The 57,671-nt window shown below is 71.5% G+C and carries 43 protein-coding genes (2 of these 43 cut by a window edge); 27 read left to right on the forward strand and 16 right to left on the reverse strand.

What is annotated here, in order from left to right; translation table 11 throughout:
- Positions 1–554, forward strand: partial view of a phospholipase D-like domain-containing protein gene (locus KUF83_RS20300; protein ID WP_217456154.1) — the end only. The gene continues 670 nt to the left of window position 1, outside the view; only the last 554 of its 1,224 coding nucleotides appear in the window; its start codon lies beyond the left edge, outside the window; it ends in the stop codon at positions 552–554.
- A gap of 372 nt (positions 555–926) precedes the next feature.
- The gene (locus KUF83_RS20305; protein ID WP_302828532.1) at positions 927–1,787 is read left to right on the forward strand and encodes a helix-turn-helix transcriptional regulator; all 861 of its coding nucleotides are present in this window, start codon (positions 927–929) and stop codon (positions 1,785–1,787) included.
- 43 nt (positions 1,788–1,830) lie between these two features.
- Here KUF83_RS20305 and KUF83_RS42825 read toward each other — a convergent pair whose 3' ends face one another.
- Complete coding sequence (locus KUF83_RS42825) at positions 1,831–2,151, reverse strand: DUF397 domain-containing protein (RefSeq protein ID WP_308403069.1); 321 nt, start codon at positions 2,149–2,151, stop codon at positions 1,831–1,833.
- Between the two features lie 709 nt (positions 2,152–2,860).
- The gene (locus KUF83_RS20315; RefSeq protein WP_217456157.1) at positions 2,861–3,565 is read right to left on the reverse strand and encodes a GAF and ANTAR domain-containing protein; all 705 of its coding nucleotides are present in this window, start codon (positions 3,563–3,565) and stop codon (positions 2,861–2,863) included.
- Between the two features lie 256 nt (positions 3,566–3,821).
- Between KUF83_RS20315 and KUF83_RS20320 the strand changes: the two genes are divergently transcribed.
- The 4 genes from KUF83_RS20320 (at position 3,822) to KUF83_RS20335 (ending at position 5,750) form a co-directional block, all read left to right on the forward strand.
- Positions 3,822–4,082, forward strand: a complete 261-nt coding sequence (locus KUF83_RS20320; protein ID WP_217456158.1) for a WhiB family transcriptional regulator — start codon at positions 3,822–3,824, stop codon at positions 4,080–4,082.
- Positions 4,083–4,277: 195 nt separating this feature from the next.
- On the forward strand, positions 4,278–4,628 hold the full coding sequence (locus KUF83_RS20325; protein ID WP_217456159.1) for a hypothetical protein: 351 nt from the start codon (positions 4,278–4,280) through the stop codon (positions 4,626–4,628).
- A gap of 195 nt (positions 4,629–4,823) precedes the next feature.
- Complete coding sequence (locus KUF83_RS20330; RefSeq protein ID WP_217456160.1) at positions 4,824–5,159, forward strand: hypothetical protein; 336 nt, start codon at positions 4,824–4,826, stop codon at positions 5,157–5,159.
- 99 nt (positions 5,160–5,258) lie between these two features.
- Positions 5,259–5,750 (forward strand): hemerythrin domain-containing protein, encoded by a 492-nt coding sequence (locus tag KUF83_RS20335; RefSeq protein WP_217456161.1) that lies wholly within the window; start codon positions 5,259–5,261, stop codon positions 5,748–5,750.
- Positions 5,751–5,970: 220 nt separating this feature from the next.
- Here KUF83_RS20335 and KUF83_RS20340 read toward each other — a convergent pair whose 3' ends face one another.
- Positions 5,971–6,441, reverse strand: coding sequence for an ATP-binding protein (locus KUF83_RS20340; RefSeq protein ID WP_217456162.1), 471 nt, complete (start codon positions 6,439–6,441; stop codon positions 5,971–5,973).
- A gap of 75 nt (positions 6,442–6,516) precedes the next feature.
- Complete coding sequence (locus KUF83_RS20345) at positions 6,517–6,690, reverse strand: CsbD family protein (protein ID WP_217456163.1); 174 nt, start codon at positions 6,688–6,690, stop codon at positions 6,517–6,519.
- A gap of 703 nt (positions 6,691–7,393) precedes the next feature.
- On the opposite strand from KUF83_RS20345, the gene KUF83_RS20350 reads away from it, so the two are divergent.
- The 3 genes from KUF83_RS20350 to KUF83_RS20360 all read left to right on the forward strand — a co-directional run bounded on the left by KUF83_RS20350 (position 7,394) and on the right by KUF83_RS20360 (position 12,012).
- Positions 7,394–8,371, forward strand: coding sequence for an ABC transporter substrate-binding protein (locus tag KUF83_RS20350; RefSeq protein WP_217456164.1), 978 nt, complete (start codon positions 7,394–7,396; stop codon positions 8,369–8,371).
- Between the two features lie 610 nt (positions 8,372–8,981).
- The gene (locus KUF83_RS20355) at positions 8,982–11,681 is read left to right on the forward strand and encodes a LuxR C-terminal-related transcriptional regulator (RefSeq protein ID WP_217456165.1); all 2,700 of its coding nucleotides are present in this window, start codon (positions 8,982–8,984) and stop codon (positions 11,679–11,681) included.
- A 133-nt stretch (positions 11,682–11,814) separates the two neighbouring features.
- Positions 11,815–12,012, forward strand: coding sequence for a hypothetical protein (locus KUF83_RS20360; protein ID WP_217456166.1), 198 nt, complete (start codon positions 11,815–11,817; stop codon positions 12,010–12,012).
- Between the two features lie 75 nt (positions 12,013–12,087).
- Here KUF83_RS20360 and KUF83_RS20365 read toward each other — a convergent pair whose 3' ends face one another.
- A complete protein-coding gene (locus KUF83_RS20365) occupies positions 12,088–13,497 on the reverse strand; it encodes a DUF2252 domain-containing protein (protein ID WP_217456167.1) in 1,410 nt (469 codons plus the stop codon).
- A gap of 425 nt (positions 13,498–13,922) precedes the next feature.
- On the opposite strand from KUF83_RS20365, the gene KUF83_RS20370 reads away from it, so the two are divergent.
- The 5 genes from KUF83_RS20370 to KUF83_RS20390 all read left to right on the forward strand — a co-directional run bounded on the left by KUF83_RS20370 (position 13,923) and on the right by KUF83_RS20390 (position 18,448).
- Positions 13,923–14,390, forward strand: coding sequence for an SHOCT domain-containing protein (locus KUF83_RS20370; RefSeq protein WP_217456168.1), 468 nt, complete (start codon positions 13,923–13,925; stop codon positions 14,388–14,390).
- Positions 14,391–14,423: 33 nt separating this feature from the next.
- Positions 14,424–14,867 (forward strand): hypothetical protein, encoded by a 444-nt coding sequence (locus KUF83_RS20375; RefSeq protein ID WP_217456169.1) that lies wholly within the window; start codon positions 14,424–14,426, stop codon positions 14,865–14,867.
- Between the two features lie 241 nt (positions 14,868–15,108).
- Positions 15,109–15,774, forward strand: a complete 666-nt coding sequence (locus KUF83_RS20380) for a TetR/AcrR family transcriptional regulator (protein ID WP_217456170.1) — start codon at positions 15,109–15,111, stop codon at positions 15,772–15,774.
- Between the two features lie 118 nt (positions 15,775–15,892).
- Entirely contained in the window at positions 15,893–16,939 is a 1,047-nt protein-coding gene (locus KUF83_RS20385; protein ID WP_217456171.1) for a low specificity L-threonine aldolase, read from the forward strand.
- Between the two features lie 543 nt (positions 16,940–17,482).
- Complete coding sequence (locus KUF83_RS20390; protein ID WP_217456172.1) at positions 17,483–18,448, forward strand: YihY/virulence factor BrkB family protein; 966 nt, start codon at positions 17,483–17,485, stop codon at positions 18,446–18,448.
- A 37-nt stretch (positions 18,449–18,485) separates the two neighbouring features.
- Here KUF83_RS20390 and KUF83_RS20395 read toward each other — a convergent pair whose 3' ends face one another.
- Positions 18,486–18,848: a hypothetical protein gene (locus KUF83_RS20395; protein WP_217456506.1), complete on the reverse strand. Its 363-nt coding sequence runs from the start codon at positions 18,846–18,848 to the stop codon at positions 18,486–18,488.
- Positions 18,849–19,133: 285 nt separating this feature from the next.
- Between KUF83_RS20395 and KUF83_RS20400 the strand changes: the two genes are divergently transcribed.
- Positions 19,134–20,396, forward strand: a complete 1,263-nt coding sequence (locus KUF83_RS20400; protein WP_217456173.1) for a CdaR family transcriptional regulator — start codon at positions 19,134–19,136, stop codon at positions 20,394–20,396.
- 227 nt (positions 20,397–20,623) lie between these two features.
- Positions 20,624–22,261 carry a GMC oxidoreductase gene (locus tag KUF83_RS20405; protein WP_217456174.1) on the forward strand — a complete coding sequence of 546 codons (1,638 nt, stop codon included), beginning with the start codon at positions 20,624–20,626 and terminating at the stop codon, positions 22,259–22,261.
- 104 nt (positions 22,262–22,365) lie between these two features.
- Here the strand turns inward: KUF83_RS20405 and KUF83_RS20410 are convergent, their stop codons facing one another.
- Together KUF83_RS20410 and KUF83_RS20415 are read right to left on the reverse strand one after the other, a co-directional pair.
- The gene (locus KUF83_RS20410; RefSeq protein WP_217456175.1) at positions 22,366–22,845 is read right to left on the reverse strand and encodes a carboxymuconolactone decarboxylase family protein; all 480 of its coding nucleotides are present in this window, start codon (positions 22,843–22,845) and stop codon (positions 22,366–22,368) included.
- Positions 22,846–22,911: 66 nt separating this feature from the next.
- Entirely contained in the window at positions 22,912–23,985 is a 1,074-nt protein-coding gene (locus KUF83_RS20415; protein WP_217456176.1) for a dihydrodipicolinate reductase, read from the reverse strand.
- A gap of 561 nt (positions 23,986–24,546) precedes the next feature.
- Between KUF83_RS20415 and KUF83_RS20420 the strand changes: the two genes are divergently transcribed.
- The 4 genes from KUF83_RS20420 (at position 24,547) to KUF83_RS20435 (ending at position 28,335) form a co-directional block, all read left to right on the forward strand.
- The gene (locus KUF83_RS20420) at positions 24,547–24,750 is read left to right on the forward strand and encodes a cold-shock protein (protein ID WP_055510728.1); all 204 of its coding nucleotides are present in this window, start codon (positions 24,547–24,549) and stop codon (positions 24,748–24,750) included.
- A 315-nt stretch (positions 24,751–25,065) separates the two neighbouring features.
- The gene (locus KUF83_RS20425) at positions 25,066–26,607 is read left to right on the forward strand and encodes a DEAD/DEAH box helicase (protein WP_217456177.1); all 1,542 of its coding nucleotides are present in this window, start codon (positions 25,066–25,068) and stop codon (positions 26,605–26,607) included.
- Positions 26,608–26,966: 359 nt separating this feature from the next.
- Positions 26,967–27,398, forward strand: a complete 432-nt coding sequence (locus tag KUF83_RS20430; protein ID WP_217456178.1) for a hypothetical protein — start codon at positions 26,967–26,969, stop codon at positions 27,396–27,398.
- A 178-nt stretch (positions 27,399–27,576) separates the two neighbouring features.
- The gene (locus tag KUF83_RS20435) at positions 27,577–28,335 is read left to right on the forward strand and encodes a YqjF family protein (RefSeq protein WP_217456179.1); all 759 of its coding nucleotides are present in this window, start codon (positions 27,577–27,579) and stop codon (positions 28,333–28,335) included.
- 24 nt (positions 28,336–28,359) lie between these two features.
- Here KUF83_RS20435 and KUF83_RS20440 read toward each other — a convergent pair whose 3' ends face one another.
- On the reverse strand, positions 28,360–30,924 hold the full coding sequence (locus KUF83_RS20440) for a SpoIIE family protein phosphatase (RefSeq protein ID WP_217456180.1): 2,565 nt from the start codon (positions 30,922–30,924) through the stop codon (positions 28,360–28,362).
- A gap of 299 nt (positions 30,925–31,223) precedes the next feature.
- On the opposite strand from KUF83_RS20440, the gene KUF83_RS20445 reads away from it, so the two are divergent.
- From KUF83_RS20445 to KUF83_RS42035, 7 genes are all read left to right on the forward strand, one after another.
- Positions 31,224–31,541: a hypothetical protein gene (locus KUF83_RS20445; RefSeq protein ID WP_217456181.1), complete on the forward strand. Its 318-nt coding sequence runs from the start codon at positions 31,224–31,226 to the stop codon at positions 31,539–31,541.
- Positions 31,542–31,744: 203 nt separating this feature from the next.
- A complete protein-coding gene (locus KUF83_RS20450) occupies positions 31,745–33,478 on the forward strand; it encodes a hypothetical protein (RefSeq protein ID WP_254644106.1) in 1,734 nt (577 codons plus the stop codon).
- Positions 33,479–33,636: 158 nt separating this feature from the next.
- Entirely contained in the window at positions 33,637–35,202 is a 1,566-nt protein-coding gene (locus tag KUF83_RS20455) for a hypothetical protein (RefSeq protein WP_217456182.1), read from the forward strand.
- Between the two features lie 317 nt (positions 35,203–35,519).
- Entirely contained in the window at positions 35,520–36,164 is a 645-nt protein-coding gene (locus KUF83_RS20460) for a YceI family protein (protein WP_217456183.1), read from the forward strand.
- Positions 36,165–36,398: 234 nt separating this feature from the next.
- Positions 36,399–37,577, forward strand: a complete 1,179-nt coding sequence (locus tag KUF83_RS20465) for a serine hydrolase (RefSeq protein WP_217456184.1) — start codon at positions 36,399–36,401, stop codon at positions 37,575–37,577.
- A gap of 269 nt (positions 37,578–37,846) precedes the next feature.
- Positions 37,847–38,263 (forward strand): ATP-binding protein, encoded by a 417-nt coding sequence (locus KUF83_RS20470; RefSeq protein ID WP_217456185.1) that lies wholly within the window; start codon positions 37,847–37,849, stop codon positions 38,261–38,263.
- 307 nt (positions 38,264–38,570) lie between these two features.
- Complete coding sequence (locus tag KUF83_RS42035) at positions 38,571–51,683, forward strand: non-ribosomal peptide synthetase/type I polyketide synthase (protein WP_308403071.1); 13,113 nt, start codon at positions 38,571–38,573, stop codon at positions 51,681–51,683.
- A 143-nt stretch (positions 51,684–51,826) separates the two neighbouring features.
- Here the strand turns inward: KUF83_RS42035 and KUF83_RS20490 are convergent, their stop codons facing one another.
- From KUF83_RS20490 to KUF83_RS20520, 7 genes are all read right to left on the reverse strand, one after another.
- Complete coding sequence (locus tag KUF83_RS20490; protein ID WP_217456186.1) at positions 51,827–53,002, reverse strand: GDSL-type esterase/lipase family protein; 1,176 nt, start codon at positions 53,000–53,002, stop codon at positions 51,827–51,829.
- A gap of 100 nt (positions 53,003–53,102) precedes the next feature.
- Positions 53,103–53,672 (reverse strand): TetR/AcrR family transcriptional regulator, encoded by a 570-nt coding sequence (locus KUF83_RS20495; RefSeq protein WP_217456187.1) that lies wholly within the window; start codon positions 53,670–53,672, stop codon positions 53,103–53,105.
- A 165-nt stretch (positions 53,673–53,837) separates the two neighbouring features.
- Complete coding sequence (gene hemC / locus KUF83_RS20500) at positions 53,838–54,773, reverse strand: hydroxymethylbilane synthase (protein WP_217456188.1); 936 nt, start codon at positions 54,771–54,773, stop codon at positions 53,838–53,840.
- A 178-nt stretch (positions 54,774–54,951) separates the two neighbouring features.
- A complete protein-coding gene (locus KUF83_RS20505; RefSeq protein ID WP_217456189.1) occupies positions 54,952–55,614 on the reverse strand; it encodes a spherulation-specific family 4 protein in 663 nt (220 codons plus the stop codon).
- Positions 55,611–56,543 (reverse strand): NAD(P)-dependent oxidoreductase, encoded by a 933-nt coding sequence (locus tag KUF83_RS20510; RefSeq protein ID WP_217456190.1) that lies wholly within the window; start codon positions 56,541–56,543, stop codon positions 55,611–55,613. Before KUF83_RS20510 ends, KUF83_RS20505 begins: the two co-directional genes overlap by 4 nt.
- 7 nt (positions 56,544–56,550) lie before the next feature.
- Entirely contained in the window at positions 56,551–57,264 is a 714-nt protein-coding gene (locus tag KUF83_RS20515; RefSeq protein ID WP_217456191.1) for a sugar phosphate nucleotidyltransferase, read from the reverse strand.
- Positions 57,265–57,311: 47 nt separating this feature from the next.
- A protein-coding gene (locus KUF83_RS20520; protein ID WP_217456192.1) for an SDR family NAD(P)-dependent oxidoreductase crosses the window boundary here: on the reverse strand, positions 57,312–57,671 show its 3' portion. It continues 642 nt past the right edge of the window; 360 of the gene's 1,002 nt are visible here — the last part of the coding sequence; the start codon falls outside the window, past its right edge; it ends in the stop codon at positions 57,312–57,314.

Genomic DNA, 57,671 nt, shown 5'->3' on the forward strand with positions numbered 1-57,671 from the left:
GCGACGCCGTGGTGCAGGTGGTGCGCGGCTCGGCCAGCTTCGGCTGGCAGGACATGCAGACCCTGCTCCGGGTGATGCTGGAGTCGGCGGAGGAGCGCTTCCGGCTGGCCACCGCGTACTTCTCGCCGGACGCGTACTTCATCGAGCTGCTGTGTGCGACCGCCCGCCGGGGCGTGGAGGTGGAGATCCTGCTGCCCGGCCCGCACACGGACAAGCGGGTCTGCCAGCTGGCCGGCCAGCACTACTACGAGGACCTGACGGCCTGCGGTGTGAAGATCCACCAGTACCAGCCGACGATGATGCATGCCAAGGTCATCACCGTCGACCGGGTCGCCGCGCTGGTCGGCTCGACCAACTTCAACCGACGCTCGCTCGACCACGACGAGGAGATCATGCTCGCCGTGCTGGACGAGGAGTTCACGTCCACCCTCGACGCCCACTTCGACGAGGACGTGGCAGCCAGCACCCTGATCAGCCCGGGACGCTGGAAGCGCCGTTCCGTGGTGCAGCGAGCCCGGGAAGCGGCCGTCATACCCATCCGCCGCTATCTGTGACACCGGTTCCCCCGGCCGCCGTGCCGACCGGCCGCCCGCCCACCCGCTGAGCCGCCCGCGGCCGGGCATGGGCAGGCGTGCCCGGCCCGGCCAGGTCCTTGCACGACGGTGTTCCGGCCGCTCCGGGGGCGCACGGAGGGCTCACGGGAGCGGAACGTGCACGAGTGTGCGCCTCGCAGCGTCGGCCGGCCGGCCTCCGTGGAGCGCCGACTCTTGCTGGGGGTGGAACCTTGCTGGATCCTCGTCTTCCAAGTGGCGTTGTGCACACGGCCTGATGCGAGGTGGCTGCTGGCGACATGCCCGGCAGACCAGTGGCGCGGCGGGGTTCGTGGCACGCCTGTGCCGGGAGGCAGCATGGTGGAGCGGGACCCGATGTATCAGCGGCGAAGGCTGCGTATTCGGCTCCGGCAAGCACGTGAACAGGCCGGTATGCGCCAGAAGGACGTGGCTGTCGCCATGGACTGGTCGCTCTCGAAGCTTCTGCGCATCGAGGCGGGGACGGTCGGGATCTCCGTCAACGACCTGAAGATCCTTCTCCAGTACTACGGCATCACGGACCCGCAGGACGTCGCCTCGCTGGTGGACATGGCGCGCGTCTCCTACCGGGAGCTGGGCTGGTGGAGCCCTTACCGGGAGGCCATCTCGGCCCAGTTCCAGGAGTTCCTGGGCCACGAGTCCTCGGCGTCCCAGATTCGCAACTTCGAGCCGCTCATGGTACCGGGGCTGCTCCAGACGGAGGAGTACGCCGCCGCGGTCCTCGCCAACTACGCGGAGCCCCACACGCAGCGATTACTGGAGCTGCGCAAGGAGCGGCAGGAGAAGATCTTCCGCACCGGCGAGAAGGAGCTTCACTTCATACTCGACGAGAACGTCATCAGCCGTACGGTCGGTGACAAGCGGGTCATGAGGCAGCAGCTGCGGATGTTGCAGGAAGTGATCTCCCTGCCGCACGTCACCCTGCGGATCATCCCTTTCAGCGCGGGCGTGTATCCCTACTGGGACCTCCCGTACGTGATCTTCGAGTTTCCCGTCCCGGACGACGGCGCGGTGCTGTACATCGAGCGGGCGAAGAACCAGACCTTCATCACCAACGAAGGGCCCGGAGAGCGAGGGGTGTACTCACCCGCGCGATTCCTCGAGAAGTTCTGGCAGTTGGAACAGCTGGCCACCCTCGAGGACGCTCCGCGGATGGTGGACCGGGCCCTCGGCCGCTTCCTTGACGAGCCCAACTGAGGTGCTCGCCCCGAGTTCGCCGAGGGCACGCTTCAATACCTGTTCATCCACCGTCCGAAAGAGGGTGCTGGGCCATGCGGCCGGCGAAGACGGCCCACGACGCGTGGGAGAAATGCAGAAGGGGTCGATCGGGATCCTTGGAGTCCCTTACCCACACGTCATTCGCGCGGGCGACTTCGACACAGTTCTCCGAACCGCTGGCCGAACTCTTGAACCATTCAAGAGGTACTGCTTCAGAGCGCACTGGCGCGACCCTCCATGCTGTGGAAAAGCGAAGAGGACCGCCTGGTCGGCATGGGTTTCGGGAACCGAGCCGGCCGGGCGATCCAGGTGGTGCGCCGTTTATAGCAGTCGCATACACCACGGCGGGCGTCGCAAGGTCTCTATTCGGCAACCGTTTAACCCGCTCGGCGGTCCCGGGTGCGAGCGCCGGGCGTGGCGGGCTGCCCCAACGGGCGGCACCCGAACATCAGTTCCTGTTGGTGGGTGCCGGTTGCCGACTTGCCACCGGTCGTCCTGGCAGGTCGTGTGGGCAGACGGCCGCATGGCACGCGGCTCTGATTCGGCAAGGGATCCATCAAAAAGACACTTGGCACACAGGAATGCATCATCCATACTGGAGGAGTAATCGCTGCGCTTCTTCATGGGCAGTGCGGTGCGATCGACGGCCATCGGTCGCATCAGTAGTCAAAAGCCGTTCCACTGGACTCAGCAGAGCCGGTGGAACGGCTCCTTCCTTTTTATGTGCAAGAAATTTCTAGTGTATTCACCGTTGCGCATGCCAGAATTAATAGTGTCCATCTGTCTCTCGTCGTGCGAGGGGAGGTGTTTATGCGCGGCGATATGGCTGGTCTGATCAGGGATGCCATGCAGGACTGGCACACGACTTTTCGTCTCTGCCTGGTTCTGCTCGTAGTGGCCGCTACGGGACCCCTGACCTTCCTGGTCCTGTCCGTGTTGATGAGCTAGCGATTACATAGCAAAAGGGGTGAAAGCTGCTGAGTGCATTCGCCCCTCCCGCGCCGTTGTCACCGGAGTGGCAACGGCGCCCGTGCTGAGCGCGGACGGGACGGTCAGCTGGGCTTCTCGCCGGTGCGGCAGACCTGGCGGGCGATCTCGCGCAGTTTGACGTTGCGGTCCTGTGAGGTCTTCTTGAGCACCTTGAAAGCCGTGTCCTCGGTTAGTCCGTAGCGCTCCATCAGGATGCCCATGGCCTCGCCGATCTCATGACGCGTCTCCAGGGCGTGGCCGAGCTGCTGATGCGTACGGGCCGCGGAGAAGGCGACGGCCGCGTGCGAGGCGAGTATCCAGCCGGCCCGCCGGGCGGTCTCGTCGAAGGCGTTCGGATCGCGCGAGTACACGTTCAGGGCGCCGAGGTCGTCGTCCTCGGTGAAGAGGAGGAAGCCCATCATGCTTCCCATGCCCAGCTCCCTCAACTTGGGCGTGAAGCGGGGCCAGTTGTCGTTCGGCTCCCGCATGTCCTCGATGGCGTAGATCTGTTGGCGGTCGGTCACGGCGTCGAAGCACGGACCCTCCCGCAGGTCCTGCTGGATCCGGTCCGCATGACGCACCAGATCGCTCGTCGCCGCCAGGGCGTGCACCTCGCCCTGCCGCACGGTGAGAATGCCGGCTTCGTCGCACCCGTTGATCAGCACCGTCGCGTGCTCCACGATGCGGTCCAAGGTGCCCTGCGTCGAGTCCTGCGTCAGCAGGTCCCGTGCCATCTCGGCCACGGCGATCGCGAACTGCTCCCAGACCTCGCCAGGCACCTGCGACATGTGTCACCTGCTCTTTTCGTTGAAGCGCCAGGACTGCCGCTCCCTTGAGGCCCATCTTGCCACCCGTGCGTCCCTGCCGCGTCGGACGTGGATCCTCAGGGGCCTGACCTGCCCGCGGCCGCCAGTGTCGCAGTGTTGTTGGACGTTTCAAGCAGCGCTGTCCGGCGAAACCCCTGGTTTCACCGGCGCGGTCATGGGTGACCCGAAGGGAGACCCCATGCCGAGAACAACATCGTTGCGACCGAAGGAGACTCCCATGGAGGGCTGGCGCGAGTACGCGGAATGCCGCACCGTCGATCCCGATCTGTTCTTCCCCATAGGCAGCACAGGCCCCGCGCTGGTGCAGATCGAGGACGCGAAGTCCGTCTGCCGCCGCTGCCCGGTCCAGGAGGAGTGCCTGAACTGGGCTCTCGAAACAGGCCAGAGCATCGGCGTCTGGGGCGGCAGGAGCGAAGCCGAACGGCGCACGCTGCGGCGACGCGTCCGCGGCCGCGCGTCCAAGGACACCAGCGCGTAGGCAGTCCACGGACACCGACGCGTAGGCAGGTGAACACGCAGGGCGACGCCCGTGGTCCGAGGCACACGACGGCCTCGCCACCGGGCCTCTCCCGCCGTGACGACTCGTCACGGCCGACAGGTGTCGGGCCTCGCGACGGGGGCAGACGGGACTGCTGAAGGAAGCATTCAGCCCGCGCCCGAACGAGGTGAAGCAGTGAGCCTGGAGCAGGACCGAGCGTCCGGTCCCGTCGACGACACGAGCGACGAGGCGGCGGAACCCTCCGAAGCCGAGCGTGACGCCTGGGCGCGGGTACGCCGCTCGGCCACGGGAATGCGGCACCACGAGGCGAAGGCGGCCCTGGAGGACGCCCGAAAAGCGGCTCAGGACGATTCGCTCACCGGCCGGGACGCAACCGCCGCCCAGGCCGAGGTCGAGGAGTGGGAGCGCGTCACAGAGGCGCTCTTCGACCACGCCGGAGCGTACGACGCTGCTGACGACCCCTTCGTGCAGGGTGAACTGGAAGGTCGCGCCCATCACGCGCAGACACCACCCGGCCTCCGTTGAGGGGCGGCTCCGTGGAGGGGCCCGGAGCGGCTCCGGGCCGCGTTGTCAGTGCCCTCCGGAACAATGCCGAGCAGCGAGAACGTCATCGCCCCGGTGATACGCGATCGATACCCGTCCGTCGAAAGGCCGCCCTCACATGACGCCCACTCTCCACCACCGCGCCGTGTCGCGAGCCTCGAACGGAGACCGGTGACCATGCTCCGAGCTCTTCCGCGCACGAACGCCCCGGTGGGGCCCGCAGGCGCCGAGGTTCTGCGTCTCATCACGGTGCAGCGCGTCCCCGTCTGCCTGACCGTGCACTTCAACGGCCGTCGCCGGTACGGCTACTGGCAGGCCGTCAGCTCCGGTCCCGGGTACGGAGGCTGTTATGTGGCCCTGCCCACGGACGAGTGCGACGCGCTGCACGCGGCGGGCCGGATCGTGCTGGGGGAACCGGTGGTCGATCCGGCCAAGACCACCTATCCGGTACGTCCGGCCGTGCGGCGCACACCGTCGGCGGCGGGCGCCCTCCGCCAGGCTCTTACGGCGTGACGCCGGGCCGGGGAAGGATCAAAGGACGATTTTCTTCCCCGGCAACGGGGGTACTCGTGTCGGCAGATTCCATTTCCACCGAGGAAGGCGCGCCGCACCATGGCTGAGACACGAGATGTCGTCCAGTTGATTCTTGATGATCACCGGAAGATGGAGGACCTCTTCCGGCAGATGCGCAGTGTCGAGGCGGACAGGGCGACCGCGCTGAAAGAATTCGCCGACCTTCTGATCGCCCACGCCCTCGCGGAAGAGGCCAAGGTCTACCCCGCTCTCAAGCGCTACAGGAACATCGACGACGAGGAGGTGGAGCACGGCGAGCATGAACACGACGAAGGCAACAAGGCGCTGCTCGCCCTCCTGGAGGTCGACGAAGTCGGTTCCGACGACTGGGACGAGAAGCTGGAGGAACTCGTGGAGGCCGTCGCGCACCACACCGACGAGGAAGAACGAACCATCCTCAACGGCGCGCGCGAGAACGTCGGCATGGAGCGCCGCGAGGAGCTCGGCGCGGACTTCGTCGAGGAGCGGGCGCACCAGCTCAAGGCGGGCTGCGGCTCGGTCGAGAACCTCCGCAAGATCGTGAAGAGCTGACAGGAGCCCGGCCCTTGGGCCGGTAGCGCCGGTGCGGCCGAAGCCGGCTGCACGGAGGACCACCTGACGAACCGGCCGCCGGAGCGCGGCCGGTTTTGTCGTGCCCCGCATAGGAGAGGGCGCGGGCCGGACCTGGCCGGATGCGGCACCAGGGCCGGGCGGTGGCCGGGGGAGCGGCAGCCGGTGAAGCGCTGACCGTGGGAGGCCGGAGCGGAGAGCTTCACTGGCGGACGAGCGGCAGCACGGCGGTGATGCGCTTCCCGCCGGTCCCGAGCTCCGAGATCGTGATGTCACGGGCAAGGCGGCAGACGATGGGCCAGCCGTGGCCACCGGCCCGCATGAAGCCCCGCTCATCGACGTGCTGCTTCGGGGTGGGCAGCTCCTGGCTGCGGTCGCTCACGGACAGCCGGACGTCCCCGTCGTCCAGCGACACCTCGAAACCGGTGACACCGCCGCCGTGCAGCATGGCGTTGGTCGTCAGTTCCGAGGCGACGAGCAGAGCGTCGCCGACGACATCGTCGCCCACGACGTCGCGGCGTCGGGACTGCCGGGCTTCTTCGAGTGCGAGCCTCACCTCCTCGCGTACCTCGGCCGGACTGCGCGGTCCCGGTCGCTGGGACCACGCCGACGCGGACGACGCGGACGACGCGGACGACGCGTCGAGGGGGTGCTGTCGCTGCTCCCCGAGCATTTCGCGCTCCTTCACCTGAAAGGAAGCAGGGCCCGCCGCAAGAGCGTGCGGCGGGCCCTGCGGATTAAGTGATCCTCAATGCCGGAATGCGTCTTTGGTCTTTTCCTTGGCCTGGCGGGCGTCACCCTTGGACTGCTCCGCCCGGCCTTCGGCGGTCAGACGCTCGTTCCCGACAGCCCGGCCGAGGGTCTCCTTCGCCTTGCCCTTGGCCTGCTCGGTCTTGGCCTTTGCCTTCTCGTTCCTGGCCACTGCAGATCACGTCCTCACTGCGCTTCGTTCGTGCTGTCTACAGATACGGCTGACCGGAGAGCGCCGGTCCAAACGCGGCCGTTCGAGAATTCGCCGGGCTTCCCCCAAAAGGCCGGATCACTCCCGTCGTAGGAAGTGGAAATCGAAATCAGATGGCGATGAGGAAGTGAAAGCGGAAGGACGAGTAAAGGATCTTGGCGTGTCCCGTCCCTTGGGGCACGGTCCGAAACCGTCGACAGGCTCAGAGGCGCGAAAGCCTCCGGCCATGGCGCCCGGGACGCCCTGGCCGGCTGTGCCGGAGGAGGTCCCGCGGGCCGAGAGGCGGTCGGGGTGTGGACGGGACGCGGACCGGCGATGTCCAACCTCCCTTGTCCGGGGTACTGACAGCGCGAAATTGGGTCTGTAGATTTCTGCCGTCACGAAAATGCACAACATGAAGCGGGCTGTGGGACCGAGCTGTCCGGTCGCGCCCCGGACTGTCGTGTTCTGTTCCCCGCCGCTGTCGCCCCGTCTGCCTCGTCGCACTGCTTTCGGCGCAGGACCCCTGAAGGACCGGCGCCACCCACCGTTCTCGTACCGCTTCGCCCGGCGTCGTCCGCCGCCGCGTTCGGGGAGCCCGCGTGATTCCAGCACGGCCGTACGACTCGTTCACGCACCGCACTCGTCCACGTCATCCACCAGTGCTTTCCGTCAGGAGGGGCCCATGCAACGGCGCATTCTCGGGCTTGCCGCAGTACTGACCACGATCGTCGCCGCGGCCGGATGCGGGTCGTCGGACTCGGGGGCCGGAGGTTCGTCGTCCTCGGGCGGGGGCAAGACGGCACAGGTCAAGGTCGGCATCATTCCGATCGTCGACGTGGCCCCGCTCTATCTGGGGCAGAAGAAGGGGTTCTTCGGCAGCCGCGGCATCGACCTCGAGATGGTGAGTGCCCAGGGCGGCGCGGCGATCATCCCCGGTGTGGTGAACGGCCAGTTCCAGTTCGGGTTCAGTAACACCACGTCGCTGATGGTCGCCCAGGTCAAGGGAGTTCCGGTCAAGTCCGTGGTCAACGGCGCGGCGTCCAACGGCAAGGTCGGGGGCGACGTCACCGGTGTGGCGGTCAAAAAGGACAGTTCGATCAAGTCGGCCAAGGACCTCGCCGGGCACACGGTGGCGGTGAACACCCTGCAGAACATCGGGGACACCACGGTGCGCGAGTCGGTCCGTGCGGACGGCGGCGACCCGTCCAAGGTCAAGTTCGTGGAGATCGCCTTCGACCAGATGCCGGCCGCTCTGGACGGCGGGCGCGTGGACGCCGCGTGGATGGGCGAGCCCGCGATGACGGTCGCCAAGGCGCAGGGCGTCCGCGTCGTGGCCTCGCCGTTCGCCGAGACGGACCCCAAGCTCACCGTGGCGACGTACTTCACCTCGGCCAAGCTGCAGAAGGAGAACCCCGACCTGGTGAAGAGGTTCACCGAGGCGATGACCGAGTCACTGCAGTACGCCACCGACCATCCCGACGAGGCGCGCCAGATCCTCACCACCTACACCAAGATCAGCGGTGATGTCCTGGAGAAGCTCACGCTGCCCAGCTGGCCGCCGGACATCGACACGGCCTCCCTGGAGAAGCTGGCGTCGCTCGGCGAGCGGGACGGTCTCTTCGGCGACAAGAAGCCCGACCTGGACGCCCTCTTCTCCTGACCGGCCCCGGGCCGGCCGTGACCCGTCCCGGGCCGGCCGTGACCCGTCCCGGGCCGGCCGTGAGCCGTCCCGGGCCGGCCGTGAGCCGTCCCGGAGCCGGCCGCGACGCCGCGCGCAGTGGCCTTCCGCGCCGACTGGCAGGGCGAGTTGACGTGCCCCGCGCCATGCCGGGACGCATGCGTGGCGGCCCCCTCCGGCCGTCCGGCGGCGTTCGCGCGGGTCGTGAACGCCGGAGATGGGACCGCGCCGTCTCCTGCCGCCCCCCATGGGGTGCGAGGCGACCGGAGTGCGGCGCGACCGTGCGCCGCGACACGGCTACTCCTCCCCAGCCGTGTCGCGGCGGCCCGGCCGCGGCCCTCGTGGGATGCGTCTCTCGCGATGCGGACGACTGCTTTCTTGCTCTCGGACACCAGCGGCCTTCTTGCTCTCGGACACCAGCGGCGTGGGGCCGTCCTGAGCGGGGCGCCGTCCGCCTGACGACGGGCCTCCCGGGACCGACCGCCCCGGCGCCCAGGGCCGGTGACCGCTGCGGCGAGCAGGTGCGGGACAACACTGGGATGCTGATGGGGGAGCGCTGCCCGCGATCCGACGAACAGTGGTGGTGAGCGCCATGGCCGGGTTCGAGGAGGAGGGCGGTTCGGGACCGACCGCACCGCGCGCCGACCCTCTCGGCGACCCGTTTCTGCGTACGCGGTTCGCCGTACCGAGGCGCCCGGCGATGTTCCTGCGGCGCGAGCGGCTGGTCGAGCATCTCGATCAGTCCCTCCTGACTCCACTGACGCTGGTCAACGGAGCCGCCGGGGCGGGCAAGACCCTGCTGGTCGCCGACTGGGCCAGGGGGCGGGACGAGTCGGTCGCCTGGCTCACCACCGACGCGGCGGACCAGCCGGCCGGCATGTTCTGGGCCTACCTGTTCCAGGCGCTGCACGCCTGTGGTGTACCGCTCTCCGCCGAGACGACCGACCCTGCCGAGGTGAACGGCGTCGACCACCGGCTGCTGGCACGGCTCGCCGCCGATCTCGGCGCCCGGGACCGGCCCGTGATCGTGGTGCTCGACCAGTACGACCGTGTCAGCGGCCCGGAGATCGCGGAACAGCTGGAGTTCGTCCTGCACCACGCGGGGCGGGGCATGCGCCTGGTCCTCGTCACCCGCACCGAACCACTGCTGCCACTGCACCGCTACCGGGCGGCGGGCGACATGACCGAGATCAGGGACGCGGAGCTGGCCCTCACCCCCGGGGAAGCGGCCGCGCTCCTGGAGATGCACGGACTGCGCCTTCCGGCCCCCGCCGCCGACGCGCTCGTGGAGCGTACCCGCGGGTGGGCCGCCGGTGTGCGGCTGTGTGCCCTGGCCGCGCGGGAGGCCCCGGATCCGGCGACGTACCTCAAGGAGTTCGAGGCGGACCGCTCCACGGTCGCCGACTTCCTGCTGGCGGAAGTGCTGAAGCGGCAGACCCCCGAGACACAGGATCTTCTGCTGCGGGTCAGCGTCCTCGACCGTTTCGGGCCCGCTCTGGCGAACGCGCTGACGGGGCGGACCGACGCCGAATCCATCCTGGCGGGGCTGCACCGGGAGAACGCGTTCGTCGAGGACCTCGGCCATGACTGGTACCGCCTCCACCCACTCTTCGGCGAGATCCTCCGTGCCCATCTGCGGGTGCGCTCTCCTGGCCTGGAACCCGAGCTTCACCGGCTGGCGGCGGAATGGCTGCGCCGCTCGGGATCCCTCGCCGAGACGCTTGGCCACGGCGCCGCCGCGGGCGACTGGGACTTCACCGCCGGTGCGCTCGTCGACGACCTCGCCATCGGCCGGCTCTTCACCGGCCTGGGCCGCGACGATCTGACCGAGCTGTTCGCCCGGATGGGGCCCGGGGCGACGAGCCCGGCCACGGATCTCGTGCGCGCGGCCCGGGAGCTGGCCCGGTGCGACCTGGAGCGCGGCCTGACACACCTGCGCCAGGCCGAGCGAAGCCTCGAACGGGAACACAGTCCGTCGGGGCCGGCATACGCACCGGCGGCCGCCCGGCTTAGCTGCGCCCTGCTGGAAACCCTGGCGGCACGGCTGACGGGTTCGCCCGAGCGGGCGGAGACAGCCGCGAGGGCGGCCGAGAAGCTCCAGGAGGAGGTTCCCGCACAGCTCCTCGACGACCATCCCGAATTCACCGCCCTACTGATGGCCCACCTGGGCTCGACACGGTTGTGGGCCGGACGTTTCGAGGACGCGTGCGAGGCGCTGTCCACGGTGACCGACCGCGCCGTCGAGGCCTCGACGGAGCCCGCGCGCGAGGACTCCCTGGGCGGGCTGGCCCTGATCGACTACCTGAACGGCTGGCTCGGCAGGGCGGAGCGCAAAGCCCTGGCGGCGGTGTCCGGGACGGAGCGGTTCGGTCCGGCACAGCCGCCCGGCTCGGACATCGGGCGACTGGTTCTCGCCGCCGTGGCCGTCGACCGCCACGAACTGGGCCGGGCCCAGGCGTTTCTCGACACGGCGGGCGGCCCGCGCCGGGGACAGCACGACCCCGTGACGGAAGCGGGCCGGATGATCGCCACCGCCCGCCTGCTGCTGGCCCGCGGCGACACGCGCGCCGCGCTCTCGGCGGCGGAGACCGCGGTCCGCGCCGACGAGGTCTCGCCCTGGGCGCAGGGGCACGCGGCGCTGATCGCCTCCACCGCACACCTGGCCGAGGGCCACCCCGAGTCCGCCGCGGAACTGCTGCAGGCGGTGCCCGACGATCAGGTGGCGTGTGCCGTGGGGGCGGCGCGGGCGCACCTCGCGGCAGGCCGGTCCGTCGCGGCGCTCGACCTGCTCGACGGGCTGGGTTCCGAAGGCCGTACGGGCCCCGCGGTGACCGTACGAGCCATGCTGGTGCGAGCCGAGGCCGCGGACGGAGCGGGGGACGGCGCCGCCTCGCGCGCGCTCGTCGCCCAGGCTCTGCGGGAGGCACGGCGCGAGCGGCTGAGGCGTCCCTTCCTCGAAGCCGGGCCATGGATTCGGCCGGTTCTGGAAGCGGCGCCGCTGAGAGGGCTGGCCGCGGACTGGCTCACCCCGGGTTCGTCGCGTTCGCCGCGGCACGCCGGACCGTCCCCGTCCGTGGACCGGCTGCGCCCGCCGGTGATCGAGGAGCTGAGCCGGCGCGAGCGCGACGTGCTCCAGCGGCTGGCCCAGATGATGTCGACGGAGGAGATCGCCGCCGATCTGTTCGTGTCGGTGAACACGGTCAAGACCCACCTGAAGAGCGTCTACCGGAAGCTGGCGGTGAATCGGCGCGGCGAAGCGGTCCGCCGCGCGCGTGAGCTGCGGCTGCTGTGAAGGGGAACGGCCGCGGGCGCGCGTCCGGACGCGTATCACCTCTGCGGGGTGAGGCCGCGCGGGTGCGGCGCGACGGACGATCGTAGGGAAGGGCGCAGCACGCCTGTCCCAGGTCGCCCAGGGAGAGCAGCTCATGCGCTACGAGATCCGCGTCGAAGGACACATGTCGAAGACGCTGGCCAGTTCGTTCCCGGAGCTGGACCATGTGGAGATGAACGGCCAGACCGTCCTGTTCGGGTCCGTGGTCGACGAAGCGCACCTGTTCGGACTGCTGACCCGCTGCCAGTCGCTCGGCCTGCGCGTCCTGGAGATGCGCCAGCTGCCGAGCTGACGCCCCGCACACGGGCCGCGCGGCGCGATTCCGGCGAGCGCGGGGCGGCCCGGTGGCCGGGGATCCGGCGTGATCTCAGAGGCTCTCGGCGTGGATCCTGCCGGAGCGTACGGCGGCGCCCAGGGAGGCGAAGTCCCGCTCGTTCTGGTCGGCGTAGGCCTGCGCGAAGCGGATGAGCGCGCGGTCGAAGCGGTCGCTCCCGCCCAGGTACGCGGCGATGGCCACGGGGTCTCCGGAACGGGCGTGGGCCCGCGCCAGACAGGCACCGCACAGCTGCGCGAACAGGCGGAGGAATCCGGGGTCCATGGTCTCCGGCCGGGCGATGCCCTTCCAGTCCCGCAGCTGCCGTACGTAGAAGTCCCGGCCCACCCCGTCGAAGCCCACGACATGGGTCCAGCCCAGGAAGATGTCACTGGTCGTCTGGATCAGCCGCTGTCCCGCCACCACCCGGCGGCCCTGGTTGTCGTAGTGGTCTCCGCCGGTGTGTGCGGCGAGGACCGACTCCTGGGCCTCCTTGGCCTGCAACAGCAGGGGATCACCGTCGTCCCTGCCGAGCATGAGGAGGATCCAGCAGCGCGTTCCGACGCTGCCCACGCCCACCACCTTGCGGGCCATGTCCATGAGCCGGTAGCGGCGCAGCAGGTGACGGCGCTCGGAGGACAGGGTCCGCGCATACCCGTCCACGACGGTACGGAGCTCCTTCGCCTCCTCGCTCTCGGAGGTGTCCGCGAGCAGGTCCTGGAGCGGGGTGATCAGCGGCGGGTCCGGCGTGATCCGCCTGCCCTCGGCCGTGACCCGGGTGAGTTTCTCGAAGGCCTGGAGGTGGGTGCGGGTCCGGGCTCGCGCCGTCGCCTCGGCGCTCCGGCGTCTGGCCCGCCTGTCCATCGACGAGGCCAGCAGTTCCCGCATCCGGTCGACGTCGTCCTGCGCGTACCAGATGTCGAGGGTGCGCATCCCGGCGAACCTCCGCATCCGCTGCCGGTAGGCCTTCACACAGGCTCCTGCCGCGGTGTCCTGTTCGTCGGCCGGGAAGCCGTTGGCCCTGGCCGCGATCACGAAGCTGGCCGCCAGTCTCTTGACGTCCCATTCGAACGGCCCGGCCAAAGTCTCGTCGAAGTCGTTGATGTCGAAGACCAGATGACGCTCCGGCGAGGCCAGCAGCCGGAAGTTGAGCAGGTGGGCGTCTCCGCAGAGCTGCACCGTCAGGCCGGTGTCCGGGACGGATCCGAGGTCCGTGGCCATGATCGACGCGGCGCCCCGGTAGAAGCGGAACGGGGACTCCAGCATGCGTCCGTAGCGGATCGGCACCAACTCGGCCAACCGGGACGCCGATTGACGTTCGATGACCTCGACGGGGTCGGGCCGCTCTGTCGCCGCCTCGAACCGGCCGTGGCTCGAACGGGGGGTGTGGGTACGGGCGTTCCTGCCGAACGCCGCCCTCTCCCGCGGTGACCGGGAAACCGTGAACGCGACCGGTATGGCCATCGGCGCAACCTCCTGAACCGCTGCCCCCGTACGGAGCACTGCTTGTCCTCCGCCCGCTTTGTCCTCCGCCCGCTCCGGCGGTGGTTTCCGGCCTGCCGCCGGAACGCTCTCCTGCCGGTCATTTCCGGCGTAGACCGTGCCCGTACCGCCGTGCGCAGGCACGTGCCTGCGCCCCTCCAGCTCATCGCCCCCGGGGCGGGCGCGGATCACCCGCCGGGGGTGATCCGGGCCCCACGGCGAGCAGGATCCGGCGGCGCGGGAAGCCCCTGTCCGGCGGGCCGGTCCCGGGCGCGACGGCGATCCGCCGGGGCCGGCCCACGTCCGGTCCCGTTCACCCGGTTCGGGTGAGGCCGTCGGGCGTCTGTCGTGGGCACCCTGAAGACGGCGAAACGGCTGCCGGGCGAACGCCCGGGACGGAGGATGACATGAGTGGGCAGATGCATCTCGCGTACGACTATCCGCTGCTGAGCGTCTTCTGGTCCATGCTGGTCTTCTTCCTGTGGATCATGTGGTTCGTCCTGCTCTTCCGGGTCGTCGTCGACCTCTTCCGGGACGACAACCTCAGCGGGTGGGCCAAGGCAGGCTGGATGCTGTTCGTGCTCTTCCTGCCCTTCCTGGGCGTCTTCGTCTACGTGATAGCCCGTGGCAGGAACATGGGCCGCCGCGAGGTGGCGCAGGCGCGCGCACAGCAGGAGGCCTTCACGAAGTACGTCCGGGAGGCCGCGCAGGACGGAGGCCGGCCGAGCAGCGTCGACGAACTCGCGAGGCTGTCCGAGATCCGTGGCCGCGGTGACATCACGGACGACGAGTTCCGCAGGGCCAAGGAACTGGTGCTGAGCGGTTCCGGCCCGTCGGGACAGACGGACACCGCATCCGCGGGCTCCGGTCGCTGACGGCATCGCACGACACCGAATCGAGGCATCAGGATGACTGCGACACACACCGCGCACGCGCACTCGCACACGGCCAAGCGGCACTGGGCCCAGGGTCTGACAGCCTTCGCGGCGGTCATGCTCATGATCGCAGGCGTGCTGGACATCTGCCGGGGGATCATGGCGATCGCCGAGGACGACGTCTTCGTCACCACCCGCAGTTACGTCTTCGAGTACGACCTCACCGGCTGGGGCTGGATCCACCTCGTCCTGGGCGCTGTCGCCGTGCTCATCAGTCTCGGGCTCTTCCAGGCTTCGGTGTGGGCGAGGGCCGCCGGTGTGGCCATCGCCGGACTCATCATCGTCGCCAACTTCCTCTCCCTGCCGTACTACCCGGTCTGGTCGATCGTGATGATCGCCTTCTCGGCGTTCATCATCTGGGCCCTGTGCGTGGTCCGGGGGGACGATTCCTCCGAGGGCCGGTCGTACAACGGCTGAAACGAACCAGGCGCGGGCCGTCGACCGGCGGCCCGCGCCTGTGACGTGTCCGGCGCCACCCGCACCGATGGCCGTCCCGGCGCCGCTCGTCACCGCTGGGCGGCGTGCCGCTCCGGGCACCGGCCGACCGGCGCCCGGAGCGGCACGCCGTCGACGTCACGACACTCACGGCCGGTTCTCGCGTCGGCCGCGCGAGGGCGACCCCTTCCGTTGCGATACGCTGTATCGTACGATGACACGCATGCCACGCCACTCCCCGTCCCTGGACCTCGCGACTCCGGAGCGCATCGCCGAGACCGCCCTGCGCCTGGTCGACGAGGCCGGTCCCGCGGCGCTGACCTTCCGCGCCCTGGCCGCCCGGCTGGGCATCTCCCTCGCCTCCCTCCAGCGTCGCTGCACCGACCTGGCGGGGCTGCTCGACCTGTGCACCGACCACCTGGCCGCCCGACTGCCCGGGATCGAACCGGGTACCGGCTGGGCCGAGGCCACCGAGGCGCGCTTCACCGCCCTGTACCGCCTGCTGTCGGCGCATCCGGGCCTGCTTGCGCTGCGGGGCGCCCGCCCCTGGCTCGGACCGAACCTGCTGGCCCGTCTCGTCGAGCCGCAGCTCGCCGACAGCCTCGCCGCCGGCATGACGCCCGAAGAGGCGATCGCCGCCTACCGGCGGATCTACCTGCTCACCCTCGGCTGCGCGAGCTTCGTGGACCACCGCGACCCCAGGGCGGCCCAGGCGGCCACCCGTACGGCCCTGGCCTCGCTCGACCCGGAGGACTTCCCGACGCTGACCGCCAACGTGGCCGTGATCCTGCCCGCCGTGACCGACCACGAGGTCTACTACGGAGCCCTGCGCCAGCTGATCCGTGCCGCCGCGCCGCAGCGGACGGTCCCCGGGAGCGGCCCGGGGTGATCACTCGCCGCTCTCGCCCCCGGGCCGCGGCCGCCCGTACCGCGACGCCATCTCTCGGCAGGACGGCAACGGCCGCCGTCGCCCCACCCGCCGCCAAAGGAAGGTAAGAACCCACGTCATGAGCACCGCCCCCTCCCGCGTCTTCAGCAGTGACAACGCCGCCGGCGCCTCCCCGGAGATAGTCGACGCGGTGGCCCGGGCCGCCTCGGGGCACGCCCCGCCGTACGGCTCCGACCCCCTCACGGACGGAGTCCGCCGCCGGCTCTGCGAGATCTTCGAGCGGGACGTCGACCTCCTCCTCGTCTCCACGGGCTCCGCCGCCAACGCCCTGAGTCTGGCCGCGCTGACCCCGCCCTGGGGCAGCGTGCTGTGCCACCGCCACAGTCACGTCAACAACGACGAGTGCGGGGCACCGGAGTTCTACACCGCGGGCGCGAAGCTGGTGCCGCTCGGCGGCGACGACGCCAGGATCGACCCGGACGAACTCCGTGCGGCAGTACGGCACAAGGCCGGAGACGTGCACAGCGTGGAGCCCTCGGTGGTGAGCGTCACCCAGGCCACCGAGACCGGCGCCGTCTACACCCTCGACGAACTCCGCCATCTCGGCGCCATCACCAAGGAGGCGGGCCTGCGACTGCACATGGACGGCGCCCGCTTCGCCGGAGCCGTCGCCGCCCTCGGGTGTGCCCCCGCGGACCTGACCTGGCGGGCCGGCGTCGACCTGTTGTCGTTCGGTGCCACCAAGAACGGCACGATGACCGCCGAGGCGATCGTCGTCCTCGACCGCTCCCTCACCGCGGAACTCTCCTTCCGCGCCAAGCGGGCCGGTCAGCTCGCAGCCAAGGCGCGCTTCCAGGCCGCGCAGCTCGACGCCTACCTGACCGACGACCTGTGGCTGCGCAACGCGGCCCACGCCAACGCCATGGCCGCCCGCCTCCAGGACGGTCTCAAGGCCATGCAGGAAGTCGAGCTCCTCGGGGCGGCGGAGGCCAACATCCTCTTCTGCCGACTGCCGCAGCAGGTCAGCGAGCGTCTGCTGTCCGACGGCTACACCTTCTACCACGACCGCTGGGAGCCCGGCGTCGTCCGGTTCGTCACCTCCTTCGCGACCACCCCGCAGGACATCGACGGCCTGCTGCACTCCATCCGCCGGTACACCGCCTGATCCGTGGACGGCGGGCCGACGGCCGAGCACCTCAGTCGCCGCGATGGCGCCAGTACCAGAAGGCTCCGGCGGCGAAAGCGCAGAAGAAGACCACGGGCAGGATCAGTCCTGGGATGCGGGCCGCGCTCACGAGGTCGCTTCCGTACGGGCGCCGCGTGCGCGCCTTGCTGCCTTGAGGGTTCCCATGTGTTCCCGATTTCGCCGTGCTGCGGTCGCCGGGTCGCGGGCCGGGAGGGCGGAGGCCGGGCGGGATTCGCGATCCGGATGACGTCGGCCCCATGATGACGGAATCAGCCGGCATCCGGCCCGGTCCGGACGCGGCTGGATGTGTGTGCGATCATCCGCCGTCCGGGTCGGGGCCGCCGGGTGACCGGAGGGCGCGATCCGCGGCGGACCGTGCTTCGACAGGCGCGCGGCGGCTGATCTCCGTACGACCGGCAACACGGTACGACGGGCTCGGCCGACGACCCGTGGTCGCGGCCGGTGGCCCATGACCGCGGCTCGCGGCCCGGGGTGGACGAACGACACGAGGAGACATACGCGATGGGTACCGTCGTGCACGTCCCGCAGACGCGGGACATGATCGGGGAGGAGCTCTCCGGTGACGAGGCACTCACCGCGCTGCGACGCTACGGAGGCCGCCGTCTGCTGCTGGACGCGTTCTCCCGCTTCCGCTACGCCGACGGCTTCACCAACGCGCGCTCCCTCGCCTTCCAGGTGGTCCTGGGCCTGGTCCCGTTCACCATCGCCCTGGTCGGTGTCGCCACGACCGTCCACACCGAGAGCGTGGGACGGATCATCGAGCTCACCCTCAGCCGGATCGTGCCCGGCGCCAGCGCGGACCTGGTCGAGGACGCCCTGGGCGAGACGGCGCGCAGTGCCGGGTCCGGCATCTGGGGCGCGCTCGCGATGTGGCTGGGCCTGGCCTTCGCCGTTCTGAACCTGGCCTCGGCGCTGGCCCAGGTGGAGCGGGGCGCCAACCGGATCTACGGCATCGAACGCGACCGGCCGTTCCTCGCGAAGTACGCCCGGGCCCTGCTCCTCGCCCTCGCCGCCGGAATGCCCATGGTCCTGGGGTTCCTCGTCCTCGTCGCGGGCGACGCGGTGGGGGAGTCGGTCGTGCAGGCGTTCGGCTGGTCCCGTACCCCGCTCGACTGGTGGGGGCCGCTGCAGGTGCCGCTGGGCATCGCGCTGGCCTGGATCGCCTCCGCGGTGATCTTCCGCTGGGCTCCCCGCAGGGACCAGCCGGGCTACACCTGGCTCGCCTTCGGCTCGGCGGTCCATCTGGTGCTGTGGGTCACGGCCACCTGGCTGCTGGCGCTCTACGTGGCCGAGAGCGGGTCGTTCGGTGCCGTCTACGGCCCGCTCACGGCATTCGTCGCCCTGCTGCTGTGGGCCAACCTCACCGGCGTCGCGCTCTTTCTCGGCATCGCCTTCGCCGCCCAGCTGGAAGCGGCCCGCGCCGGGATCACCACCGCAGTGCAACCGGACCCGGGCTCCGGCCCCTGACACGAGGAGGCGCGGGTTCCGGCGGACGTTCCTCAGGTCATCGCCCCTGAGCCGCCGGTGTCTCGGTGCGGTGGTCGTAGTACGCCCACAGCCCGACCGCCACGACGGCGGTGCCCGCGACCGCCAGGACGCGCGGTACGCCTGACGTCGTGAAGGCGACCAGGCCTGTCGCGGCTCCTCCGCACAGCATGATCGCGCGGCTCACGAGGCGCTGCCGGGGTGTCTGCGGCTCCTCGCGGTCCTTGAGGTCGTGCAGGGCGTCGTGGGCCGGGTGCCGGGAGCCGCGCCGGGCGCGTGCCCGGTAGGCCAGTGCGTAGCTGATCAGCGCGTACAGAGCGAGAGCCCCCAGGGGCCAGAGCCAGCCGTCGGCGTCCTCGCTCGCTCCACGTGCCAGATACATGACACCTCTCCTCCCGGTTGGCATACCGGATGCCCCCGAAACCCCGGGACACGCAGGAGGCCGGTCACGCGGGTCGACGCCTCACGTGCCGCTGACGGACCGTCACCTTCTGGAGAGGCCCGGCCGAGGGAAAAGAACGTCGCAGAACACTAGGGACCGACTGGACGGTATGTCATTCTACGGGGCAGGACGGGACAGGTGCCGACCAGCGCGCGCGGCCGACAGGCGGCCGCAGACGGACCGCTGTGACGCACCGCCACAGAGCCGACGCCCCGGGAGAACGCGATGCATCACGCCGTACGGTCCCGAGTCGAGCTCGGCCACGGACCGCCGTCCGCGGCGCTGTCGCGTCCCCCGAGGGTCCGTTCCCTGATCGACGCCGACGCCGTTCGCGTACTGCACCGGTCGGCCCGGATCCTGCTGAACAACCTTCCCGAGCTGACCGACCGTCTCGTCGCCGCACTGCGGGAGCGTGAACCCGCCTACCGGACAGCCTTGGACAGCGATCCGACGGGCACGTGGCAGGAGGTGCACCGGTCGCTCCGCCACAGCGTCGGTTCGCTGATCGACCCGCGGAGCACCCGGGACGCGGCCCTGCGCTGCTCGTGGAAGATCGGCGCCTCACGCGCCGAACAGGGACTGCCGCTGGACGCGCTCCTGCACGCCTTTCGGCTCGGCGGGTCCCTGATCTGGCAGGCGCTGGTCGAAGAGACCTCCAGGACCGCCCCGGAGGACGTCCGCCTCCTCGTCCATGTGGCGGCCGACGTCTGGAACTTCGTCGACGAGCACTGCACTCTCGTGGCGGACGTCTACCGCAGGACGGAACGGCAGCAGGCCTGGCGCCAGGAACACCGGGTGCGCCTGCTGACCGCGGCCCTCCTCGACGGCACCAGCCGTATCGCCGACGTCGCCGCGACCGCCGAGGCGCTGGACCTGCCCGAACAGGCGCGATACGCCGTCATCGCCGTCGCGGGCACGCACCGGGGCGGGCGCGCGACCGTGTCCGCCGACGTCCTCCCGGCCGATGCGCGCGTCCACTGGCACGCGGGGGTGGACGTCGATCACGGCATCCTCCTGGTCGGTGACGGTGAGCTGCCCGAGCCGGTGGTGCGGCCGGCCGCGGGCGCGAGGATCGGGGTCGGGCCCGTGGTGGCGGGGCTGGCGGCGGTGGGCGATGCCCGCAGGCTGGCGGACATGGCCCTGAGCATGTGTCCGGACGGCGGGGGCACCGTACGGCTGACCGAGCGGCTCCCTGCGGCCATGGTGATGTCGTGCCCGGAACTGGGCGGGACGCTGGCCGAGGAGGTCCTCGGACCGCTGCTGCGGCTGGAGCCGTCCGACCGCGACATCCTGCTGGACACGCTGGAGGCGTGGCTGGAGTGCGACGGTTCGGCGCAGCGGGCGGGCGTCCGTCTGTACTGCCATCGCAACACCGTCCTGAACAGGCTGAAGCGGTGCGAGCAGCTGACCGGCCGTTCGCTCGCCCGCCCGGCCGACATGGTGGAGCTCAGTCTCGCGCTGACCGCCCGGCGCCTTCTGCGCGGCTGAGGGCGCCGGGCGGAGCCGCACCGCCGTCGCGCCTCCCGGGTCCCCACCGCTCCGTGCACCGGCTCGAAACGCATGGTGCGGTCGACTTCTGTGCGGTCGTGATGTGTCCGGAGGTGTACGTGATGCCCATTTTGTGATCGTTTGAAAGTTACCTCAGGGTATGGCGTGACTTCTCATCTGGCTCCCAGTAGAACCCGTTTCACTCTATGGAGAGTGAGGAGCCGCGCATGCAGGGTGATTCCCCACGTGAGACACGTGCGAGAGGCGTGTCACGTCGAAGATTCATAGCTGGAACCAGTTCTGTTCTCGGGTCGGCCGCGCTCGCCGGGCATGCGGTCCCGGCCCACGCGGCGACCACCGCCGCAGTGATCGAGCCCGGGGCGCACGTACCCGCTCTCGTGATCGGCACCGGATACGGCGGCGCCGTGGCCGCCCTGCGGCTGGCCCAGGCGGGTGTCGACGTCCACATGGCCGAGATGGGCATGGCCTGGGACACCCCGGGACCGGACGGAAAGATCTTCGCCAACACCACGAGCCCCGACTACCGGTCCTACTGGCTGCGCACCAGGACGAAGCAGCCGCTCAGCAACTTCCTGGGATTTCCCATCGACAAGGACGTCCCTCGCCACACCGGGATCCTTGACGCCGAGGAGATGGGCGGCATCATCGTCTACCAGGGCCGCGGCGTCGGCGGAGGCTCACTGGTCAACGGCGGCATGGCGGTCACGCCCAGGCGCGAGAACTTCGGCGCCGTCCTGCCCTCGGTCGACGCCGACGAGATGTACTCCGTCTACTACCCGCGCGCCAACGCGGGCCTCGGGGTGGGCACGGTCGACCCCGCGTGGTTCGAGACCGCCGACTGCTACCAGTACGCCCGGGTCGGCCGTAAGCACGCCCAGCGTTCGGGCTTCCCGTTCGTCTTCGTACCCGACGTGTACGACTGGGACTACATGGAGCGGGAGGCCGCCGGAACCGTACCCAAGTCCGCACTCGCGGGCGAGATCCTCTATGGCAACAACTACGGCAAGAAGTCCTTGCAGCAGACCTATCTCGCCCGGGCGAAGGCAACGGGACGAGTCTCCATCTCAGCCCTGCACAAGGTCACCTCGGTCGCCCCGAGATCCGGTGGCGGCTACACCGTCGTCATCGACCAGCTCAACACCGTCGGTACCACCACGGCCACCAAGACCGTCACCGCGGACCGGGTCTTCTTCGCGGCCGGCAGCGTCGGAACCAGCAAGCTCCTGGTCAGACTCAAGGCCACCGGCGCACTCCCCGCCCTCAACGGCGAGGTGGGCAAGGGCTGGGGCGACAACGGCAACGTCATGTGCGGCCGCGCCAACCACATGTGGGACCCCACCGGCGCCGTGCAGTCGTCCATCCCCTGCTCCGGCATCGACAACTGGGCCGCGGGCGGTGCCTTCGCCGAGGTCGCCCCACTGCCCACCGGCATCGAGACCTACGCCTCGTTCTACCTGTCGATCACCAAGAACCCCAACCGGGCCCAGTTCTCGTGGAACGCCGCGGCGAACAGGGTCGACCTGAACTGGCAGACCGCCTGGAAGCAGCCGTCGATCGACATGGCCAAGACGATCTTCGACAAGATCAACGCCAAGGAAGGGACGATCTACCGCACCGACCTCTTCGGTACCTACAAGATCTGGGGCGACCATCTCACGTACCACCCGCTCGGTGGCGCCGTGCTCAACAGGGCGACCGACAACTACGGCCGCCTGCACGGACATCCGGGCCTGTACGTCATCGACGGCGCACTCGTCCCGGGCAACACCAGCGTCAACCCGTTCGTGACCATCACCGCCCTCGCCGAACGGAACATCGAAGCGATCATCGCCGCCGACCTGTAGCGACGAGCCGGGCGTCCGCACCCGCCCGGTGAACCGGCGGATCCCGTCCCGAGCGAGGAACAAGCCCGGGGCCGACCGCGTGCGCCGGGCGGCCCCGTGCCACGTCAGTGGCCCGGCAGCACACACATGGCGTCGAGCCCCAGCACGTGGTTGAGCCGCCCGAACGCCAGCCACGACCCCAGACTCATGGTCAGCTCCACGATCTCGGCCTGGCCGAAGTGCGCGGTCATCCGGCCCCAGAACTCCTCGTCGAGGCCATGGTGATCCAGGGCGTACCGCTCCGCGTACTCGGCGGCCAAGCGAGTGCGGTCGTCGAACGCGTCGGTCGTGCGCCACTGGAGCACGGCGTCGGCGAACCCCTCCTCGACCTTCTGTCCGTCCCGCTCGGTCCGCCAGTCGAGGCAGAACAGACAGCCGTTGATCTGCGCGGTCCGAAGCCGCGCGGCCTCGAACTCGCGCAGCCCCAGCGTCGTATGGGAGTAGACGGCCAGCGAGAAGTTCGCGGCGGCGGGCCCGATGCCGGGGACCATCTCGCCCCACACGTACTCGATCGGGTTCTTGCCCTCGGGAACGTCGACGTGCATCCGGGACTCCTTCGATCACGCCCCGGCCTCGGCCGGGAAGGGGAGGCGCGGCCTCGGGCGTCGGCGTCATTTCCTGCCGAGCCTTCCGACCGCCGGCCGCAGGGGGACGTCGAGCGCGTCGTACAGTCCGGGCTCCGCGTCCACGAGCCAGTCGATCGCGCCGACCAGCCGCCCGACCGCCGTGGCGTTCCCGCCCGCGGAACGGTTCTCGCCCTCGTCGGTCGCCTCGACGGTGATCTCGATACGGGGGCGGCCCTCGATGATCACGCGGTGCGCGCCGTCGCCGTTGGGCGGCGCCGGCCAGTCGGGCGCACAGGACGGATGGATGCGCGTGACGTGCTCGATGACGATCCGGGGCTCACCCCCGACGAACCCCTGCACCTCGAACCGCACGGCGCCCTGGGTGCCCGCCTCGAAGACGCCCATCGTCCGGGTGCTCACCGTGGTGTCGAGGGCGCGGCGCTGCAAGGTCTCGCGTATCTCGTCGAGTTCGACGCCGAGGGCCCTGGCCATCAGCCGTATCTGCCCGCCCCACACCATCGTCGGGATCGACGGGGCGAGCATCAGCGGCTCGTACTCCATCGGCTGGCCCATCCCGACCAGGTACCGGACCGACTCCTCCTGCTCGTACGTGGAGTAGTCGAAGATCTCCTGGCACCGGATGGCGTCGACGACCGTGCCGAGCCCGCTCATCAGCAGCGGCAGTACGTCGTTGCCCCAGCCGGGGTCCACGCCGGAGACGAACAGCGACCCTCCGCCGTCCGACACGGCGGCGAGCACGGGGTCCCGGAACTCCGGCGGGGCGTTGCGCTGGTCGTAGAGCGGGTACAGCGACGGAGTCACGACCACGGCGCCGCCGCGGATCGCCCTGGCGATGTCGGCCAGGGCCTCGTCGGGCCGGATGTCGCCCGACGCCGCGTACACGACGGCCCGCGGGCCGTCGGCGAGTACGGCGTCGACGTCGTCGGTCGCGGCGATCCCCAGGCCCCGGCCCAGACCGCCGAGGTCGCCCGCGTCACGGCCGACCTTGTCGGGGCTGTGCACGAGGACGGCCGCGAGGTCGAGCGCCGGGTGCGCCTCGACGGCACGGATCGCCGCGCGGCCGACGTTTCCGGTACCCCAGACCACCGTGGAAATCATGCGCGGAGCGTAACCTGACGAGTCGTCAGTTTCCAGAGTCCTGCACCGACCTCCCGGAACGCCCTGCACCGGCCTCCCGGAACCAGGGCGGCGCGACCAGGGCGGCGGGTCCCGGGCGGCCCAAGCGGGAGCGTGTCAGAGGGACTTGAGGTGGTGGACCCCAAGGCGGACCAGGGGTGGCCGCTGGTCCCGGGGTGGCCGTCGTCGTCCGTGCGAACGGCAGGATCCCGGTGTCGGTCGGCAGGGCCGGCAGCGCGCGGGCGGACCGTCGCCCCGCCACCGGGACCCCGGGGCGGCGAGGGGGTCGTAAGGGCCCTGGAGTGGCGGCCCGTCCGTAACGGTTCTTCGGTGGTGCGGGTGTGCCGTTGCCTGGCGGGTCTGTCGTGCTAGTCTTGATCCAGTTGCAGTTGTAGTTCCCGCACACTTCAAGTGCCTCAGACGAATTCGTATTCGTCGGGCACTTTTGTATTTCCGGCGTTCCATTCCGGACGGGGTCAATTGCGGCGACACAGGGGTCCACACAGTGCGGGCCCCCGGGTACTGCCCCGAAAGGGATATGACATGGCTACTGGAACCGTGAAGTGGTTCAACTCGGAAAAGGGCTTCGGCTTCATCGAGCAGGACGGCGGCGGCCCGGACGTCTTCGCCCACTACTCGAACATCGCCACCCAGGGCTTCCGTGAGCTGCAGGAAGGTCAGAAGGTGACCTTCGACGTCACGCAGGGCCAGAAGGGCCCGCAGGCGGAGAACATCACTCCTGCCTGATGCTCTAGCGCGCAAGGCGGCTGGGGTCCCACTTCACGGTGGGGCCCCAGCTTGTTGCGTTCTCAACGGCTTAGGGGGACTGCCCCCGGCCCGCCGACGGTCGGCCCGATCCATACCGGCTCGTGCTCCGGCCCCGGCGCTCCGATTCGCCACGGTCCCCGTTTCCGGGGACCGCCGCCCGGCACCGTCTCCTTCGGTGCGCCGCGTCGGCCCGGTCGATTTGGTTTCGTCTTACATTCGGCTCGTTCTTGCAATTCATCCGGCTCGTGCACGCCGGGAATTCCTCGATACGTGCCATATCGAGGAAGGTTCTTCATGAACCGATCAGCTCGCACAAACGATCGTTTTTCCAATAATCGCAAGGACGGCTACGCCGGTGGCGACCGGAGCGGCCGCTCCCGCTCGCAGGGCCAGGGGCAGGGCCGCCCCGCCACCCGTTCGGGCGGCGGACGCCGTCCCTCCGCGGTGCAGGGGGAGTTCACACCTCCGACGACCATCACCCCCGCGCTCCCCGCGGTGGCGACCTTCGGTGAACTGGGCCTGCCCGCCGAGCTGCTGGAGACACTCACCGGCCTCGGCATGGAGGAGCCGTTCCCCATCCAGGCCGCCACGCTGCCGAACTCCCTCGCGGGCCGCGACGTGTTGGGCCGCGGCCGCACCGGCTCGGGCAAGACGCTCGCCTTCGGCCTGGCGCTCCTCGTCCGCACGGCGGGGCGGCGGGCCGAGCCGCGGAAACCGCTGGCCCTGATCCTCGTACCCACACGTGAGCTGGCGCAGCAGGTCACCGACGCGCTCACGCCGTACGCCCGGCTCTTGAAGCTGCGGCTGGCCACCGTGGTCGGCGGCATGTCGATCGGCAGGCAGGCCGGTGCACTGCGTGCCGGTGCCGAGGTCGTCGTCGCGACCCCGGGCCGCCTCATGGACCTCGTCGAGCGCAAGGACTGCCGCCTCGACCGGGTCGACATCACGGTCCTGGACGAGGCCGACCAGATGGCCGACATGGGGTTCATGCCGCAGGTCACCGAGCTTCTCGACCAGGTACGGCCCGACGGCCAGCGGATGCTGTTCTCGGCCACGCTGGACCGCAACATCGACCTTCTGGTCCGGCGCTACCTCCACGATCCGGTGGTCCACTCGGTCGACCCGTCGGCCGGCGCCGTCACCACGATGGAGCACCACGTGCTGTACGTGCACGGTGCCGACAAGTACGCCACCGCCACGGAGATCGCGGCCCGCGACGGGCGTGTGCTCATGTTCCTCGACACCAAGCACGCCGTCGACCAGTTCACCAAGCACCTGCTGGGCAGCGGTGTCAGCGCCGCGGCCCTGCACGGCGGCAAGTCGCAGCCGCAGCGCAACCGCACCCTGGAACAGTTCAAGACCGGCCACGTCGGCGTCCTGGTCGCGACGAACGTCGCGGCCCGTGGAATCCACGTCGACGATCTCGACCTGGTCGTCAACGTCGACCCGCCCGGTGACCACAAGGACTACCTGCACCGGGGCGGCCGCACGGCCCGCGCCGGCGAGTCCGGCAGCGTCGTCACCCTGGTGACCCCCAACCAGCGCCGCGACATGACCCGCCTGATGTCCGACGCCCGCATCCGGCCGCAGGTCACCCAGGTCCGCTCGGGGGAGGCCGAACTGAGCCGCATCACCGGCGCCCGGACGCCCTCCGGCGTTCCCGTCGCGGGCAGCGCCCCGGTCACGGAGCGCCCTCCGCGCGGCGGCGCCCCCTTCCGGGGCATGGGCACCCGTCCGGGCCGGCCCGGACGGGCCGGCAACGAGTCCCGGCGGACCGCCGAGGCCCGTCAGACGGCCGAGGCCCGCAAGGCCGCCCGCATTCGCCGCGGCGCCTAGGCCGCACACGGCCGGGAGCCGCACCGGCACCCGGCCGCTCGACCTTCTCGGTCCCCCTCCGTCCACGGAGGGGGACCGAGTGCGTGGAGGGTGCGTACGGGGTGCGTACGGATCTCGCGGGACTGCCCGGAGCCCGCACTCGGCGTGGGCTCCGCCGCCCTGTTGCCCGACAGCCTCGGGCCGGTGCCCGGTGCCCGGTGCCCGGTGCCCGGTGCCCGGTGCCCAGTGCCCGGTGCCCGAGGCCCCGTGTCCGGTGGTCCGAGGGCCCGGCGGGCGATGTCGAGCGGCGGGGAGCGCGGGGATCCACCATTCTGGACGCAGATGCGATCACATTGCCCACATTGGGGAAGTCGAGTCCCATGAGCGAATCAGAGTTTCCGCCCGAAGGCCGGCCCGTTGATCTTTACCTCGATCTGTTGCGTGTCCGTATGACCCCCACGGACTATGCGCTGCTGCTGCGCATGGTCGAACCCGTGCTCGAAGCGATGCAGGAACAGCGAGCCGGACCGATCGAGCTGAGTCTGGACGGCGAAGAGGGCGCGAACGTCTCGCAGGAGGTCCGTGACGAGGCGTCCCTCGTCGTCGCGGTCGCCGTCACGGGACGCATGGACAACCAGATCGTCGAGATCGAGACGGAGGAGGGCGGACCCGTGCGGGTCGTGACGGACTCGGGCACCGCGGCCGATCCCGCCCGCTGCCAGGAGATCGCCGACTTCATCGGTGAACGGCACCGGCAGGACGAGGAACTGCGGGGCATCGCCGAGGTGAGTGGCCTGCCCACCGATGTCTGACACGTACCGTGCCTTCGAATCACTGACAGCCGGGGCACGGGCCGGCCGGCCGCTGCCGGGCGAGGAAGCGAGACGGAGACGGTGACGCCGCCCGTGGGCGGTACGCGCCGGTGCCAGACACGTCACACGGCGCGGGTTCTCGGTATGCCCGGAGCGCGGCGCTGCGATCCTGACGCCCGTGTCGATCACCTCCTCCGTGCCGGAACCGATCACGCCGGACGCCCCGGTCGCCCTCCCACGCCCTCTGCTCACCCAGCAGTGGCTGGACCTCACCTTCGTGCACTGGGCCGTGGAGCCGGCGGCGGTGGCGGGGCTGCTGCCGGCGGGCACCACCCCTGACACCCTGGACGGCGTCACCTTCGTCGGCCTGGTCGCGTTCCGCATGCACCGGGTGGGCTGGCTGCGGCTGCCGGGTGTGCCGTACTTCGGCTCGTTCCCGGAGACCAACGTGCGGCTGTACTCGGTGGACGCGTACGGGCGGCGCGGTGTGGTCTTCCGGTCCATGGACGCGTCCCGCCTGATCCCCGTGCTCATGGGGCGCCTCGGTTTCCGGCTGCCGTACGTGTGGTCCCGCATGTCCCTGCGGACGCATGGGGACACCGTCGGCTACACCAGCGCGCGGCGCCTGCCCGGCCCCCGCGGCGCCTACAGCAGGCTCGTCGTCAGGCCCGGGGAGCGGATAGCGGAGCCGACCGGGCTCGAACACTTCCTGACCGCCAGGTGGGGGATGCACAACCCGTTCTCCGGCGACACCGGGTTCCTGCCGAACGACCATCCGCGCTGGCCGCTGCACCGCGCCACCCTGGTCACCTGCGACGAGAACCTCGTCCGGTCGGCGGGGCTGCCGTCACCGGTGGGGGACCCGGTGAGCGTGCTGTACTCCCCGGGGGTTCCCGTACGCCTGGGCCGCGCGACGGCGGGCCCGCCGCGCGGGTGAGCCGTTCGGGGGCGCCCGGCGGCCTCAGTGGTGGGGCTCGGAGCGGCGGGTGGCGAGCAGCAGCGCTATGTCGTCGGGGCGGTCGGCGACGTGCCGGGCCGTGGCTGTGAGCCGGTCGGCGACGCCCGCGAGGGAACGGCCTCCGGGGCGGCCGGCGGGCGAACCGGCCCGGGCCAGGGCGACACGGAGTGCGGTGATGCCCTCGTCGATGTCGACGCCGGGCCGCTCGACCAGCCCGTCCGTGTAGAGCGCGAGGATGGCTCCGGGCTCCATCTGCAACTCCGTCACCGGGTAGTGGGCGTGCGGATCGACCCCGAGGACGACCCCGCCGGGGATGTCCAGGACGTGGGTCCGGCCGTCCGGGTAGCGGATGATCGGCGGCGGATGCCCTGCCCGGGCCACCCGGGCCACACCGGTGAGCGGATCCAGACGGATGTAGCAGCAGCTGGCGAACAGGCCGGGGTCCAGGTCGATCAGAAGGTGGTTCGTGCCGCTCATGACCTCGTCGGGCGGGCGGTCACCGAGCGCGAAGGCCCTTACGGCGCTGCGCAGCTGCCCCATCGTGGCGGCCGCCTGGACACCGTGTCCCTGGACGTCGCCGATGACCAGGGCGAGACCGTCCCCCGACTCGACGACGTCGTACCAGTCGCCGCCCACCTCCATCCCCTGCGTGCCCGGCAGATAGCGTCCGACGGTCTCCACCCGCGGGTGTGCGGAGAGGCGCCGGGGGAGGAGTGCCTGCTGAAGACCTCGGGCGAGCGCGGCCTCGGTGTCGTAGCGCTGTGCCTTCTCCATGGCGTGGGCGATCAGCCCGGCGAGTGCCGTGAGCACCGTGCGTTCCTCGGTGCTGAAGCTGCGGGGCCGGTCGAAGCCCAGGATGCAGGAGCCGACCGGACGCCCCGAGGCGATCAGGGGCAGGAAGGCCCGGGAGCCCTCCGTCGCGTCGAGAGCGATGCCCGGATAGGCGGCCGCGAGCTGGCTCATCGACTCGAAGAAGAGGGGGCGGCCACCGGTGAGGGTCTCGACGCCGGGCAGCCGCGCGTCGAGGCTGACCCCTTCGAACGGGGCGAGGAACCCCTGGGGGAAACCCGTCTCCCAGGCCAGGTACAGGTGCCGCTCCTGCAGCAGGTAGATGGCGAGCCGGCGTCCGCCGAAGGCCGGCAGCAGTTCCTGCATCACGACCGCGGACACCTGGCGGGCGGTGACCGCCTCGGTCAGCGCGATCGCGAGGACGATCGGCCGGTACAGGGGAGCCATGGAGGTGACTTCGGCAGCCGGTCCGGCGGTCTGGGGCGCACCCGCCGCCCGGTGTCCTTCGTGCGGGGGCCCCTCGGGCGGGGGCGCGAGGTCGGGGGCAGGTTCGGCCATCCGGTTCGAAGGCACGACGGTGCAGGTCAGGAGGTCGGACCCGGGATACACGGAGAGCGCCAGCCAGTCACCTCCGGGTAGCTCCGGGGAGGCGTTCTCAGCGGGCGGGAGCGGCCGTACGACGTGGAAGTGCACCGGTTCGGAGGACAGCAGGGCTTCGCGCAGATGGTCCTCGTAGGCGGGCCGGTCCAGCCACGGCACGCCCTCTCCGAACGGCCTGCCGAGGAGCTGTGCACGGGGCCGGTCCAGGAGCCTGGCGGCCTGCTCGTTGGCGTAGACGATCAGCCCCAGCCGATCGAGGCAGAACACCCCCTCGGGGAGCAGGTCCGCCGCTCCGTCGGCCGCCGAACCGATGTCCGGATCGAGGACCAGGCCCCGCACGGTGCGCGTCGCCGGTGGTACGGCCGTGTCGTCCAGGTTCCACAGCTCCAGCAGTCGCAGGCTGCCGTCGGCGGCGTGCACCGGCAGCGGAAGGGGCGGCGGTCTTCCCGCGGCCGTCTCCCGCAGAGCGGTCAGGATCTGGTGCGCGTCGGCGGCGGCCACGGCGTCCGCGAGTGCCTGCGGGGTGTCGGTGGACCTCCCCGGCGCCACACCGAGCAGTGCGTGCAGACGGTTGTCCGCGGTCACCACGTCGGACGCCGGGTCCCAGGTGAACCGGCCGATGCGTCCGGCGGGAGGGCGCGCGACCGGAGGCCGTACGCAGAGCGGCTCGCCGTCCCAGGCGACGTCCGGCCCGCCGTCCTCCTCCAGGGTCCACAGCGCCTTGCCCAGGTCCTCGGCCAGCTGCGCCATGCGGTCCCGGTCGGGCAGGACCTCGGTGGTGTCCGACACCGAGGGGCGCAGCAGAGTCAGTACGCCGTACGTCGTCGACTTCCCCGCGACGGGCACGTACAGGGAGCCGAACTGGAACGGCAGACCCGCCGCGAACTGCGGGTAGCGGCGCATCGTCTCCGTGGCGTCCGGGAGCACCACCTGGACGCCGAGCCGGTAGGCGTCCGCCACGGGGAACCGGCGGTCGACGTGCAGGCGCCACCACGGGCGGAACAGGGGTCCGGGCAGGCCGGAGAGCACGGCCAGCCGCAGCAGACCGGGAGTGCTGGAGCGCAGGTAGACGCCTCCCGCGAAGCCGCCGGCCGCGCTGATGGCCTCCGTGGTGATCCCGGTCAGCAGCGAGTCCAGGCGACCGGGGGTCCGGGTCTCGTGCTCGGCTCTCCCAGTCATCGGCCCTACCTCGTCCGTGCGCCGCCCAGGTGGCTGACACAGCAAGAATGCGCCACGAGGCCCTCCGCCTGCACCCGGGAGAACCCCTGCGCGCGTGGATCCGACGAGGCTACCGGGGTGTACGGGAACCGGGGGTGCCCCGTGACGCCTGCGATTTCCCGGTTCGCGCGCCACCTGGCACCGGTATGCACAAGGCGCGGCAAAGGAGGAGGCCGGGAGTCCCTCCTTTGCCGCGCGGGGTGGTCCGCATTTCCGGCCGAAGGAGGGGAACGTGGAACGTGATCAGACAAGGAGTACTCATGACCACGTACGTCATCACCGTCCCCGGCACGTTCGTCAACGGTGTTCCCGACGCCGCGCGCTCCGACATCGAGCGCAGGCTCCGTCCCCGGGACCCGAAGAACACGGATCTTGGCGAGAGCGAGGAACTGAGTCTGCTGACGGTCGAGGAGGGCGGCATGTTCTCCGCCCGGATCGAGGTCGAGGCGGCGGACCAGGCCAGTGCCGAGACCGAGGCCGTCCAGCTGGTTTCCAGGGCTCTGCGCGACAGCGGGTTCCCCGAGGCGGACGCGCCGCTCGGGCCGGCGTTCGTCACCGGCATCGACAGCGACTACTGAGGCGGGAGCCGACCGTGCGGGGCCGGGCGCCGGGGCGTGAGCCGCTGCGCCCCCCTTCTGGCTGTTGAGGGCCGAACACGGGACAAACGCACGTGGATCACCTCTAGGCTCGTGGTCACACATGCTCCGGGGCTTCGGCCGTGGAGGGAACGCGGGCACGGGTGGTTCGCCCCCGGCCGGCCCTACATGCGCGGGAGTGGCGGATGGACTACTACGACCTCGGCACCCACGGTCGCCGCGTGACGACCTCGTCGCCGCAGGCCCAGACGTGGTTCGACCGCGGTCTGGTCTGGTCGTACGCCTTCCACCACGAGGAAGCCGTCGCCTGTTTCGAGGCCGCCGCGGCGGCGGACGCCGACTGCGCCATGTCCCACTGGGGCATCGCCTACGCCCTGGGCCCGAACTACAACAAGCCCTGGGAGTTCTTCGACGGCGACGAGCTCGCCCGTACGGTCGGCCGCACCCACGCGGCTGTGGAACGCGCCCACGAGAAGGCCGCCGCGGCCACCCCGGTCGAGCGGGCGCTGATCGGCGCCCTGCGCGCCCGCTACCCACGGGCGGAGGCGGTCGAGGACTGCTCGGTGTGGAACGAGCCGTACGCCGACAGCATGCGCGCCGTGTACGAGCTCGCCCCGGACGACCTGGACGTCGCCACGCTCTACGCCGACGCGCTGATGAACCTCACGCCCTGGCAGCTGTGGGACACGCGCACGGGCGAGCCCGCCGACGGTGCGCGTACGGCGGAGGCCGGGGCGGTCCTGGAGCGGGCGATCGCCACCGAGGCCGGGGCGCGGCACCCGGGGCTCCTGCACCTCTACATCCACCTGATGGAGATGTCGTCGGCTCCCGAGAGGGCGCTGCCCGCCGCGGACCGGCTGCGTGGCCTGGTCCCCGACGCCGGCCATCTGCAGCACATGCCCACGCACCTGGACGTGCTCTGCGGCGACTACCGGCGGGTGGTGGCCGACAACGGCACGGCGATCGCCGCCGACGAGAAGTTCCTCGCGCGGTCCGGGGCAATGAACTTCTACACCCTGTACCGGTCGCACAACTACCACTTCAGGATCTACGGCGCGATGTTCCTCGGGCAGTCGCGGACCGCGCTGGAGACCGCCGCGCAGCTGGAGGCCTCCATTCCGGAGGAGTTGCTGCGGGTGGAGAGTCCGCCCATGGCGGACTGGCTCGAAAGCTTCCTGGCCATGAGGGTGCACGTCCTGATCCGATTCGGCCGCTGGGCCGACATCCTGGACCTGCCGCTGCCCTCCGATCCACGGCTGTACTGCGTGACGACCGCGATGCTCCACTACGCGCGCGGTGTCGCGTACGCGGCCACCGGCGAGATCGCCGAGGCCGAGGCGGAGCAAGGGCTGTTCCGGGAGGCGGTCACGCGGGTCCCGGAGACCCGGATGCTGTTCAACAACACCTGCGCCGACATCCTCGCGGTCGCCTCGGCGATGCTCGACGGCGAACTGGAGTACCGCAAGGGCCGTCACGAGGCTGCCTTCGCCGCGCTCGAACGGTCGATCGAGCTGGACGACAGCCTTCCCTACGACGAGCCCTGGGGGTGGATGCAGCCCACCCGGCACGCGTACGGGGCCCTCCTTCTGGAGCAGGGGCGCGTCACCGAGGCGGAGGCGGTCTACCGGGCCGACCTGGGGCTCGACGACACGCTTCCCCGGGCCTCGCACCACCCCGGCAACGTCTGGGCCCTGCACGGGTTCCACGAGTGTCTGGTCCGGCTGGGCAGGACCGGGGAGGCGCGGATCGTGGCCCAGCAGCTGAAGGTCGCCGCGGCCGTGGCGGACGTACCGATCGAGGCGTCGTGCTTCTGCCGCCTCGAAGCGGTCACCGGCGGCGCCGTCCCGGGCACATCCGCCGCCACGGCCCCGGGCGCCGGACCCGCCGTCACCGGTACCCCCGACACCGGCTGTTGCTGACGTCACCGGCGGGCACCCGAACCTCCTCCAGTCGCACGGTTCACGCCGCCACGGTGCGGTTCCGCGAAGAGCTGACGCTGCCCCCTGTCGCCCTCGAACGGCTGACCGTACGCTGACAAGTCATAGAACTTCGGGCGTGATTGACTGGGGGAGCCGTCATGTCCTGGGATCACAACGAGCCTCGCGACGGGTTCGTCGTACCGCCGGTGCCACCCATGCCGACCGCGCCGCCGCCCGCTCCGCCGGACGGATGGCGAGCGGCCGCGGTGGCGCTGCTGAACCTGTGCGGACTCGGACTCGGTTACGCACTCGTGCGCCGCTGGGGGCTGATGGCGGCCTGCTGGGTCGCCACCGCGGTGCTGCTCCTGGTGGCCCTGCCCGCCGACCCGGACGGCGTCTCCGGCGGTGTCCTCGGCACCTACCTGGTCCTCCTCGGGATCGCGGCCGTCCACGGCGCGATCGTGGGTTTGCGGACCCGGCTGGTGTGGCCGGCGAAAGCCTGGCTCGCCGCCGCGCTCGGCCTGGTGCTCCTGGCCGTGCCCGCCGGAAGCGCGTTCCTGTACGGGGACGCGCGCGACGAAGCCACCGAGCAGATGCTGCTGGACCGCCTCGAGCGGGCGGACGACCTGGTCCGGGCCGCCGGGAAACAGTCCTTCTCGTCGGGGGAGGCCGACTACCGCCGTGCCCTGACCGTCTACGGGGACCTCCGCGACGACCACCCCGGCTCGCGGGCGGCCGCTCGGGTCCCCGACCGGCTCAAGACGTACTACACCACGGTCGGTTCTCCCTACGCGCGGCAGGACTACTGTGACGCCGTCGTCCCGTTGAAGTACCTGCGCACGGTCCCGCGCACCATGGGCGAGAAGGAACTCGGAGCGCTGGCGAGGTGGCCCGACGACCGGCTGGCCACCTCGCTGTACGAGTGCGGTTCGCAGTCACTGACCGGCGGAGCCGCCGACTGGACGACGCACTACGGCGAACTCCTGGCGGACTTCCCGCAGTCCGAGCAGGCCGCGGGAGTGGGGCCCGCGGTCGACACGGCCGTCGACAAGGCGGTGAAGGAGGTGGGCGGCGGCGAACCCTGCGCGGCCGTGGCACGCCTGGAGAGTCTCACCTCCCAGGTCACCGGGCTCAACGGAGACCGTGCCGGGCTGGCCGAAGCCCTCGACAAGGACGCCGACCGGGCGGAGAGGGGCGCGGACTCCGGTACGTACGCCTGCGGGGTGGACCAGTACCGCGACGGGAGCTTCGCCGAGGCCGTCACCACCATGAACGACTTCGTCAGGGACAACGGGGACCACAAGATGCGGGCCCGCGCCAAGAAGATCGCCATCGCCGCCGAGATCGCCCAGACCGTGCCCGCCGCGGGCAAGCGACTGCCGACGACGGCCTCCGGCGGCGGCATCTCCGTCACCGTGAAGAACGACAGCCCCGACGACATCACGGTGCTCTACACGGGACCGGTGACGGGCAGCTTCACCCTCAAGGCCTGCGGGAGCTGCACCTCCTACTCCCTCGCCGGCACGGTGGGGCTCGGCTTCGAACCGTGCAGCGACAGCGGCAAGAACTACCCGCAGCGGACCATCAGGCTGCCGGCCGGCACCACGTACTTCGTGCACAAGTCGAAGAACGGCCTCGGAAAGTCCCCGGCATCGGACACGGCCAAACTGTCGGCCGGGTACATCTACACGGAGTGCGCCTACACGACGAGTTTCGGATACTGACTGCTGTCACGCCGTCACGCACTTCGTCGAATATCGCGGACCAGTGCAATTGCGTTGCCCGGCGCATATCGATCTTTCGGGCATGCGGAATTCATGTCATTTTGAGGCGTTCGGTCCGAGAGGTCCCGCGCGGCACGGGGTGACGCCGTGCGGGATGGGCACTCCGTGCCTTCCGAGGGCTCGGTGACGGGTGTGTGGATTTTGTGACCCATCCTTCCGGCGGGGGTTACCAGCCGGTCGGCGGGTATGAGTCCGGTAAACTCATGGATCTTGGTTCGGCTTGCGGAAATATCTATTGCACAATAGCTAGGTGAGTCATGAATCTTTTTAATAGAGGTGCTTCGTCCCGTCGCTCGACCACCCTTGTCGAGCCGGCCGACCGCCCCGACTTCCCTCGCCCCGGTCAGCCGGACACCGACCTGACGGCCCTGACCGGGAACTGGGTCGTCGACCCGGCACACAGCAGGATCGGCTTCTCCGTCCGGCACGCCATGGTCACCACGGTGCGGGGGGCCTTCACGGACTACCAGAGCCGCCTCTACTTCGACGGCCGTGACGCGACCCGCTCAGGGGCGGAGATCGTGCTGTCCACCGCGAGCGTCCAGACGGGCGTGGACCAACGCGACAGCCACCTCGCAGGACGGGACTTCCTGGACGCCGCCGCCTACCCGCACATGCGTTTCCTCAGCACCGCCGTGCAACTCGCGGGCAGGGACGTCTACCGGATGGCCGGCGACCTCACCATCAAGAACAGGACGCGTCCCGTCGTCCTCGAACTCACCTACATCGGTCACGTCACCGACCCGTTCGGCTACGAGCGGGTGGGCTTCGACGGCACCACCACCATCAACCGCTCCGAATGGGGCCTGACATACAACTCCAGGCTGGCCGAGGGCGGCGCCATGGTGAGCGAGAAGGTCCGCCTCCAACTCGACATCGCCGCGATCCGCGCCACCCCATAGACGGTTGAGGGCCGGCACCGCCGGAGCGCACCTCGGCGTGCCCGGGCATCGGGCCGGGCCCAGGGCGCCCTCCCCGGGCAACCGGCAGATGCGGTGACGGCCCACGAGCGGGACCCGGCCCCGGTGACCCGGTACCGGACACCCTGATCGGCTGGATGGAGCAGGACCGCGAGCGCCGGGTCCGCCACCCGCGGATGCTGTGGGTGTTCTGACCTCTGCCTCCCGGGAACCTCCATGCCCCTTCGGTACAGCCCCCGCCTGCGCCTTCGACTGGCCACCCTGCTGGTCGCCGTCTCCATCGGGAGCGGGGTGCCGTATCCGGCCGCCGCCGGACCCGGTGACGCGAACACCGACCGCCTCGGCCGGCTGCAGCGACAGCTCGACCACCTGGTCGCCACGCCCGGCGGCCCGCCGGGCGTGGTGGTCCTCCTGCAGAACGGCGACCGACGTCACGTCCTGCGAGCGGGCGTCGCCGACCTGACGACCGGCCGCCCCATCGGCCCCGGCGACCAGACCCGGATCGCCAGTACCGCCAAGGCCTTCAGCGGCGCGGTGGCCCTCCACCTGGTCCAGCGCCACGCACTGGGCCTCGACGACACCATCGGCAGGCGACTGCCCCAGCTGCCGCGTGCCTGGTCACGCGTCACGCTGCGGCAACTGCTCCAGCACACCAGCGGACTGCCGGACTACAGCCGCGATCCGCGATTCGTGCGACTCATCACCGCCGACCCCCGCAGGCACTTCGACTCACGCCGACTGCTCGACTTCGTCCGTGACGAGCCTCTCGCGTTCCGGCCCGGCACCCGGTACCACTACTCGAACTCGGACAACATCGCCGTCGCACTCATGGCGGAGGCGGTGACCGGCCGCCCCTACGAGGCACTGCTCCGCGAGATCGTCTACCGGCCCCTGGGCCTGCGCCGCACAAGCCTCCCGCAGGGCTACGAGATGGCGGAGCCCTTCATGCACGGCTACGCCATGGACCCGGTGGAACCCCCGGTGGACGTCAGCGAGCTGATCGGCGCCTCGGGCGTATGGGCCTCGGGCGGGATCCTCTCCACCCCACGGGACATGAACCGGTTCGTCCGCGGATACGCGAGCGGCGCGCTCACCTCCCGTGCCGTACTGCGGGAGCAGCGCCGCTGGGTGGAGGGCGCCTCCGAACCGGCCGGCCCCGGCCGCAACTCGGCGGGCCTCGCGATCTTCCGCTACGAGACACGGTGCGGGGTGGTGCTCGGGCACACCGGGAACACCCCCGGCTACACCCAGCTGATGGCGGCGACACCGGACGGACGGCGCTCCCTCACCTTCTCGCTGACCACCCAGGTGAACCAGACCACCGCCCCCGAGCTGCTGCGCAAGCTCCGCGCCGTCGAGGAGTCAGCCGTGTGCACGCTGCTCCGCCAGAAGTGACGGGCGCTCACCGCCGCTCCCGCACGACCGCCGGTGAAGCAGCCGGACACCCGGCGAAGGACTACGCGCCGCCGACGCCCTTCGCCGGGCTCCTCACTTCCGTGCCGACGCGCACTCCCTGCGTACCGGGCCCGTGAGTTCCACCGGCCACCGCCGGTGCTCGTACACCCTCCGCGGCGCTGTCGCCGATCAGGTGGGATGCCTGTGGACGTGGCTGCCGGGTACCCGGTCCGTGGACGCGAGTGACGAACACACGGAGGGAGCAGCCGGTGGCGATCAAGGCAATGGGCTGGGCACATTCGTTTCCCATGTCGGGCGGCGTGCGTGCGGGGCGGGAGTGGACCCGCGCACAACTGGAGTCCCTGCCATGGACCGCCGACGAGCCACAGACCGTCGACGACGTCGTCCTGGCCGTGTCCGAGCTGATCACCAACGCCCATGTCCACGCGCACAGCGACGCCTACCTGGTTCTCACCTGGGACGGGGACTGCCTGCATGTGAGCGTCCACGACGAGGACCCGGAGCTGCCGCGGCAGCGGGAGCCCGGGGCGGGTGAGGTGTCCGGTCGCGGAATGGGGATCGTGCGGATGCTCGCCGACGAGTGGGGGATGCGGTGCCAGCGGCACGGCAAGACCGTGACGGCCTGCTTCCGCCCGGCCGGAGCGGACGGACAGAGCGGCAGCTGAGCCCGCGGCGGATCGACCCGCACCGACTGCTCCTGGACCGACTGCTCCTGCACCGACTGCTCCTGCCTGAGGCGTAGTTCACTCCACCCGGCCTTCACCTGATGGAACGCGCGAGGGCCTTGCGGTCGTCCTCTCTGCCGTGCCACCGGATCCGAGTGCCGTCACCGTGACGAGCCGGGCCGGAGGCAGGCGCGCGCGGGGCCATCGCGGCGTCCCGGCTTGCCCCTTCGCGGAGGGACGATCTTGTTAGGGTGCGCGAGTGATCAGGTCAGGCGGGGGTCCGAACGGTGAAGAGACGCTTCTCGACGTGCTGCTGAAGGCAGCACAGGAGGCACCGGGTCAGACCATCGTCCATGTCCGCGGGGACGGCGGCGAGCACATCGTCACCTTCGCCGAACTCCGGGACGACGCACTGCGGGTGGCGGGCGGCCTCATCGCCGCCGGCGTGGCCCCGGGCACGCCGGTGCCCCTGGTCGCCGACCGGGGCGAGGACTTCCAGCCGATGTTCTGGGGCGCGCTGGCGGCGGGCCTCACACCGGTGCCGCTCGCCCCCGACGCACGCCGGGTGGAGGCGGTGTGGGAACTCCTCGGCAGGCCGCCCGTCGTGGTCGACGAGCGCACCGAGCCGCTGGTCACCGCCGTCCACGGCGAGATACGCACCGTGACACTCGACGCACTCCGGGAAGGCCACGCACCTTCGCGGCTGCCCCGGCCCGCACCGCAGGACATCGCGTTCCTGCAGTTCTCCTCGGGCAGCACCGGAACCCCCAAAGGCGTGGAACTCACCCACGCGGGCATCCTCGCCAATCTCCGTCAGATCCAGGCTGCCGCAGCGCTGACCTCGGACGACGTGCTCGCGGGCTGGATGCCGTACTTCCACGACATGGGCCTGATCGGCACCCATCTGGTGCCCATGGCCACGCGCCTGAAGCAGGTGCGACTGGAACCGCTGTCCTTCGCCAAACGCCCGGCCCTGTGGTTCGAGGCCGTGGCACGACACCGCGCGACTGTGCTCTCGGCCGCGAACTTCGCCCTCGCCCTCGTGGTGCGACGAGTACCCCCGACCGCCCTGGCCGGGCTCGACCTCGGCTGCGTACGGGTGATGCTTGTCGGCGCCGAGCCGATCGCCCCGCGGGTGTGGCGGGAGTTCGCCGGGCTGACGGCGTCGGCGGGGCTGGACGCGCGGGCCCCACTGCCGGTGTACGGGCTGGCCGAGGCCACGCTCGCGGTGACCGTACCGCCGCTGGGGGAGATCGCGGCACCGCACGTGCTGGACCGGGCCGCTCTCGGCCGCGGCCGGGCGGTCGCCACCGAACCCGGCCCGCACGCGGTGGAGTTGATGGACCTGGGTCACCCCGTCGAAGGATGCGAGATACGCGTCACCGACAGCTCCGGCAGAACCCTCGCAGACCGGTGCGTCGGTCATGTCGAGGTGAGCGGGCCCCAGTTGGGGCGCGGATACCACCGGGCGCCCGAGGCGAGCGCGGCCACGTTCGCCGACGGCCGGCTCCGTACGGGAGACCTCGGCTTCCTCGCCGACGGGCGGCTGTGCGTGACAGGCCGCCACAAGGACGTGGTCTTCGTCAACGGACGCACGTTCCACGCACCGGACCTGGAGGAGACCGTCGCCGCCACCCCGGGACTGCCCGGAGGCACCGTCGCGGTCATCGGGTCCACCGACCCGGTCACCGGTGGCGAAAGAGTCGTCGCGTTCGTGCAGTGGGCTCGACCGCCGATGGCGACCGCGGCCCCCGTGCTGCGGGCCGCGGCCTTCCGCGTACGGGAGGCACTCGGTCACGACGACGTGCGCATACTGCCCCTGCCGCCCGGGGCGTTTCCCCGCACGACCAGCGGCAAGCTGCGCCGCGGCGTACTGCGCACCCGGTTCGAAGCCGGTGCCTACGCCGCTGTCGAGGCGCGTGTGGCCGGCGCCGCGCCCACGGCCCGTACCGGCCCGGCCGCCGACGGCGGTACGCCGGACCGCCTCGCGCACGAGGCGCGTCCGGCACACGGGCCGACCACGACACCCCGCACGGCACGAGACGTTCAGCGGTCGGTCCTCGGTGTCTGGGCCGGCGTCCTGGACCGTTCCGAAGCCGAGATCGGCCCGCACGAACGGTTCTTCGACCTCGGCGGTTCCTCGCTCAAGGCCATGACGGTGCTCGCCCGACTGGAGGACACCTTCGGCATCACCCTCGAACCCCGCGACCTGCGGGACCACGACACCGTGGCGGCGCTGACGGGACACATCCTCAGCCTGCCCACGGGCGGGGGAGCGGAGAAAGAAGAGGACCGCCGTTCCGATGGGCCGTGGGACGCCCTCGGCCCGGACGGCCGAAGTGCGGAGCCGACGCGTCTCGTCGGCGACGCTCCCGACGTCCCGCTCCCGGGCGAGGCCGGCGGACCCCCACCGCACGCAGGTACGGCCCCCGGCACGAACCGGACCACCGAAGCCCCAGCGGCCGTCGCCGTCCTCGCGACCGCCTGCCGCTTCCCCGGGGCCGAGACGCCCGAAGCGTTCTGGGAGCTCCTCGCCGCCGGAGGCGACACGGTCGGCCCCGCCCCCGAGGACCGACGGACGGGCGAGGACCGAGTGGCGGGCGCCCCCGGGGAGCGCACCCGCCACGGCTCCTACCTGGCGGACCCGGGCGCCTTCGACGCCGAGTTCTTCGGCATGGACGACACGGAAGCACGCGCGACCGACCCCCAGGCGCGGATCTTTCTTGAGCTGGCCCACGAGGCCCTCGAACGCGCCGGATACGCGGGGCCCCGGCGGGCCGACCGCAGGATCGGTGTGTTCGCCGCCACCGGCGAGAGCGGCTACCGCGAGATCCTCACCGAGTCCGCGGACGGCGACCTCGCACGCCACCCCGCCGCCCTCACCGGCAACCTGCCCAACCTGATCGCCGCCCGCGTCTCCCAGATCCTGGACCTGAACGGACCGGCGCTCGCCGTCGACACCGCGTGCTCGTCGGCACTGGTCGCCCTGCACCTGGCCAGACGCAGCCTGTTGGTCGGCGAGTGCGACCTCGCCGTGGTCGGTGGCGTCAACCTCGGCCTGACCCCGACCGGGCACCGGCTGCTGGAGCAGACGGGCGCGCTGTCCCCGACCGGCGTGTGCCGGGCGTTCGGCGCCGACGCCGACGGGTTCGTGCCCGGCGAGGGCGGCGCGGCCCTCGTCCTCGCCCGCCTCGACGACGCCCGGCGCGCCGACGACCCGGTGCTCGCTCTCGTGCGTGGCACAGCGGTGAACAACGACGGCCGCTCCCTGAGCCTGATGGCCCCCAGCCCCCGTGGCCAGCGCGAGGTCATCGCCCGGGCCTACCGCGAGTGCGGTGTCGACGAATCCGCCGTGTCCTACGTCGAAGCGCACGGGACGGGCACCCCGATCGGCGACCCCGTCGAAGCACAGTCACTCGGGCACGCCTTCCCCCCTCGCGCCGACGGGAGCCCGCGCCTGCTGGGCTCGGTCAAGGCGAACCTGGGACACCTGCTCAACGCGGCCGGCATGCCCGCCCTGCTCAAGGTCGTTCTCGCGCTCGGGCACCGGCAGTTGCCGCCCTCCCCGCACAGCAGCCCGCCCGCTCCGTACCTCCAGCGCGTCGCCCCGGGATTCCGGCTCGTCACCGAACACCAGGAATGGCACGCACCGAAGGGCCCGCTCGTCGCCGGTGTGAACGCCTTCGGGTTCGGCGGCACCAACGCGCACGCGGTCCTGGAGGAGCCGCCAGGCGGCGCCCGGTCCACGGCACCGGCCACCGCGCCCGGCGCCCCGTCCGCGCGTACCACCGGGTCGAAGCCGGCCGCCACGACGACCGAGAACGCCGACACGCCTCTCATGTCGACCGGGGGCCCGCACCTCCTGACGCTTTCGGCATCCACCGAGGACGCGCTGATCCGCGCCGCCACCGAGCTGGCCGCACATGTGCGGGCCCGTCCCGACCTCGACGAGGGCGATGTCTGCGCCGGCGTCAACACCGCCCGCGACGACGGCCGACACCGCCTCGCCCTGGTCGTCGACGGCGACCTCGCGAACCGTCTCGAAGCCGCCCGCGAGCAGGGAGAGACGGTGGTACGGCGCCGGCCGCGCACGGTGTTCCTGCTGCCGGGACAGGGAGCCCAGCGGCCCGGCCAGGGACGGGCCCTGTACCGGTCGGCGCCGGTCTTCCGCGAGGTCCTGGATGAGGCCTCCTCACTGACGGGGCCGGTCCGCGGACGCACCCTGGCCGCATGGTGCCTGGACGAGACCGCCGATCCCGCCGCGCTGGCCAGGACGGAGGTCGCCCAGCCCTTGCTGGTCGCGTTCGGAGTGGGACTGGCCTGGCAGTTGGCCGCATGGGGCGTACGGGCCGACGCGGTCGTGGGACACAGCGTCGGCGAGATCACCGCCGCGTGTGTCTCCGGCACGCTGACCCTGGCGGAGGCGGTCGGGTTCGCCGCCGAACGAGGGCGCCTCGTGGGCCGGCTCGCCGCGCCGGGGGCCATGGCGGCCGTCCGGTGCGCCGAGGACGTGGTGGCCGACCTGGTCGCCGCGTCCGGCGGGACGCTGTGCGTGGCAGCTGTCAACGGCCCCGCTCAAGTGGTGCTGGCAGGTGAACCGGACGCCGTCGACCGGGCGGTGGCGGAGCTGACGGCCCGCGGTGTGGCCGCGCGGCGGCTCCACGTCTCGCACGCCTTCCACTCACCGATGCTCGATCCGGTCCTGCGCCCACTGGGGGACGCCGCGAAGGCACTCACGGTCCACCCGGCGGACCTGCCCATGCTGAGCACGGTGACCGGACGGTGGGGGCCGGACCTGACGCCCGGGTACTGGGGCGAACACGCCGTGCGGACGGTGCGGTTCGGCGCCGCCGTGGCCCGGCTTCTCGACGAGGGATTCGACACCTTCGTCGAACTCGGACCGGGTGACACCCTGTGCGGCCCGGTCCGCGCGGTCGCTGCCGCACCCGACGAGGGCGCGTTCGCGCACGGCGCGACGGCCGGTGACGTGGCGGTCCTGCCGGCCCTCGGCCCGTCGAGCCGCGAGGACGACCGGGAAGCCGGGGCGCAAGCCCTGCTGGAGACCGTGGGGCGTCTGTGGACGCGAGGATCCTCCCTGGTCCGCGAGGGGGAGGTGCGGGGAGGCGGGGCCAGGCGGCGGGTGTCCGTGCCCACGTACCCCTTCCGGCGCAGCCGCCACTGGCCGCGGCTGCCTGACACCGCAGCGGTGACGGGCCCCGGCCAGGCGCGTCCATCGGCTTCCCCGCACGTGCCGGACCTGGAATTCGGGCCGACCCCGTCGGCCGTGCCGGAGTCTTTGCCCGAGCCGGATCCTGCCGGCGGACCGGCTTCCCTTGTTGGTACGGAGCCTGGGGCTGGTGCCGCACCCGGACACGTGGATGCGCCGGCGTCGCCGATCGGTCCGGTGTCCGAGTCCCGCAACAGTCCGGTGTCCGCGTCCGGGGCCGTACCCGTGGACACGTCCGGTGCGGCAGTGCCGCGGCGACTCGTCTGGCGTGACGCCCCGCTCATCGCCGAGCCGGGCCCCGCAGTCGTACGGCTGGCCGGCGCCGACACGGAACTCGCTCGTGCCCTCGCCGCCAGGCTCGCCGTACGCGGTGTGCGGGTGCTGACGCGGCACGACACTCCCCGCTCGGCCACTCCGCACGCCGTGGTGTGGCTCGCCGAGGACGGCGTGGACGGGCCTGACCCCCGGCTCTCGGGCGACTCCCGCTCCCCGGGCTCCGCGACGCGCACGGCCATCTCCTCGCTGCGCGAGATGCTGCCGCTGCTCGGCCCGGACTGCGCGCGGCTGTTGGTCGTCACGGCGGACGTGCACGTCACCGGGACCGGTCCCGAGACCCTTCGTCCCGCGCAGGCGCTGCTGCACGGCTTCGCGCTGGCCCTGCCCGACGAACATCCGGGGCTGTCCTGCCGCAGCGTCGACCTGTCCTCGCGGGACGTCCTGGACTCCCGGGCCGACGCGGTCGAAAGGGAGTTGTACGCGCGGATTCCTTCCCGGGAGGGCGGCGCCGTCGCGTGGCGGGCGGGGCGGCGACTGACGCGTACGGCCGTCGCCGTGAGCGACACCGGCACGGCGACAACGGCGTTGGCCCCGAACGGCACCCATCTCATCACCGGAGGGGCGGGCGGCCTCGGGTCCGCGCTCGCCCTCGACCTCGCCGAGCGCGGCACGCCTGAACTCGTCCTCGTCGGGCGTACCGCGATGCCGCCCCGGCACCTGCTCGCGGAACTGCGTGCCCGGGGCGCCCGGGCCCAGTACCACGCGGTCGACGTGTCCGACGAAGCCGCGATCGACTCCCTGGTCGCAGGCCTGCCGCCCTTGGACGGGGTCTTCCACACCGCGGGCACGGCCGTTCCAGGCAGCCTGCGGGGCAAGTCGGACGAGGAGGTCCGAGGAGTCCTCGCCGCGAAGGTGGACGGCACCGTGCTGCTCGCCGAGGCGTTGCGCCGGCACGGCCACGCGCCTGCTGTGTGCGTCGCCTTCTCCTCGGTGTCGGCCGTGCTGCCCGGCCTGGCCGGAGCGCTCGGTGACTACGCGGCCGCCAACGCCTTCCTCGACGCCTTCGCCGCAGCGGAACGAGCCGCGGGCAGGCCATGGCAGGCGATCGGCCTCGGCCCGGTCGCCGACACGGGTCTGGCGAGCGGCGCCCGGGCCCTCGCCCGGCTCCGGGCCCAGGGCCTCGCGCCGATGTCCGCCCGAGCCGCCCTGGCGGGGCTGCGCACGGCCGTCGGCATAGACGCGGCCCAGGTGACGGTGACGGGCCGCGCGGAGGCACCTCCGTCCGGTACCGGCGACCCGGGGGAGGCTGCCGACCGCGACAGCGACAGCGACAGAGGCCACGGCCCCGCCGGACCGGCCGCCGCGACGGACACCGGGCGTCCTGCTTCCGGTACCGGCGACCCGGGGGAGGCAGCTGACCGCGACAGAGGCCACGGCCCGGCCGGACCGGCCACCGCGACGGACGCTGGACGTCCCGCACCGCCCAAGGGCACCCAGGAGCACCAGGGCCATCCGCCCGCAGGCACCTCCGGACCGGACTCGGCCCACATCGCGGACCTGGTGCGCCGACTGCTGGCCGAAGCGGTGCATCGTGCGCCGGAGGACATCGGGGACGACGACCAGTTCCTCACGCTCGGGTTGGACTCGCTCACCGCCGTCGACCTCGCGCGCCGTCTGGAGAGGGAGCTCGGGGAGTCCCTTCCCGCCACCCTGCTCTTCGAGTACCGGACGATCGGCGAACTCGCCGCACACCTCGCCGCGCCTTCGGTGACCGAAAAGAGTGTGCCAACTGCCTTGCCTTCCACGGCACATGACAGTGACGCGGAGGACAGTGGCGACAGCGAGGAAGGCAGGGGCGCGGGCCGTGGCGCGGACGGGCGCACCATTCCCCTCACGCCCGTCCAGTTGGCCTTCCACACCACCGAGACACTCCACGAAGGCAGCACCGCCTTCGCCTACGTACGCCAGACCATCAGCGGGCCCCTCGACGACGAACTACTCGGCCTGGCACTCGCTCACCTCGCGGCCCGCCACCCCATGCTGCGTATGCGCCTCACCCGGGACGACGCACGGCCCGGCCAGTACGTCGTCCCCGCCGAGCCCGTCGACACCGGTCCTCGTTGGTACGAGGTGCGGGACCTGCGGCGCGCTACGACGCCGGCCCGGGACCAGCACCTGGACCGGCGATCGGACCATGGCTCGGACCACGGCTCGGGTCAGGGCTCGGGTCGGGGCTCGGACCGGGACCTCGACCGCTTGGAACTGGACCTGTGCAACCGGCCGTTCGACCTGACCGTGGAAGACCCGGTCCGAGCCGTCCTCGTGCGTGAGAAGCAGGATCTCGCCCACCTGTTGCTGGCCGTCCACCACTCGGCCGCGGACGGATACAGCCTCAAGGTGCTGGGCGAGGACCTCTGGACGCTCTACACCGCACTCACCCTGGGCACGGAGATACCAGAACTCCCCTCCCCGCGTGCCGAGTTCACCGACTACGCGGCAGCCGTCGCGGCCGAGCGGGGATCGGCGTCGTACGCACGGGACCGGGACTACTGGCGTGAACGGCTGGCCGGGCACTCCGCCGCGACGACGGCCCCCGCGCTGCCGTACGACGGCGACCCGGAGGCGCCGCCCGCCCCGCCGCTCACCCATCACCGGACCGGAGTCGACGAGGCGCTCACGACCACCCTTCGGGAGATCGCGGCCCGGCACGACGTCTCGCTGTTCCACTTGCTGTTGGCGGTGTACGGGCGTTGCCTGGCTCGATGGACCGGCCGGCGGTCCGTCGCCGTCAACGTGGCCCGGGCCCGCCGTGAGATGCCGCTCGCAGGCATCGACCGTCTGGTCGGGCCGCTGGCCGACACCCTTCCGGTCTTCGTCACCGTCGACCTCGACGAGCCCGTGACCGTACTGGCCCGGCGGCTGCGGCGGATCTGGCGCGAGGCCGAGGCCCACTCGACCTTGAGCAGCCCCGACTTCGCCCGGCTGCTGCCCGCAGGAGGACCGGTGCCGCGCACGGCCGCGGAGGCGGGGTTCAGCTTCGCCCGCTTCCCCGTGCTGCACGGCTCCGACCGGCCGGTCACCGTGACGCCGACCGCGGCGGCGACCGCCTCCGCCGCGACCCGGCTCGGGCTCCTGTGCTGGGAGGCCGACGCGAGCCTGCGCCTGTCGTGGAACTACCCGGAGCCTCTGTTCCGTCCCGAGACCGTGCGACGGCTGGCGGGCCTGTTCGTCGGCGAACTGCGTGCCGCCGCCTCGGCACAGTTCACGGCATCGCTTCGGACTACCGCTCCGGCGCTCCCCTCGCCCCCCGAGCACGCCGCGCACGGGGCGCTCCCCTCGCGCCCCGAAAGCGCTTCGTCCGCGGGGACGGGCTACGGGATCGTGGACCAGCTGTGCGCCCGGTTCCGGGCCACGCCCGAGGCCGTCGCGGTCGACACCGGCCGGACCACGCTCACGTACGCGGCCCTCGATCACGCCTCCGCCGCCCTAGCGGACCGGCTGCGCGCACACGGCGTCCAGGCCGGGGACCTGGTCGGACTGCTCATCGAGCCGGGCGCGGACACGGTCACGGGCGTGGTCGGCATCCTGCGTTCGGGGGCCGGTTGGGTGCCCATGGACGCCACGCACCCTGCCGCGCGACACCGCGACCAGCTGAGCCGTACCGGGGTGCGCGTCCTGGTCTTCGACGAGGCGAACAGGACGGCCGCCGCCGAGCTGGGCGGAGGAGGGGTGGGAGCTGAACTCAAACTTGGACTCGGACTCGGACTGGGACTTGGACTTGGAGTCGTGGAGACCGGCGGCCCCATGCCGGCGGCGCGGCCACCGGCCCGGGAGCCCGCCCCCGACGACATCGCCTACGTGATCTTCACCTCGGGTTCCACCGGGCGCCCCAAGGCCGTACCGGTCACCCACCGGTCCATGGCCAACTACCTCGCATGGTCGGTGGACACCTTCGGGTACGGCCCGGGGGACCGGCTCGTGCAGACCGCCTCGGTCTGCTTCGACGCCTCCGTACGCCAGTTGCTCGCCCCGCTGCTCGTCGGTGCCACCGTGCACACCCTCACCCGGGACCTGCTGCGCGACCCCGAAGCGCTCCTCGACCGTCTCGTGGAGGACCGGATCACCGTGTGGAGCTCGGTGCCGACCCTGTGGGAGCGGCTGCTGACCGCTGCCGAGCACCGGGCCCGGCAGGACGGCCGTGCCCCGGACCTGTCGGCCCTGCGATGGGTCCATGTCGGAGGCGAGGCACTGCCTGCCGAACATGTGCGGCGCTGGTTCGACCTGCTCGAAGCCGTTCCCCCGGGTGCGGGTGCTGGTGCTGGTGATGGAAGTGGTGGCGGTCCCGGCCTGCGGATCTCCAACCTCTACGGACCCACCGAAGCGACCATCAACGCCACCTGCCACATCATCGACTCCCGCCCGGCGGACGACGTACGGCACCTGCCCATCGGCCTGCCCGTGGCGGGGACCGGTCTGACGGTCGTCGACGAGGACGGGAACCCGTGCGGGCCCGGCGTGGCCGGTGAACTACTGATCTCTGGGACCGGCTTGACCCCCGGCTACCTGGGCGATCCCGAGCTGACGGCGGCGGCCTTCACCGAGCGGGAGGGGCGCCGCTGGTACCGCAGCGGTGACCGGGTCCGCCGTAGGGCCGACGGCGTACTGGAGTTCCTCGGCCGGCTCGACGACCAGGTCAAGGTGCGCGGCCACCGGGTGGAACTCGGCGAGGTCGAGGCCGCTCTGTCGACCCACCCGGGCGTGGCGCGTGCTGCCGTGCTGCTGCGCGAGGGACGCCTCGTCGCGTACGCCGAGATCCGGCACGGGGCGGGCGAGGCCGACCCCCGAGAGGTGCGTGCCTTCCTCTCCCGTGTCCTGCCCCCCTACATGCTGCCCACCCGGATCCACCCCGTGGCGTCGGTGCCCCTGACCGGCAGCGGCAAGATCGACCGCAACCGGCTCGCGCGGGAGGACGAGCCCGCATCGGGCGGACGCCTGACCCGTGCGCGGACCTCGGAGGGTGACGGACCCGATCACGCGGCCTCGCCCGCGACTCCCACCGAGTGCGTCGTGCAGCGCGTGTGGTCCCAACTCCTGCACGTGCCGGAGGTCTTCCCGGAGGACGACTTCTTCGCACTCGGCGGCGACTCCATCATGGTGCTGGAACTCTTCGCCCGGCTGCGCGCCGAACTCCCTGTCCTGCCAAGGCCGACCGCCGTCTACACCCACCGCACGGTGAGCGCACTGGCGGCGGCCATCGATGCCGCGGCCGATGTCGACGCCGGTGACGTGCAGTCCGGTTCGGCCGTTGCGAAGCCGGGACCGGGACCGGGACCGGAGCAGGTTGCAGGGCCGTCGGGCCCCTTCCCCCTCACCCCGTCCCAGCGGGGATTCCTCCTCGCCGAAGCACTCGCACCCGGGGCGGGGTCCGGCTGGCTGGCCCGCTTCCGGCTCCGCGGACCGGTGCGCGGGGAGGTCTTCCAGCAGGCTGTCGACGTCCTGCTGGCCCGTCACCCCATGCTCCGCACCGTCTTCCCCGCAGGTGCCCGCCCGCCCGTGCAGCAGGAGTTGCCGGACTCCCTGCGCCTGCCCGTCGAGACGGAGACGCTGGTCGACCCCGACCTGCTCGAACAACGGGTCGCCGAGGAGGCGAGGCGCAGGTTCGAGCCCTGGGCCTGGCCGCTGTTGCGCCTGCGGTTGTTCACCGTCGGCACCGACGAACACGTGCTGCTCGTGCACGCCCACCACCTCATCGGTGACGGATACAGCGCGGCCCTGTTCGCGCGGGAACTGCTCACCGCGTACGAGCGTCTCGGCCGTGGTCTGCCCGACGGGCTGGCTCCCCTGCATTCCACCTTCCAGGACCACGTGGCCCTCCGCGCCGGGCTGCCTCCCGCCACCGACTCGTACACGGAGCGGTACCGAACCCGCCACCAAGTCCCGTACCCAGCGCCGGTGTTGCGCTCGACCGGGGTCGACCGTGCAGGCGCGCCGAGCGAGTTCCGCACCACGAGTCTCACCCTCGGCGCCGGGCAGACCCGGGCGCTGCGCCGACTCGCGTCGGAAGCAGGCTGCACGCTGTACGCGCCGCTGCTGACCGCGTACTACCGGGCGCTGACGGAACTCACCGGCCGCCGCGACCTGGTGCTCGGGCTTGCCGTCACAGGGCGGGAGGACGGCATGCGAGACGCGCACCGCGTGTTCGGCCCGTTCGCGGAGGCGGTGGAGGTGCGCCCGGCCCTGCCGGACGAGTCGCGCTCGCCCGCCTTCGGCGAGGACCTGCGGCGGATCGCCGACGAGACGGTCGCGGCCCGGACCGCCGGGCCCATGGACCTGCGCTCGGCCCAGGGACTGCCTCGTACCGGCCAGTTCTTCTTCACCTTCCTCGACTTCACCTCGCTGGGAGCGCCTCCCGACGGCACCCTCGTCCTGCGCACGGACGACGCCGACACCGCGCTCGCCCCGCCGCCGGTGGGCACCGACGTGTTCCTCTCGGTGCGTCCGGCCGCGGACGGCGATGGACTGCGGGTCACCGCCCGGGCCTCGGCGGCCGCCCTCGCGGACGACGAACTCGCGCGATTCGCGGCGGAGATGAGCCGACAACTGGCGGACGCGGTGCGGACCGCACCACCCGGGGCCGCGCCGCCCGAGACCGCGCGCACCTCGTCGTCGGAGTCGGCTTACGGCACACCGCGGCCCACGGGCGGCCGGACCAGGCATGCGGATCCGGGTCGCGGAAGCTCGGCCCGGAGCGCCTCCGGCACCGGTCTCGACGCCGCTCTTGTGGGGTATCTGCCGGCACCGCACCAGCTCGCCGCCTTCGCCGGCCTGCCCCGCCACGAGACACCGGTGCGGGAGGAGATACGCGCCCTGCTCTTTCCCGACGGCAAGGCCACACTTCTGGAGGAGACGGACACTCCTCTCGGCAGGTCCGGGTTCGTCTCGCTCCCGCTGTTCGCCGACGAACTCGCCGCCGCCGGTGACCTGTCCGTCAGGACCGCACGCGCCGTCGAGCACGCCGCGTCGCTCGGGGCGCGATGCGTCTCGCTCGCCGGCATGATCCCGTCCCTGACGGGCTACGGCTACGACGTCCTGCGGGAGAGCCCCGCCTCACCGACGGCGATCACCACCGGGCACGCGGCGACCACCGTCGCCGTCGTCAAGACCGTCCATGCCGCCCTCGCCGCGACCGGCCGCGACCTGGCCGAACGCACCCTGGCGGTCATCGGCTGCGGATCCATCGGCACGTCGTCGCTGAGGCTGCTTCTGGCCCGCAGTCCCCGGCCGCCGGGTCGGTTGCTCCTGTGCGATCTGCCCGGCAGCGGCCCACGCCTGCACGCTCTCGCCGGTGACCTGTCCGCCGAATGCCCCGGGACGCGGACGGAGGTTCTCGAGTCCGGCCGGGACCTGCCCGTCGAGGTGTACGAGGCCGACCTGATCGTCACCGCGGTCAGTGGCGCCACCGCTCACCTGGACATCGACCGGCTGCGGCCCGGCACGATCGTCGTCGACGACTCGTTCCCGCACTGCTTCGACACCTCGCGGGCCCTCGACCGTATGAGGGAGCAGCGGGACGTCCTCGTCGTCGGTGGAGGGCTGCTCGCCCTCGACCACACCGAGACGCGGCTGCCTGCCGGGCTTCCGGCGGCCGCACTCGCCGGTCACGCAGTCCGCTCACGGTTGCCCGGCACCCTCGCCTCGTGTCGTCTGGAGTCGCTGCTCCACGCCCATCTCACCGACCCCGGCCGGCCGTCACCGCCCCGCGTGGAACTGCCTCTGATCCACGGCCTGGTCGACCTGCCGCGGGCCTTCGCCCACTGGGACGCCGCCGACGCCGCCGGAGTCAGGGCCGCCCCGCTGCACCTCCTCGACCACGTCGTCACCGCGGCTGCCCTCGACGCCCTGCCCCCGCCACGGTGACGGGGTGAAGGCCCCTGTGGCGCAGCCCGGCGGGGAACGCCGCCGGATGCGCCGGATGCGCCGGATGCGCCGGACGGGCCGCCGGATGCTTCGGGCCGGCTGCTGCCCGTCGGTCCGGCAGGGCCCGGGGCCGCCCTCGCGTGTCAGCGGCTCCGGGGCGTGAAGGCGCCGCCGGTGGCGAAGACCTGCTCGGCGAAGTGCTCGCCGATCAGGCGGTGGGTGGCCGCGTCCGGGTGGAGCTGGTCGGGCAGCGGCAGCTCGGCGGCGTCGGCCTCACCGTAGAGACGGAGTCCGTCGAGGTGGTGCAGGTTCGGGTCCTCCTCCGCTCGCTGGGCCACGATCCGGGCCAGCTCGTCCCGGATGACACGCAGCGTCAGCTTCCCGCTCGCCTTCTCCGCGGGATCGCCCATGGCCGCGAACCGCAGGTGCCCGTTGGACAGGTCCGGGGCGCTGGGGCCCGGAGTGTCCTCGTGCATGGGACACAGGATCGGTGAGACGACCAGCAGTGGGGTGTCGGGATGACCTTCGCGGATGGTGTCGAGGAAGCCGTGCACGGCCGGAGTGAAGGCACGCAGGCGCATCACGTCGAGGTTGACCAGGTTGATGCCGATCTTGATGCTGATCAGGTCGGCGGGGGTGTCCCGCAGCGTGCGGGCGGTGAACGGATCGAGCAGGGCGCTGCCGCCGAGGCCCAGGTTGATCAGCTCCACGTCTGCGAGCAGAGCGGCGACGGCGGGCCAGATGGCGGTGGGGCCGGCGGCGTCGGAGCCGTGGCTGATCGAACTGCCGTGGTGCAGCCACACCCTGCGGTCCGAGTCCGGGGCCGGCTCGACGGGAGCGTCGGTGCGCAGGGCGACGAGCTCGGTGGTCTCGTTGTGCGGCAGCCAGATCTCGACGTCCTTGCCGCGGTCGGGCAGACCGGTGAATCGGAGTGTGCCGACGGGCCCGGAGCGGCGTTCGGTGCTTCCGGTGGTCATGTCGATGGTCAGGGTGTTGCCGGCCCGCACACTGTCCTGTCCGGCGGGCCGGCCGTCGACGAGCAGGTCGTACAGCCCGTCGGGGCGGGGCGGGGCGCCCACGTAGACCCGCTTGGTGGGCAGGGTGTCCAGTTCGATGACGGTGGCCCGGGTGCGGAAGACCAGCCGTACGCCCGACGGCTGGGACTCGGCCATGGCCAGCTGTCCGTCGGTGTTCTGAGCGCGGGCCCAGGCGGGCAGCCGGTGCGGCAGTACGCCGTGCTCGGTGTGCTCCACGTCGAGGGCGCCGCGCAGGAGGGCGGCGGTGACGGGCGTGGTGATCCAGTTGTCCTTGGTGTGCATGGCCTCGACCTGTCGAGTCGGTGTGTCCGGGTGGTTCGACGACGCGGGAGCGTGCCCCGACGGGTGCGCCGGTGTGGGGTCCGGCCGGTGAGCGGCCTGGTCAGGGGGCGGGCCAGTTCCGCAGGAGGGCGTCGAGTGCGTCCATGATCCGGGACCAGGTCTCCTGCGAGTCGGGGGCGCTGTGGCTGAACCCTCCGCCGAGTTCCAGGCTGACGTAGCCGTGGAAGACGCTGCCCAGCAGGCGGACCGCGTGCGTCTGGTCCGGTTCCGTGAGGTCGTATCCGCGCAGGATGGCCCGTGTCATCTGGGCGTGCCTGCTCCCGGCGCCGGCGGCCGCCGCCTCGGGGGTGAGCCTGAGCTGGGCGGCGGCGTAGCGGCCGGGGTGTTCGACGGCGTAGTCGCGGTAGACGTTCGCCAGGGCGGTGAGGGCGTCCTTGCCGGCCCGTCCGGCCAGTGCGGCCGCGCCCCGGTCGGCGAGTTCCTCCAGGGCGAGCAGCGCGATCCGGGTCCTGAGGTCCTGGGAGTTCTTCAGGTGCGAGTAGAGACTCGCGACCTTGACGTCGAACTGTCTGGCCAGCGCCGACACGGTGACCTGGTCGAAGCCGACCTCGTCGGCCAGCTCCGCACCGGCCCGCACCAGACGCTCCGTCGTCAGTCCCACCCGGACCATGAGGTTCCTCCCGTTCGCCAGACTGGATTATGCATTTGCCTAAACCCTTTAGGCAAATGAGCGCGTTCTGGAGGAGGGGTGGGTGGAGGGCGGGCCCGTGGTCCGGTCGGGAGGGACCGCCGGAAGGGCTCGCCGGCGGTCCGGTGGTTCCGCGTGCCGGTCTGTTCAGTGGTCGATGGCGTCGATCAGGTCGCGGGCGCCCTGGCGCAGCAGGGCGACGGCCACGGAGGTGCCGAGGGTGGCGGCATCGAGGCGGCCGGCCCATTCGTGGGCGTTCAGCCGGGTCTTGCCGTCCGGGGTGAACACGCAGGCGTGCAGGGACAGTTCACCGGCCGGGCCGGCCGTGGCATAGCCGGCGATCGGCGAGTTGCAGTGGCCTTGGAGGACGTGGAGGAACATGCGTTCCGCGGTGGCCTCGCGGTGGGTGTCCGGGTCGCCGAGCGCACTGACGACCTCGATGACCGCCGTGTCGCCCTCGCGGCACTGGAGGGCGAGGATGCCCGCGCCGATCGGCGGCATCATCGTCTCGGGGGAGAGGATCTCGGTGATCACGTCGGTGCGTTCGATGCGCTCCAGACCCGAGACCGCGAGCAGCAGCGCGTCCGCCTCGCCGGCCGCGAGCTTCTCCAGGCGCCGGTTCGCGTTGCCGCGGAACGGCACGCACTTCAGGTGCGGACGGGAGGCGGCCAGCTGTGCGACGCGGCGAACCGAGGACGTCCCGATGCGGGTGCCGGGCGGCAGCTCGTCGAGGGTGAGACCTCCGGGGTGGATCAGCGCGTCGCGGATGTCGTCCCGCTTGAGGAACGCGGAGAACACGGTGCCCGCCGGGAGCGGCCGGTCGGCGGGAACGTCCTTGACGCAGTGCACCGCCAGGTCGGCCTCGCCGGCCAGGAGCGCGGCGTCGACCTCCTTGGTGAACGCCCCCTTGCCCTCGACCTGGGCGAGGTCGCCCATCCACTTGTCGCCGGTCGTCTTCACCGGTACGACCTCGGTGCGCACCTCGGGGTGGAGCGCGGCCAGTTCGGCCCGGACGCGAGCCACCTGGGCCAGGGCCATGGGCGAGTCGCGGGAGACGATACGGATCAGTTCAGGAGCGGGCATGCCGTCCAAGATAGACCGTGGGCCTCACGCGCACCGGCAGTCGACGCGCACACCCATCTAGTGTGCCGCGCAGAGGGGTTGAGCCCTAGGACGGGTGTACGAGACGGCCGGCGTCCGCTGCCTTCGACGGACGGATCCAACAGGCGTGCCTCCGGCGGCTGTCGGCAGTGGACCTTCCTCACGGGAGCGCGTCGCCCAGTGCCGGTGTCAACCGCGCCCACGGGTTGGGCAGTTCGCCCGTCACCGGACCGGACACCGCCGCGCCGCGGTCGCGGGCGGTGCGGACGGCGAGCGGGACGAGTGCCTCGGGCACACCGTAGACGAGGTGGCAGAACCGCTCGGGCGCGATCCGCCCGGTCCACGACGGCCTGCTGAACGCCGACACGTACGTCGACCAGTGGCCCTCGAACGTGACGAGCAGGTCCGCGAGTCCGGCGTAACCCGGCGCGGGATGGACGCCCGCGTTGAGCACGACAGGGGACGTGCCGAGCCGGCGGACGGACCGCACCAGCCGTCGGCAGGCGGGCAGCGCGGCCGCTGTCGCGGGGGCCCGGTCGAGGAAGCAGCCGTCGGTCGCGTACCACTCACGGTGCCGGGCGACCTCGGCCACCACCTCGTCCGGATCCCGCGCCCCGTAGTCGGTGTCGACGTAGCCGAGCAGCCGGGCGCCGGCGGCCCGCAACGCGTCGGCCGCGGCGCTGAACGCCGGATCGGGCGCCGGGCCCGGGCCGCTGGCAGGGTTCACCACCACCCCGTAGGTACGGCCGGCCGAGGTGATCAGGCGGTGCCAGGCACCCGGGTCCTCGCCCGGGTGGACGTACAGCGGGATCAGCAGGCTCACCGCGACCGGTCGCCTTCGAGCTGCCGGGAGGAGGGGCCGGGCGGGGCCGTCGCCTCCCAGAGAGCGGTGAGCGAGTCGTCGAGTGTGTGCGACGGCCGCCAGCCGAGCGCGTCACCGGCGGCCGCGATGTCGGAGCACTGCCACGACACCTCTCCCGAGCGGGCGGAACCCCCGTCGCCCTCCTCGATCCGCCCGCGGAAGCCGGCGGCACGGGCCAGCGACCGTACGAGCACCCGCACGGGCACGGCCTGCCCGCCGCCGATGTTGAGGACGCCCGGCAGGGGGCCGGGTGCCATGACCGCGAGCGCCGCCGCCCGTGCCACGTCCCGTACGTCCACGAAATCGCGGTACGCCGACAGGTCGCCCAGCCGGATCACCGCGTCCGGGGCACGGCCGGCCTCGCGCAGCAGTCCCGCGACGCGCCCGGGCAACCCGGTGGACGGGGCTCCGGGGCCCACCGGGTTGCCCACGCGCAGCACCACCGCGTCGAGGCCGGAGGAGGTCACCGTGACCGTGCCGGCGAGCTTGGTCGCGCCGTAGGGGGTGAGCGGGCGGGTGGGAGCCGACTCCGTCACCGGGACGTCCGGGGTGCCGGGGCCGTACTCGGCGGCCGATCCCAGGTGGACGAGCCGGGCGGCGGGCCCCGCCTCGCGCAGGGCCGAGCAGAGGAGGGCGGGGCCGCGGGAGTTGACCTCGGCGAGGGTCACCGCGTCACCGCCGGTGGCGCCCGCGCAGTTGACCACCGCGTCGGGCGCCGCCGACTCCAGGGTCCTCGCCAGCCGGTCCGTGCGGTCGGTGGCGAGGTCGATGCCGAACGTGGCGGCCGGTGAGCGGCCGCCGTCGAGCACCCGCACGCCCTCCAGGGCGCGCAGATACTCGACGACATGGCTGCCCAGGTAGCCGGTGGAGCCCAGGACGAGAATGCGCATGCGGTGGTCAGGCTCCCTTGAGCAGCATCGACTTGCGGGTGGTGAACTCCGCGTTGGCGCGGTCGTAGTCGTCGGGCCGGCCGATGTCGAGCCAGTATCCGTCGAAGTCGTAGGCGTGCGGCGGGTTCTGGTCCCGCAGGAGGTCCAGCACGAGTTCGTCGAAGCCCAGCGGCAGGCCCGGCGTGTATCCGTCGAGAGTGTCCCGCGACAGCGCGTAGACGCCCATGGAGACGCGGTAGTCGATGCTCGGCTTCTCGGTGAAGGCGACGACCCTGCTCGCGTCGGTGGTGAGCACCCCGAAGTCGATGTGCACCTTGCGCGCGTACGTGGCGATCGTCAGCGAGGCGTCCGAACCGCGGTGCCGGCGAAGGACGTCACCGAAGTCGAGGTCGGTGAGCACGTCTCCGTTCATCACGAGGAACGACTCCGGCAGACGCTCCCGCATGGTGAGCAGGGGGCCCATCGTCCCGAGGGGACTCTCCTCCGTGGCGTAGTCGACGGCCATGCCCCACTGTGAGCCGTCGCCGACATAGGCGCGGATGATCTCGCCGAGGTGGCCGATGGCGATGGTGCAGCTGGTGAAACCGGCCGCGCCGAGCTGGCGCAGCACGATCTCCAGGATGGCGTGCTGGTCGCCGATGGGCACGAGCGGCTTGGGCAGCGCGGTCGTGTAGGGCCGCAGCCGGACGCCCTTGCCTCCCGCCAGGATCACTGCGTGCATGGGACTCCTCCTTCGTGGGGACGTGCCGATGGGATGCGCCGGGCGGGTCAGATGTTGTAGATGCCGGTCTTGTAGCGGGCGAGGTTCGCCGGGTCGCGGAAGAACTCCACCGTGTGTGCGAGGCCCTGCTCCAGCGTGTGCGCCGGGCTCCAGCCGGTGGCCTCGCCGAGCCGGGTCGCGTCGGCGACCAGCCGCATCACCTCGGAGTTGGCGGGCCGGATGCGCTGGGCGTCCTCGCGTACGTCGAGGGCGGTGTCCATCACCTTGCCGATCAGCGCGACGAGGTCACCGACCGATATCTCGCCGCCGGTACCGGCGTTGAAGGTCCTGCCCACGACGCGCTCGGCGGCAGCGGTGCCCACCGCGAGGAACGCCTGCGCGGTGTCCTTGACGTAGGTGAAGTCGCG

The sequence above is a fragment of the Streptomyces sp. BV286 genome (genome assembly GCF_019090165.1).
Taxonomy (GTDB): Bacteria; Actinomycetota; Actinomycetes; order Streptomycetales; family Streptomycetaceae; genus Streptomyces.

Excerpts from the sequence above, each read along its gene's own strand:
- KUF83_RS20405 (WP_217456174.1), top strand. The coding sequence starts at position 20,624 with ATGCAGGGTGATTCCCCACGTGAGACACGTGCGAGAGGCGTGTCACGT.
- KUF83_RS20430 (WP_217456178.1), top strand. The coding sequence starts at position 26,967 with ATGAGCGAATCAGAGTTTCCGCCCGAAGGCCGGCCCGTTGATCTTTAC.
- KUF83_RS20450 (WP_254644106.1), top strand. The coding sequence starts at position 31,745 with ATGGACTACTACGACCTCGGCACCCACGGTCGCCGCGTGACGACCTCG.
- KUF83_RS20360 (WP_217456166.1), top strand. The coding sequence starts at position 11,815 with ATGCGCTACGAGATCCGCGTCGAAGGACACATGTCGAAGACGCTGGCC.
- KUF83_RS20315 (WP_217456157.1), bottom strand. The coding sequence starts at position 3,565 with ATGTCGCAGGTGCCTGGCGAGGTCTGGGAGCAGTTCGCGATCGCCGTG.
- KUF83_RS20365 (WP_217456167.1), bottom strand. The coding sequence starts at position 13,497 with ATGGCCATACCGGTCGCGTTCACGGTTTCCCGGTCACCGCGGGAGAGG.
- KUF83_RS20380 (WP_217456170.1), top strand. The coding sequence starts at position 15,109 with ATGCCACGCCACTCCCCGTCCCTGGACCTCGCGACTCCGGAGCGCATC.
- KUF83_RS20510 (WP_217456190.1), bottom strand. The coding sequence starts at position 56,543 with ATGCGCATTCTCGTCCTGGGCTCCACCGGCTACCTGGGCAGCCATGTC.
- KUF83_RS20385 (WP_217456171.1), top strand. The coding sequence starts at position 15,893 with ATGAGCACCGCCCCCTCCCGCGTCTTCAGCAGTGACAACGCCGCCGGC.
- KUF83_RS20390 (WP_217456172.1), top strand. The coding sequence starts at position 17,483 with ATGGGTACCGTCGTGCACGTCCCGCAGACGCGGGACATGATCGGGGAG.
- KUF83_RS20305 (WP_302828532.1), top strand. The coding sequence starts at position 927 with ATGTATCAGCGGCGAAGGCTGCGTATTCGGCTCCGGCAAGCACGTGAA.
- KUF83_RS20335 (WP_217456161.1), top strand. The coding sequence starts at position 5,259 with ATGGCTGAGACACGAGATGTCGTCCAGTTGATTCTTGATGATCACCGG.
- KUF83_RS20445 (WP_217456181.1), top strand. The coding sequence starts at position 31,224 with ATGACCACGTACGTCATCACCGTCCCCGGCACGTTCGTCAACGGTGTT.
- KUF83_RS20375 (WP_217456169.1), top strand. The coding sequence starts at position 14,424 with ATGACTGCGACACACACCGCGCACGCGCACTCGCACACGGCCAAGCGG.
- KUF83_RS20495 (WP_217456187.1), bottom strand. The coding sequence starts at position 53,672 with ATGGTCCGGGTGGGACTGACGACGGAGCGTCTGGTGCGGGCCGGTGCG.
- KUF83_RS20415 (WP_217456176.1), bottom strand. The coding sequence starts at position 23,985 with ATGATTTCCACGGTGGTCTGGGGTACCGGAAACGTCGGCCGCGCGGCG.
- KUF83_RS20400 (WP_217456173.1), top strand. The coding sequence starts at position 19,134 with ATGCATCACGCCGTACGGTCCCGAGTCGAGCTCGGCCACGGACCGCCG.
- KUF83_RS20350 (WP_217456164.1), top strand. The coding sequence starts at position 7,394 with ATGCAACGGCGCATTCTCGGGCTTGCCGCAGTACTGACCACGATCGTC.
- KUF83_RS20330 (WP_217456160.1), top strand. The coding sequence starts at position 4,824 with ATGCTCCGAGCTCTTCCGCGCACGAACGCCCCGGTGGGGCCCGCAGGC.
- KUF83_RS20490 (WP_217456186.1), bottom strand. The coding sequence starts at position 53,002 with ATGCACACCAAGGACAACTGGATCACCACGCCCGTCACCGCCGCCCTC.
- KUF83_RS20355 (WP_217456165.1), top strand. The coding sequence starts at position 8,982 with ATGGCCGGGTTCGAGGAGGAGGGCGGTTCGGGACCGACCGCACCGCGC.
- KUF83_RS20410 (WP_217456175.1), bottom strand. The coding sequence starts at position 22,845 with ATGCACGTCGACGTTCCCGAGGGCAAGAACCCGATCGAGTACGTGTGG.
- KUF83_RS20395 (WP_217456506.1), bottom strand. The coding sequence starts at position 18,848 with ATGTATCTGGCACGTGGAGCGAGCGAGGACGCCGACGGCTGGCTCTGG.
- KUF83_RS20370 (WP_217456168.1), top strand. The coding sequence starts at position 13,923 with ATGAGTGGGCAGATGCATCTCGCGTACGACTATCCGCTGCTGAGCGTC.
- KUF83_RS20440 (WP_217456180.1), bottom strand. The coding sequence starts at position 30,924 with ATGACTGGGAGAGCCGAGCACGAGACCCGGACCCCCGGTCGCCTGGAC.
- KUF83_RS20420 (WP_055510728.1), top strand. The coding sequence starts at position 24,547 with ATGGCTACTGGAACCGTGAAGTGGTTCAACTCGGAAAAGGGCTTCGGC.
- KUF83_RS20340 (WP_217456162.1), bottom strand. The coding sequence starts at position 6,441 with ATGCTCGGGGAGCAGCGACAGCACCCCCTCGACGCGTCGTCCGCGTCG.
- KUF83_RS20460 (WP_217456183.1), top strand. The coding sequence starts at position 35,520 with ATGAATCTTTTTAATAGAGGTGCTTCGTCCCGTCGCTCGACCACCCTT.
- KUF83_RS20425 (WP_217456177.1), top strand. The coding sequence starts at position 25,066 with ATGAACCGATCAGCTCGCACAAACGATCGTTTTTCCAATAATCGCAAG.
- KUF83_RS20455 (WP_217456182.1), top strand. The coding sequence starts at position 33,637 with ATGTCCTGGGATCACAACGAGCCTCGCGACGGGTTCGTCGTACCGCCG.
- hemC (WP_217456188.1), bottom strand. The coding sequence starts at position 54,773 with ATGCCCGCTCCTGAACTGATCCGTATCGTCTCCCGCGACTCGCCCATG.
- KUF83_RS20320 (WP_217456158.1), top strand. The coding sequence starts at position 3,822 with ATGGAGGGCTGGCGCGAGTACGCGGAATGCCGCACCGTCGATCCCGAT.
- KUF83_RS20465 (WP_217456184.1), top strand. The coding sequence starts at position 36,399 with ATGCCCCTTCGGTACAGCCCCCGCCTGCGCCTTCGACTGGCCACCCTG.
- KUF83_RS20515 (WP_217456191.1), bottom strand. The coding sequence starts at position 57,264 with ATGCACGCAGTGATCCTGGCGGGAGGCAAGGGCGTCCGGCTGCGGCCC.